Below are 57,299 nucleotides of genomic sequence, written 5' to 3'. Positions count from 1 at the left end.
GAAGCCTTCTTAATTAATTTATATGTTAAATATTAAATACCGCTTCCCTACCCTTGTGAAATAATCACAATGACAATAATAATAGAAATGATATTTAAAACTTGTTTTTTCATCTGTTGCCACAAATATTTGAAATTATTTTTTAGTTATCCTAATATTTTTTTGACTTTTTTATTTTACTCCTAGAAAAAATACTCACTAACCCTCTGTATTACTTACACTTATAAAACTTTTTATTTTTTATATAGCATTAATCAAAATTTATTTTATAGATTTGCGCCATTATGCAAACAAATAAAATATACAACAATATACCCAGTTTTTTAGTGCGGTCTTATAACCGACGCTAGTCTTTCCTTGCACAAAACTGAGTATTGTATAATTTTATTTTCATCCTTTTGATTTCTATAATCTACATTTTTATATCGTTACTAACTCTTGTTATTGTTTTCAATAACGCAGTTGTTGTACGACCTATTTTTACCCGACGTCGCCCGTAAGGGTGCTACTTCTTTTGGGAACCTAGGTGCGTCCGGTTCTTCTTTTCAAACCACCGATTTATAACAAAATGTTTATCTAAAATCAATTTCAATGAGAGTTGTTATTGCTGATCAATCGCATAGTAAGTATGCCGAAATTATTTGTCAAACTATTGACGAAGCTGCTCTGGTTAGAGGTACAGGAATTGCCAAAAGAAAACCAGAATATATTATTACAAAACTAGAAAATGGTAACGCAGTTATTGCTTTAGATGGCGATAAGTTTGCTGGATTTTGCTATATCGAAGCTTGGAGTCATGGCAAATTTGTAGCTAATTCAGGATTAATAGTTCATCCAGATTACAGAGGTATTGGTTTAGCCAAGCAAATAAAAAAAGTTGTTTTTGAACATTCCAGAGCAAAATTTCCTAATGCTAAAGTATTTAGTATTACTACAGGCTTAGCAGTTATGAAGCTCAATAGCGAGCTTGGTTATAAGCCTGTAACCTTTTCTGAACTTACCGAAGATCAATCTTTTTGGAATGGTTGTCAAACCTGCAAAAACTACGATGTGTTACAACGTACACAGCAAAAAATGTGCTTGTGTACTGGTATGTTATACGATCCTAACAAAAAATCTCAAAACATAAAAATAAAAGGAAAAGTCTTTCAAAGACTTAAAAGAATTAAGGAGAGCATCTTCCTAAAAAAAGACAAAAAATGAAAAAATTAGTAATTGCATACAGTGGAGGTTTAGATACTTCATACTGTGCGGTAAGTTTATCAAAACAAGGATATGAAGTTCATGCTGTTAGTGTGAATACTGGTGGGTTTTCTTCCGAAGAAATTAAGAAAATTGAAGAAAATGCCTATACAATGGGAGTAGCTACCTATAAAAACATTAATGCTGTTGATGATTTTTACAACAAGGTAGTCAAGTATTTAATTTTTGGAAATGTATTAAAAAACAATACCTATCCGCTTTCGGTAAGTGCTGAAAGAATAGTACAAGCCATCGAAATTGTAAATTATGCTAAAAGCATAGGTGCAGAATATATAGCACACGGTAGTACAGGTGCAGGAAACGATCAAGTAAGATTTGATATGATTTTTCAAACCATTGCTCCTGAAATTGAAATCATCACTCCTATTAGAGATTTACAACTTTCAAGACAGGAAGAAATCGAATATTTAAAGAATAATGGTATCGATTTGTCTTGGGAAAAGGCTAAATACTCTGTAAATAAAGGTTTATGGGGAACTAGTGTTGGTGGTGAGGAAACTTTAACTTCTGAGCAACCATTACCTGAACATGCCTATCCTTCACAAGTGACCAAAACAACACCAGAACAGGTAAAACTTTCTTTTGTAAAAGGAGAATTAATCGCTATTAATGACGATGAAAATACTCCTGCACAAAATATAGAAAAGTTAAATGCAATAGCTTCAAAGTTTGGAATTGGTAGAGATGTTCATGTGGGTGATACTATTGTTGGAATTAAAGGAAGAGTTGGTTTTGAAGCCGCTGCTGCCTTAATTGCCATTAAAGCACATCACTTACTTGAGAAACACACCTTAACCAAATGGCAATTACAACACAAAGAGTATTTAGCTAGTTTTTATGGGATGCATTTACATGAAGGTCAATATTTAGATCCAGTGATGAGAGATATAGAGGCTTTCTTTACTAATAGCCAAGCAAAAGTAACCGGAGATGTGTTTGTAAACCTTAAACCTTATCACTTTACACTAGACGGAATTGATTCTCCTCATGATTTAATGAATACCAAATTTGGTAGCTATGGTGAAATGAATAAAGGTTGGACCGCCGAAGATGCTAAAGGCTTCATCAAACTCTTAGGAAATCAGAATAAGATATATCAACAAGTGAATCAATAGACAGTAAACAATGAACAGATCGCCACGCTTGAGCCTGTCTTGAGCGACAGTCGAAAGGCTCGCAATGACAAAACCGTCATCATGAGGAGTGATAAAAACGTGATGATCTTATAAATGAAAACTGATTCTACTATTTAAAACAACAAACAATATGATACAAGTAGGAATTATAGGCGGTGCAGGATATACAGCTGGTGAGTTAGTAAGACTATTACTACAACACCCTGAAACTGCTATCAATTTTGTGTATAGTACCTCTAATGCTGGAAATAAAATAGCGAACATACATCAGGATTTAGTGGGTAGCACTGAACTAACATTCACCAATAAAATTAATAAGAACATAGATGTACTATTCTTATGCTTAGGACATGGAAACTCTAAAAAGTTTTTAGAAGCTCATACCTTTTCAGACCACACAAAGATTATTGATTTAGGGAATGATTTCAGATTAAAAGCTGATAACACTTTTCAAAGAAAAGAGTTTGTATACGGTTTACCTGAACTTCAAAAAACAGCGATACAAGGTGCTTCTTACATAGCAAATCCAGGGTGTTTTGCTACGGCTATTCAATTAGGATTGCTTCCATTAGCTAACACTGGTTTATTACAGAATGATGTACATATCAATGCGGTTACTGGCGCTACTGGTGCGGGAACTTCACTATCAGCAACTACTCATTTTACATGGAGAGATAACAATTTTTCTTACTACAAGCCTTTTACACATCAGCATTTAGGAGAAGTCAATCAAACTATACATACACTTCAATCAAGTTTTGATTCAGAAGTATTGTTTTTACCAAACAGAGGAAATTTTTCCAGAGGTATTTACGCTACGCAGTACACTTATTTTGAAGGAAGTTTAGAAGAAGCACAACAACTGTATTCAGGCTACTATAAGGAGGCTCTTTTTACACACGTAGCTGATAATGAATTACACTTAAAACAGGTAGTAAACACCAATAAGTGTTTAATTCATTTGCATAAACACGGAGATAAGCTCCTCATAACAAGCATTATTGATAATTTATTAAAAGGAGCTTCCGGACAAGCAGTCCAAAATATGAACTTAATGTTTGGTTTTAAAGAAGATACGGGGTTACAGTTAAAAGCAACTTATTTCTAACCCTCATAGAGGGATTAAACAAACCAAGATGAATGTCTTAATACAAAATATATAATCAAAGCTTTACAGATGAAAATAGCAATTATAGGAACAGGTAACTTAGGAAAATCAATCACTAAAGGATTGATACAAAACAAATCATTTTCTCAACTTTTCTTAACTAAAAGAAATATTGAAGAACTCAATGAATTTAAAGAAGTTCCCAACGTTTTCATTAGTTCTAATAACAAGGAAGCAATCACAGCGTCTGATGTATTAATTTTTGCTGTACAACCAACACATTTAGAAGCTCTTTTAAAAGAAACTGCTCCTCTATTATCAAGCAATCATAAGTTAATTTCTACAGTTGCTGGTTTCTCTATTCAAAAAATGGAAGCTCTTATTGGTTCAGATACTACTATTATCAGAGCCATGCCTAATACTGCTATTGCCGTTGGAAAATCGATGACTTGTCTTAGTGGTAATACTCAAAAGAAGGAAGATTTAAAAATAGCTACAACTATTTTTAATCAACTAGGAACTTCTATGATTATTCCTGAAGATCAAATGCAAGCAGCCACTGTAATATGTGCTAGTGGAATTGCTTTTTGGATGCGCTTAATACGGGCAACTACACAAGCCGCTATTCAGTTAGGTTTCGATGCAAAAGAAGCACAAGAACTCGCTATGCATACTAGTGAAGGTGCTGCCAACTTACTCATAGCTACAGGAAATCATCCTGAAGAAGAAATCGATAAAGTTACCACTCCAAAAGGCTGTACCATCGAAGGTTTGAATGAAATGGAACACAAAGGTTTAAGTGCTGCTTTAATACAGGGAATGGTTGCTTCATTCAACAAAATTAACACCATAAAAAAAGAAAACTAATGAGTTTATTTAACGTATATCCTCTATTTGATATAACCCCAGTAACCGCCAACAATGTATATGTATACAACGATAAAGGCACAGAATATTTAGATTTATATGGCGGACATGCCGTAATTTCTATCGGGCACTCACACCCTGCCTATGTTAAAAACATTAGTGAACAAGTGAGCAAACTAGGCTTTTATAGCAACGCGATTCAGAATCCGTTACAGGTTGAATTGGCTGACCAACTAGAAAACATATCGGGTTGTAAAGACTATCAGTTATTCTTATGTAACTCAGGATCCGAAGCCAATGAAAATGCCTTAAAACTAGCTTCTTTTCATACAGATAAGCAAAAGGTAATTGCCTTTAAGAATTCGTTTCACGGACGAACTTCTGCGGCGGTAGCCGCTACAGATAATCCAAAAATTGTGGCTCCTATCAATGCACAGCAAGAAGTAATTTTCTTAGAATTTGAAGACTTGGAAGGTGTTGAAAAGGCTTTAAAGAACAATGATGTTTGTGCCATTATTATTGAAACCATTCAAGGTATTGGTGGATTAGACGAAGCATCAACTACTTTTTACCAAGGGTTAGAAAAACTATGCAAGCAATACAACACGCTATTAATTGCTGATGAAATTCAGTGTGGTTTTGGTAGAACGGGTGATTTCTTTGCTTTTCAAAAACACGGCATTACTCCGCATATTATTTCCATGGCTAAAGGAATGGGAAACGGATTCCCTGTTGGGGGAATCTTAATTCATCCAAGCATCAAAGCTTCTTACGGTTTGTTGGGGACTACCTTTGGCGGTAATCACTTAGCCTGTGCTGCTTCCTTAGCTGTTCTTGAAACCATCCAAAAAGAACAATTGATGGAAAATGTACAGCAGATTTCAGATTACTTTATTGAAAAAGCTACATCAATTCCACAAATAACAACTGTAAAAGGAAGAGGCTTGATGTTAGGTTTGGAATTCGATTTTCCTATTGCTGAGCTAAGAAAGAACCTAATATTCAAACATCACATTTTCACAGGGAGCGCTAAGAACCCTAACTTATTAAGAATCCTTCCACCATTAACCATTCAAAAACAACATATCGATATGTTTTTTGAGTCTTTAAAAAAGGAACTGTCATGAAGAAATACACCAGCCTAAAAGACATTGAAAACCTTTCAGAAACTATTCAAAAGGCAATTCAATTAAAAGAAAGTCCCTATCAGTTTGCTGATTTGGGAAAACACAAAACCTTAGTCATGCTGTTCTTTAATGCTAGTTTACGTACAAGATTAAGTACCGAAAAAGCGGCTAAAAACTTAGGTATGGAAGTAAGTGTGTTAAACATTACCAATGCTTGGAATATGGAGTTTGAAGACGGTACTGTAATGAATTTAAGTACTTCAGAACATATTAAAGAGGCTGCCATGGTAATTTCTCAGTATGCTGATATCATTGCGGTAAGAGCTTTTCCTACGTTGAAAGACAAAGAAAAAGATACCTCTGAAATTGTACTAAACAGTTTTGTAAAATATGCTACGGTTCCTGTTATCAATATGGAAAGCGCTACTGACCATCCGTTACAAGCTTTGGCAGATGCAATTACGATTACGGAAACTAAAAAAACTGATAATCCTAAAGTTGTGTTGTCTTGGGCTCCACACCCCAAAGCATTACCACACTCAGTTGCCAATGCTTTTGTACACCTCATGCACAACATGGAGGTAGAATTTGTTATAACGCATCCCGAAGGTTATGAGCTAGATCCAGAAATTACTCAAGAGTTTCCTATCGAATACGATCAAGAGAAAGCTTTTGAAAATGCCGACTTTATCTATGCTAAAAACTGGAGTTCTTCTAATGAATATGGTAAAATACTAAATGAAGACCCCAACTGGATGATTACTCAGGAAAAAATAGGCGCTGCTAAATTTATGCACTGCTTACCTATCAGAAGAAATGTGGTAGCGGAAGATGCTGTTTTAGATGGTGAAAATTCTCTTGTGATTGAACAAGCCAACAACAGAACCTTTGCAGCACAGATAGTATTAAAAGAGATTTTAAATCATTTAAGTTGAATTTAAATTTTGACTTGTCAGTTCGAGTGTCGACCGCAGGGAGATGTATCGAGAACTACTTGAAAACGTCTCGATACAATTTTTCTCCCTTTCAGTACTAAAAATCACTCGACGTGACATTTAATGAAAAGAGAATTAAAATATGAAAACTGTCTGTAAAAAAAATAATGAATGAAAAAGCGGAAGTGCTAAGCGTAGCTTTAAGCATGAAGCTTTGAAAATGAGTGGTGCGTAGCAATTTTCTCTTTACTGACTTGATTTTTTGGTTCGTTTTTTATCAAGAAAAAATGAACAATAAATTAAACTTAAAACTAAAAATGAAAACTATAAAGATTGTAAAAATAGGTGGAAACATCATTAATGATGAGAAAGCCTTACATAGTTTCTTAGCTGATTTCGCTCAACTAAAAGGTCCGAAAGTATTAGTTCATGGTGGAGGTAAACTAGCTTCTGAATTGGCTAAACAGTTGAATATTCCTGTGACGATGATTGATGGCAGACGTGTAACCGATACGCAAACTTTAGATTTGATTACTATGGTATATGCAGGTAAAATCAACAAGCAAATTGTTGCGCAGTTACAAGCAAACAATGCAAATGCTGTGGGATTTACAGGGGCTGACGGAAACACCATTATATCAACCAAACGTCCTGCTGAACCTATAGATTACGGATTTGCAGGCGACGTTGTTACCGTAAATCCGCAAGTACTAACCGTATTAATTAATAATGAAGTAACTCCAGTATTTTGTGCAATTACGCACGATGCTAACGGACAATTACTCAATACCAATGCCGATACTATTGCTGCTGAATTGGCTATAGGATTATCCACTGATTTTAATACAGAATTGTACTACTGTTTTGAAAAACCAGGAGTGCTAAGTGATGTAACCGATGACAACTCTATTATCGAACAAATCACTTCAGAATCCTACGCGCAATTAAAAGCTGACGGAGTCATATTTGAAGGAATGCTTCCTAAGTTAGACAATTGCTTTCATGCCCTAAAAAACAATGTTCAAAAAGTACACATAGGCAATACAACTATGCTATTTAACTCAAAAAACAAACACACCTCATTACAACTATCATGATACAAAGACTTACCACAAAAGCCATCAACCTATTAAAAAACCTGATAGAAACACCTTCTTTTTCTTCGGAAGAAGATGCTACAGCCCTACTGCTAGAAAACTGGTTTAAAGAGTTTGATATTCCATACACTAGAACTCAGAACAACGTGTGGTCGGTAAACAAACATTTTGATGCTAACAAACCTACGTTATTACTCAACTCGCATCACGATACCGTAAAACCTAATAACGGCTATACCAAAGATCCTTTTAAAGCTATTGTAGAAGATGGCAAACTCTACGGGTTAGGAAGTAATGATGCTGGTGGATGTTTAGTTTCGTTGTTGGCGACCTACACCCATTTCTACCAGAAAGAAAACTTGACTTATAACCTTGTCTTTGCAGGAACTGCCGAGGAAGAAAGCAGTGGTCCTAACGGTTTAAACGGATTACTAAAAACCTTACCAAAGATTGATGTAGCCATCGTAGGAGAGCCTACTTTAATGAATTTAGCTATTGCTGAAAAAGGCTTGGTCGTTTTTGATGCTGAGGTAAAAGGAACCCCAAGTCATGCCGCACACCCAAACCACGATAATGCTATTTATAACGCTATTGAAATATTACAGTGGTTTAAAGATGTTGAATTTGAAAAAACCTCGGAAACCTTGGGAGACGTAAAACTCACGGTAACACAAATCAATGCAGGGAAACAACACAATGCTGTCCCTTCCGAAGTAAAATTGGTAGTAGATGTTCGTGTAAACAATCAATATACCAATCAGGAAATCAGTGATTTTTTACAAGAACATGCACCTTGTAACATACAACCACGTAGCTTGAATTTGAATTCATCTTCTATTCCAAAAGAACATCCTTTGGTACAAGCAGGGTTGGCTTTAGGAAGAACAACCTATGGTTCTCCTACCCTATCTGACCAAGCTGTATTGAGTTGTCCGTCATTAAAATTAGGACCTGGAGACAGCACACGTTCACACACCGCTGATGAGTTTATTTATCTTCAAGAAATTGAGGAAGGAATTGAGTTGTATATAGAATTATTGAATAAAGTATTGTAGAAGAAAATAGAATAATGAGGCAAGAAACTAGATGCCTTTTTATATGTCAGTTCGAGTGATTTTTATTGAGTGATAACGAAGTAAGAATTGTATCGAGAACCATTCGAGTACTTCTCGATACAAAATTATTTTTATTTCATTTCAATAACTTTACTCGAAGTGACATTATAAATAACAAATAAAAAACTAGAAAAGAGATACAAGACATCTTTTTCTAAAGCAAATCGTCATTCCGACCAGAGGGAGGAATCTCATTAAAAAGAGTAACTCATAACCTTGAGACCTCTCACATACGTTCGAGGTGACAAACAAACAATGAGAATTTTGTTAGTTATAGTGTTTAACACTCAATACTAACCTCTCAATACTCAGTACTAATTAAAAAACATAAAAACATGAAACTTTGGGACAAAGGATTATCCATAGATAAAAAAATAGAACATTTCACGGTTGGAAATGACAGAGAAATAGACATACACATTGCTCCGTATGATTTGCACGCATCGTTAGCACATGCAAAAATGCTGGCTTCCATCTATATTATTACTTCGGAAGAATTAGCGCAAGTAACTGCTGGAATTACTGCGCTACAACAACAAGTGACAGACGGTACTTTTGTTATTGATGCTCAATTTGAAGATGTACATTCTAAAATTGAGTTTGAATTAACCAACATGTGCGGTGAAGTTGGTAAGAAAATTCATACCGCACGTTCAAGAAACGATCAGGTTTTAGTAGCGTTACAATTGTATTATAAAGACAATTTACAGTTGATTTCTGATAAAACGAAAACACTATTTAATACACTATTACAGTTAGCAGAGCAACACAAAATTAAACTATTACCAGGTTATACTCACTTACAAGTGGCAATGCCTTCCTCTTTCGGGTTATGGTTTTCTGCGTATGCTGAATTGCTAATTGACGATTTGTACATGGTAGATGCTGCACTAAAAACGGTAGATCAAAATCCGTTAGGTTCAGCAGCTGGATATGGTAGTTCGTTCCCTATTGATAGAGAATTCACCACTAAAGAACTTGGGTTTGAAACCTTAAAATACAATGTGGTTGCTGCACAAATGAGTAGAGGAAAAAGTGAGCGTACTCTTACCATGGCATTGGGAAGTGTAAGTAACACCTTAGCTCGTTTTGCGATGGATATCTGCTTATATATGAGTCAGAATTTTGGTTTTATTTCTTTTCCTGATGAATTAACTACAGGTAGTAGCATTATGCCACATAAAAAGAATCCTGATGTATTTGAGTTGATTAGAGGTAAATGCAATAAAATCCAAGCGTTGTATACCGAAACTTTGTTAATCACCAACAATTTACCAAGTGGATATCATAGAGATTATCAGTTATTAAAAGAAAATATCATCAATGCTTTTGAGGAGCTAAAAGATGTGTTAGATATTTTTGACTATGCTATTCAGCAAATTATTGTAAAAGATATTGACTTACAGGATGAGAAATACAAATATCTATTTACAGTAGACAATATGAATACCTTGGTTGAAAACGGTATGAGTTTTAGAGAGGCTTACCAAAAAATTGGTGGTGAAGTTGTCAATGGTACATATACACCCGATACTTCTAAAAAACATACACATGTGGGTAGTATTGATAATTTGTGTTTGGGTAAGATACGAGAGAAGCTTGGTTAGTGGTAAATACTAAAAAAAGTCGTCATTACGAGGAGGATACGACGAAGTAATCTGTAAGTAGTTAACTCAAAACTTAGAGATTGCTTCGTTTTAGCCTGTCTTGAGCAACAGTCGAAAGGCTCGCAATGACGATACTTAATTATAACAATTACATCTCTAATCAGTCTATACTCTAACAGCGAAGCGGTCTTGTTTCTTGATTCTAATAAACAATCGTCATTCCGAACGAGGCACGAGGAGGAATCTTATTAAAAGGTGTAACTCATTGCCTTGAGACCTCTCACATAGGTTCGAGGTGACACCATGAAATTAGAATTTTGTTAGATTTTAATAGAACTCATAAAACTGTTATATAAAAAGAGGTTATTCTTAACAAATAACCTCTTTTTACTTTATTTCTTTACTGTTCTAGAGCCTATGGAGAACTTATATCCAAATTGAAACTGGTAAAAAGCCTCATCGCTTTCGCTTCCTTTGTAATTATAGGTTACTAACCTAGCAAAAATAGCTTGGTTTGGGTTTTTGTTAGGGTGATAAAACACTTCTGCTTGATTTTTTACTACGGGTACTTTAAAGTCTAAATCTATAGCACTAGACCCGTTATAGCTTTTATAATCAAACCAGTGAAGTCCTAATTTATAATTGAATCCGAAGTTGTTAAATCGTTTTGATGATAAGCTTATTCCTCCTCCATAACTCAATGCTTTTAGGTTTTCTACTCCTTGGGTGTCGTTTTGAACTCTTGTTAGATTATAGTCTATCGTACCAAAAAAGTTCATTTTCATAGGATAGTTTTTTTGATACACTTCAAAGAAGTTTACTTCTCCACCTACGGTTAAAAAGCGTTTTTCTACCAAGTCTAACGTATTTCCTATTACACCACCTGTTGCGGTAACTAAACCTTTGTCTTCTTCAAACTTAGCATAGTGTACATAAGGTGTTATTGATTTTAAAAATTCGTATTGCATTGAAGAACTAAAGATTTGCCTTGAAAAAGGAAATACATAAAACTTCGCACTTCCTTCTAACTGCACCAATCCGTTGTCAGACTCTCCAAAGAGTGCTAAAAAGTCGGTATAAGCACGTAGTTCTACTATTTTATCTAAGTAAGTATCTTGTTTTATTTGATAAGTTGCTGGGGCTGTTAAGTTGGTTTTGTTTCCATCAATATCTTCTTTAGGCAGTTCTAACGTTAAGTCGTGTGGTACGTAGTTGTTTCCTATTTTATACTTATACATGAGTACATCACTTAAACGAATACGAAGGTTTTCAAACTCTTTTTCATCAACATTGGTTGTTGGTTGTTTTTGTGAGTAAAAAAGGAAGTTTTCAGATGCCCAATACCCATATCGTAAAAAGCTTACCCCTACATAGTTTTCAAACAATAGTAAACTTCCCTTATATTCTACCAATACCTGAATATCAGCTAAGCTACCATCGCGTATTTCAATATCTATCTTTTTAAACTTGTATTTCTTTAATGGCAATCGTACAGGGTCACTTTTATTTATAGTGTCATTACTACTTTTCTTTTTATAAAAACAAAACTCCTGTCCTTCTTTAGGTATGGTAATATCTCCAAAATAGGCTTCTTGGTTTACTTGTTTTAATACCTGATTGAACACCTTTTTCTCTCTAGATGTCTTCTCAGCTCCGTTAATATCTTCACTAATAATTATATTTTCATTAAAATAACTATAGGTTACAGGTTCTTCTACCGTTTCTTCTTGTTCAGCTTCTTTGGCTATGGTTTCTCGTGTAGGTGGTTCTTTATAAGGAAACCAACTAGCTATTGAATCTGCAGGAATGTTGGTACACACGTTTTTATAGCTAGTAAACTTAGCATAGGTAAGGTTTAGTGAATCTATATACGCTTTTCTATCCTTAATTAAAGTACTAAGCTTGTCTAAGCTTTCTTGGGTAATCGACTTTTTGGTTTCTGCTATTTCTTGCTTCTTTTCTTCTAGTGTTTTGTTGTAGTTTTCGTAGGTACTACGCAACTTTTTTATTTCAAGTTCACAGTTAATAGTTTGTGTTTGTCCGTTAATGCATAGCACATAAAAAAAGAGTGCTAAGCAGGTGCTTAGAGTTTTCATAATGTTTAGTTAGTTTGGTTTGTTAGTTGTTGTTATACGCAGCTATACTCATTTTATGTTGATAGTACAACACGTTTTAAAATTCTGTATAACTGCATGTTAACAGTTTAAAAGTAGTAAAATATCGTTAGTAATAACAACTGTTATATTATTAAATGGTAATTATATGTGTAATAGCAGGTGTTTTGCGGAAATCCGCAATTTGAGTTGCGGAAAACCGTAAGAATGAATGAAATATACATTATAGTTTTATAAATTTAGGTGCATATATAAATGTACCTCAATTGCATAAGGTGTCTTACTTTAAATTACCCAAAAAAAGTTATATGATTAAAACAAGTATTGATAGTGATTTTTTGAATTTATTTCATCATATCATTGAAGATTATCAACTGGAAAACTCTAATAATCTTAACGTATTTACTCTCAAAATACAGAATAACAAGTTTGCATACAATGATCTAGTGAATTTACTTGGTGACAACCTATACTTTTTCGCTTTATCAAGGACTGAAATACAAAAACTTATAGATAATAATCAGTTCAATACTCTAATTAAAAGAACAAAAAATAAATTTAGAAATTACACTTCAAACGAGGGCGAACTTGGGGAAGTGATGTTATATTGCCTTCTCGAAGCACATCTTAAAGCTCCTAAAATACTGACAAAATTAGAGTTAAAAACAGCAAATAATGATTATGTAAAAGGAGCAGATGGTGTTCATTTATTAAAACTCAGTGATGAAGATTATCAACTCATATTTGGAGAATCTAAGTTAGATGCTGATCTAAAACAAGGCATATATGACGCCTTCGGCTCTATATCAAAACTATTAAAAGAAGATAGCAAAAAGTTAGAATTTGAGTTTGATTTGGTTAATAGTCAATTAGTAAAAGAGGTTTATGACAAACAACAATATGAAAAAATAAAGAATATTCTATTACCAAACTCAAAAAATGAAGAAACATACCTTGATTATTCATTTGGTATTTTCCTAGGTTTTGAAGCAAAAATAACAGACGAAGAAATGAAGCTTTCTAATTCTGAATTTAGAAAACAAATCAAAGAAAGAATAAAAAAGGAGGTTTTAAATGTTATTAGTTCTTTTAATTTTCAAATAAAAAAGGAAGAGTTTACAGGATATCAGTTTTACATTTATATAATTCCTTTTTCTGATTTAGCTGAAAAACGAAAAGAAATTATAAAAGACTTAACTGTATGACAATTATAGAAAAACTTACAGAAGACATTTTAAATAATGAATACTTTAATTCGCTTTTTAGAAAAAGTTCTTTACTATCTGCATACAGGCAGTTTAATATAATAAGTGATGTTATTTTTTCAGACAAAGAACTAAAAGATACATTAAGGTTTGCTGATATACTTTCAAACTCAAACAATTCAGTAGCTAGAAATAAAGCCTATCAAATTATTACATTTTTAAATACTAATTACTCTAACAACCCTATTTACAAAACTATTTCTAAAGCAGTATATTCTAAACTCGGAAATTTCCCTGCTATTAAATACCTTGAAGAGTATAATGAAAATAACTCTGAACTTCCTTTAAACAGGTTAATAGAAGTTGAGGCTAAATCACTCATACAACAAGTTCCTGGTAATAGTGACTTTACATTTACAGATGCTCAATTTGAATTATTTTCAAGTATGAGTAACTCTACTGAGTATAGTTTTTCAGCCCCAACATCAATGGGAAAATCATTTATTATAAAAGCCTTTATTAAAAAAATCATTAAAAATGTTCCTCCTGAAAACTTAGTTATAATTGTCCCTACTCGTGCATTAATAAACCAGTTTGCAATTGATTTGAAAGATGAATTGACTGAAGTATTGGAAGCTTATAAATACCGAATTGTTACAAACTCAAGTGTAAATGACTTAATAACTGAAGAACAACATAATTATATTTTTATACTTACTCCTGAGCGACTGATAAGTTATTTATCGCAAGAGAATAATCCTACAATAGGTTTTCTTTTTGTAGATGAAGCACACAAAATTGCAAGTAATAAGGATAGTCGAAGCGTTACCTCTTATACTGCAATTGAAAAGGCATTAAAAAAATATGGTAATATTAAATTATATTTTGCTTCACCTAATGTATCTAACCCTGAAATATTTTTGGATTTATTTAATAGAAATAGTAAAGGAAATTCTTACAAAACAAATGAATCTCCTGTTTCTCAGAATCTTTTTTTTATAGATTTATTAAACAATAAAATTGACTACATTACAGAAAATAACAATGTGGAAATGGAATCTAAAGATTTCTTTTCTACGACTAATTCCATTGATGATTTAATAAAGAATCTTGGCCGAGAAAAAAACAATCTGATTTACTGTAATAGTAAGAATCGAACAATCAACTATGCTTTTAACTTTTCAAAATCATTAACCAAGACACCCGTTATTGAACAAAGCGATGACATAAAAAATACAATTAGGCAAATTAAGGAGTATATACATCCTGACTACTATTTAGCAAACCTGTTAGAGTATAAAATAGCTTATCATTATGGAAAATTGCCACAGTTGATTAGAAATTCAGTCGAGGAACTTTATCAAAATGGTGATGTTACAAATGTTTTTTGCACTTCTACTCTTCTTGAAGGTGTAAATATGCCAACACAAAATATTTTTATTCTCGATAATAAAAATGGTCGCCCAGAGTTAGAACCAATTGATTTTTGGAATTTGTCAGGAAGAGCAGGAAGATTGTCAAAAGAACTTTATGGAAATATTTATTGTATTCAGCATTCAGATTGTGAGTGGGGTAATAAAGAGATTTTGCATAAAAATGATATTGAGTTAAAACCTACTGTTTTGAATAAAATTGATAGAAATATCAAAAAGATAGAGAAGGTTCTTAATGAACAGGATATTTCAGGCACAAAAACAGAAAAGGAAATTTTGCAATATATCGCAAATATTATTAGTGTTGACACAATGGAGCTCGAAGGTAGTAGAGAACCAAGCCCATTACTTAAAAGACTAATTGAAAAGAACAAAGAAGCTATAATAGAATTGGCAAAATCAAATGTCAAGGATTTTACAATTCCAGTTTCAATTCTCAATTCAAATCAGTCAATCAATCTGTCAGTACAGAATAAAGTTTATAATGAATTATTGAAGCAACATAAACTTGGGAAAAACATAAAACTTCCTGCAATTAATCAGAAACCTTATCAGATTTGCAAAGATGTTTTAAACTATATGTTTGATTTATACGAATGGCAAAATGCTGAAAAAAAATTAAATAATGCTAATAGTTTATCTTACTATGCTACAATAATGACACAGTGGGTAAAAGGATTTAGTTTAAGTCAAATAATTCAACAATCGATTGACTACCATACTAATAAAAACAAGAAAATCATTCTAGACTATAATTTTGACAATAAAATTATATTTAATCCAAAAGACAAAAAACATGTTAACCATGTGATTGAAAATGTTATCGAGGATATAGAATATGTTTTACGTTTTTTGTTAGAAAAGTATTTTAACCACTACCACAATATTGTCGCAAAATTGATTGGAGAAGAAAATGCAGGAGAAAACTGGGCTACTCTACTTGAATATGGAACCCAAAACAGAATCGTAATAGCGCTACAAAATATTGGGATTTCAAGACATACAGCAATTAAAGTTTATAAGAAATGTAGAAATTCTGGTTTAATTATTAGAGACAATAAACTTGAAAGAATTGACAAACAACTTGTATTATCAAAATTTGGAAAAAATACTATGGAATATGATGAGTTGACAAAAATAATATAATTCTATAAGGCTTTGAGTAGCTCTACAAGTTATATAAAACCAAGAAAACTTACTTTATAAAATAAAAAACGCGGATTCCATATCCGCATTTTCTTTTCCCGTACCTCCCCTATACTTCCTAAAACGTTAAAAAACTCATAAAGTCAGAGAGTTAAAACGAAAAACAACTACTTTAGTATCAGCTATAAAAATTGTTTGTAAAAAGTAAATTGCTATCCCTTATTACTATTATATCACATTCAATTTTACAACATCTTTACGAAGTTAATGCTATAAAAGTACGCTTGTACCTGACTGTTTGGTGATGAATAACACCAAGGTTAGTAAATGGTTTTGCATGTATTGGTTATTGCTCCAGTATGCTAGCTGTTACTACCCAAAAAAGGATTCAAAAGGAAAAGTAAATAATTTAAAAATCAATATGATGAAGTACTATTTAAATGAAAACAAGTTAACCGATGAAACCAACTACTCAGCACGCATATTAACAGAGCGTACTATTAATCAAGACGAGTTGATTGATAAAATGTTGAGCAAACGTAACCTAGTAAGTAAAACCGATATTGTGGCGGTGCTTAATTCTTACTATGAAGAAATTATCGAGTCGATAGAAGAAGGCGATAACATTAATCTACCTTTACTAAATATTGGCTACTCTATTTCTGGGGTTTTTGATACCGAGGAAGATGGTTTTAATCCTGATACCCATAAACTACATGTAAACCTTAATAGTGGAAAGTTAATCAACGAAATTAAAGACGATATTCCGCTACAAAAAGTAACTGCACCTATTACCAACACAGTTATTACTAATTTAAAAGATATTACCACGGCAACTACGAATACCACCTTATCTGCTAACGGATTGTTTGAGCTAAATGGTTTGCGTTTAAAAGTTGCGGGTGATTTACCCGAGGTTGGTTTGTATTTTGTTGCCGAAGACGGTACCGAAACCAAAGTGTCTTATTTGGCACAAAACAGCTATAAGAAAATTATTGGTCAAGTTCCAGCCCTTACTGCGGGTAATTACCGTGTTAGAATTAAAACGCAAGCTACTTCTAAATTAGATCGCTTCTTAAAGGAGCTTAAGGTATCTGAATCTACATTTAGCCTTACTGTATCGTAACACACGATACTACTGTCCGTTGACATCAGACAGTACTATCCTGTGACTTCAGACACTACTGTCTGAAGGTTAAGACAAAAACTATATTTTATAATCTGTACGAGCTATATGCTCGTACTTTTTTATGTTATATACTCTTTTTGCTATGGTTTTTAATGGGTATGAGGTGTTTACTAGTATAACTAACAAAATTCTCAATGTTTTATATGGTGTTTTATCGCTCTTCGTTATGATGGTTCTTTTAGAGCCAGGAGAATAGACCGCTTTGCTGTTAGAGTAAAGACTTATTTATAGGTCTTTGTTCGATATTCTTTTTATCATCTAGTGTCACTTCGAGTAAAATTATTGAAATGAAATAAAAATAATTTTGTATCGAGAAGTTTTCTAATAGTTCTCGATACTATTTTTACTTCGTTATCACTCAATAAAAATCACTCGAACTGACAGTGATTACAATAAAAGAATAAGGGTAACTCTTTTGAGTGAGATTTAGCTACGCTGAACCTTACGGTTTCTCACTACCGTTCGGAATGACGGTTTGCTGTTTGTTAACGTCATTGCGAGCCTTTCGATTTAAGTTTATCTTTAGCGAAGTCGAAAGGCTCAAGACAGGCTAAAGCGAAGTAATCTCTATGTTTTGAGTTCTAAATAAACAGATTACTTCGTCGTATCCTCCTCGTAATGAGGATAAAAAGGAGTTTTATATTCTTTTTCTTGATAAAAAGAAACAAAAATCAAGACGTACAATAAAATCGTAAGAAAATACTACAACACCTACCCCTGATAAAAAGAACTCGCTACCGCTCAAACAGCTTTTTATCTTACATCCATCGCTGCTGTCTTGATTTTCAAAGATTTTCTTGAAGGTCATAAAACATATAGTCATTATGAATTAAGCGAGGTAATCTTTTTGTTTGGGTTTCTAAATAAACAGACTCCTCATACCGCGTTCGTAGTAACAATAAAAAGGTACGGTATAGTATCAATCACCTTATTATTTTCTGTATATACAACTAAATTACCTCCGAAACTATTTAACTCTGGTATGTTAAAGTATCCCTTTTCATCTGTTAAACTAAAAGTTTTAAGGGTGTCGTCTTCTACTACTTTTAAGTTTCTTAAAGGCTTTTTCTCTTTACTATAAATATAACCGTGGTAATAGTCTATCTTTTTCTTACAAGAAAGTAAAAACAACAAGAGAGTAAATAAAAATAACTTTTTCATTATAATTTTAGTCTTCTAAAGGAAGTATTGCTTTCTTCTTTAAAGTTATAGTATCTACTTTTTTATTTAGAAATGTGTACCCTACTACTTCACCACTATGAGTCCAAACCGTTCTTACTATCTTAGTTTTATAGCCTTTTTGGGAAAAGGATAATTTAGAGATAAAGTTGATGTCTTTTTTTAATTTGAAACATCCTTTTGAATCAGATAATGTTGAATTATTAAAGTCTAACTCTTTTACTTCTACATTTGGTAAAGGTCTATTGTTTTCATCTAAAATAACCCCGTGATAAAAAAGTCTTTTCTCTTTACAGGATAATAATAAAGCCATGAAAAATATGAATAGAAGTTTTCTCATTTTATTCTTTCCTCTTCATAAATAAAGTGTCTTTTCTATGAACGAATAACGATTTATCTCCTCTTCTGTTCGCTGTATAAGGAGAAATAGTATCTGAGATATAACCTTCTTTAACAAAAATTAATTCACTAATAAAATCTGCTTTTCTGTTTAGATAAAAATAGCCATCACTTTTAGAATAGGTATACTGTGAATAAGATGAGCTTTCTATTATTTTTACTTTATTTATTGGCTCTTTGTTTTCATCTAATACATAGCCGTGATAACAATCACATAGCTCTTGTTTGCAAGAAACTGTTAAAAGTAATAATGTTAGTAATAATACGTTTTTCATTTTAGCTACATAACATGTCTAGAATACGTTTACTTTTCTAGTGGTTTTAGGAAGATTGAGTCGAATCTTATAGTGTCTTTTGTAAAACCATACCTACCTCTTTTCTCAATACTTCTTTTTTCATATCCTTTTTTTATTAAACTAAACTTAAAAAAGCCCATAGGAGCTTCACCTCCTATAGCCATTTTATCGTAGTAAGTTTTCATTGTTAAAAAGAAACTCCCGTTTACATCACTACTGGTTTCAGTAGAATAATCTTTTTTTTTACTGAATTCCAAGTTATTACATCAACACTATCTATTTTTTGTAGTGTTTCAGAGTTATATATATAACCCATGATAGGAGGTCTACTAACTCTTTTAACAAAACAGCTTGTTAATGTTACTATTATAAATATGAATACTACTTTTTTCATTTTATTCTTTCCTCTTCATAAATAAAGTGTCTGATTGTTCACGTAAAAACAAACGATAAAATGGAGGTGAATGTCTACCTCTTGATAAGAAAACGGTATCTGTTTTAAATCCTTTTTTACTAAATATTAGTTTATCTGCATAAGTTTGTGAAAATCGCTTTAATTTAAAATACCCTAAACTATCTGTTGTTGAAAACACGTTGTTAGGTTCAGAGTGTCCCTCAGTTATTACTACACCTTTGAGGGGTTTCTCTTTATAATAAACATACCCCTCAAAATACTCTTTTGTCCCTTCTGTACAAGAAGTAAACAATGTAATTAATACAACTAATAATACTTGCTTTCTCATTTTATTCTTTCTTCTTCATAAATAAAGTGTCTGATTGTTCACGTAAAAATAGTGTATATAGAGGTGGAGAGTTTCTACCTCTTAGTAGGTAAATGGTATCTGTTTTAAATCCTTTTTTACTAAATATTAGTTTATCTGCAAAAGTTTGTGAAAATCGCTTTAATTTAAAATACCCTAAACTATCTGTTGTTGAAAACACGTTATTAGGTTCAGAGTATCCTTCAGTTATCACTACACCTTTGAGAGGGATTTCTTTATAATAAACATACCCCTCAAAATACTCTTTTGTCCCTTCTGTACAAGAAGTAAACAATGTAATTAATACAACTAATAATATTTGCTTTCTCATTTTATTTTTAATTTAGTTAACCAAAGTAAACCCAAAACATCTTCTTTACTAGCTGTAATTCTATCAAAATCGTAATAATTGGGACCTCTATTGTAGTACTTCATTAAGTCTATTTCTCCTCTAAAAGGATAATTTTCTCCTCCTTCACTCACTGGTTTTGTGTTTGAATAGCCTGAACTTCCTTTATGTTTGTATGAATAATCTGTACTTCCTCCTCCTTTTTCTGCAAAAGCTTTTAATATAGTATGCCCCAATTCATGTGCCGCTGTGTATGAAAAATCTCTATCTATTTTTGATTTTTTCTTATAAAAATCCAATGGATTAAGATACCTCCATTCACTTTTTTTAAAAAATAACTTAGACTCATATTTATATATACTATTTACATAACCTACGTTATAATATATTGTTTCATTAAGAGGTACATAAGGAATGTATTCTGCCAAATTAGCAAAAAAAGAGGTTATAGTACTCACATTACCAGGATTGTTTGATCTTCCCCAAAATGAATTAGTATTGTATACTATATCTAAATCATCCATTGACTTGTCTGTAGTATTTACAGCATTTACATAAACTTCATAATTTTCTCCATTTACTTCTATATTTTTTCCCACAGTGTGGTTTTTATTTCTACTCCAATGATAATTTACCCCCTCTAAGGCTAACTCCTCTAAACTTTTAAAATCTCTCGTCTTTTTTCTTATTGGAAGCTTCCCTGAAATTAAATCTTTTTCTGGTATTTTGTCCCAAGGACATACTTTTTTTGAAGTTCTCAGACCTGGGTTAAGATGATCTACCTTTATTAATTCCTTACAGTCTTCTTCAGTGCCAATCGTTCCTCCATCTTTTAGGTTAACACGTAATGTAACATCTACTCTTTTTGAATTTTTATCAATCTTTACATCAACCCATTTTACCTCATCGTAACGCATACTAAAATCTAACTTTTTTCTACTGTAGTTATTTGAGCTATCTACGCCAATAGTATACAGATTTAAATTTTCGTATTGTGTTAGTTTAGCAGTGTCTAAAATTCCTCCGCTATCAAACCCATCCCATTTCCAAATGTGTTCTCCTTGTTTTAGTTTGTTAGCATCAGTTATTTTTTCTTCAAAAATCACCGAGCTTCCATCTCTAATTTGTAGCGTTAGTTCCTTGGCATTATTATCGGCTATTTGGTAAGTAAATTGTACAAAGCCTCTTTCACTATTTCCGCTGTAATCAGCAATTCCTAGGGGGACAAAACTTGGCATATTACGATAATTTTGGGGTTACACTAAAGTTTGTACCGTTACTAGAAACGGCACTACCATTATTGGTTACTTCTTTTTGTGCTCCAGAAAGTGTTTTCCTCCAATACGTAGAATATTCTAGCGAAGCGTTAGGCATTTTCACTCCTGCACATATAATAATTAATCGGTCTTTTATCGGTTGATCGTTTGTATTAGAAAATACTGTTTCGTATTTCTTTAGGTAACAATCAAAAAAAGTCATTGTTTTAGAGCCTCCTTTTAAATATGGGTAGTATATTTTTAACTCTAGTTGGTCTATAGCATTTTCTTTACAAGCCCATTCTTCAAAATCAGTATTACTACCAGATTCTATTTCTAATTCTAAACCTGCAAAGTTAGCGGAGCTTGTAGGTTGGTCAGAAGCATTAATGTTTCTATTAAAACCAAAGTTATAGGTTAGTACTTCTATCTCTCTGTTGTTAAACAACAGCATAGTTCTATATTTCATAGCTTTATTTTTAGTTATTTTTTTCTTGTTGAAGTAATCCTTAGCAATTTCAACGTATCAAACCTACAATTTTTCCATTTAAAAAGCTAGTATATTTTTCATTAAATCTCTTTGTACTAAGTAAATACGGAGCGTGTACTTTGTTTGTACTTATAAGGTACTTTTGTTAACACTGTTTTAGTATTCGATCTTTAACAAAAGACTACTTCGCTGTTAGACTATAGACTTTGGAGTAATGAGATAACCACGTCGCTATCGCTCCTCGTTATGACGGTTATTTTAGGGCAAAGAGAATAGACCGCTTCGCTGTTAGAGTTAAGACTTGTTTATAGGTCTTTGTTTTAGGCTCTTTGTTCTATATTCTTTTTATCATCTAGTGTCACTTTGAGTAAAATTATTGAAATGAAATAAAAATAATTTTGTATCGAGAAGTATTCTAATAGTTCTCGATACAATTTTTACTTTGCTATCACTCAATAAAAATCACTCGAACTGACAGTGATTACAAAAAAAGAATAAGGCTAACACTTTTTAGTGAGATTCCTCACTACCGTTCGGAATGACGGTATACTGTTCTATAGGGTTACGTCATTGCGAGTGATAACGAAGTAATCTCTAAGTTTAGAGTTACCTACAGATTCCTCATACCGCGTTCGTAATGACAGTATGTAAAAACATTTTCTAAATACTACTTACTTTACAAGTATATTTGCATACAATAAAAAGAAAATAGCATACTCTTTATTAAATGACACATCCTTTACGACAACATATTGAAGAAATTATTCCTCTTACCGATGAGGAATTTGCTTATATCCTAAGTTTTTTTCAGCCTGTTACTAAGCGTAAACATCAATACTTATTGCAAGAAGGTGAAACTGCCAATAAAGAGTATTGGGTGATAAAAGGTTGTGTAAAAAGTTATTTTATTGAAGATAGCGGTAAAGAACATATTTTACAGTTTGCTATGGAAAATTGGTGGATTACCGATTACGAGTCATTTGTAAAGCAACTACCGTCTAAAACAGCTATTGATTGCATTGAGGATTCTCAGCTACTATATATCACTTACGAAAACCGTGATAAACTTACTGCTACCATGCACAAAATGGAACGCTTTTGGGCTAAAAAGAGTAAAATGGGCAGAATAGCTCTTCAAAAAAGAATTGTATCGCTCTTACAAAATTCTGCAAAAGAACGATACGACCAACTTTTAGAACAATACCCTACCCTTTTTCAACGTGTTCCTAAAAAAATGATTGCTGCTTATTTAGGGGTTTCTAGAGAAACTCTTAGCAGACTTAACTCTTAATTTTAGTACTTCTTATTGTTTGTATGTGACATACATCACTTTAAAGGTGTGACATAGCTCCTGTGTAGAGTTGTGCATCCACCGCAACTTTGTAGCATAATTTTAAAACATATTATTATGCCTTTTGTAAACATTAAAGTTACCGACGAACAGGTAACTCAAGAACAAAAACGTCAACTTATTGAAGGAACTACACAGCTTTTAGTTGATGTGCTTCAGAAAAACCCTGCAACTACCCATATTGTTATTGAAGAAGTTCCTATGGGTAATTGGGGACATGATGGTAAACAATATTTAGGAACTAAAAAATAAGACTTATGAAAAATAAAACTGCAATTATTACAGGAGCTTCAACTGGTATTGGTAAAGAAATTGCTAAACTTTTTATAGAAAAAGGATGCAATGTGGTAATGAATGCTTCTACCAAAGAAAACTTACAAAATGCTTATAAAGAGCTAGGAAGTCCTTCAAACGCTGCATTTCTTGTTGGAGACATTAGTAAACAGAAAACAAGTAAGCAATTAGTAGCCTTAGCTTTAGAAAAGTTTAACAGTATAGATGTATTAATTAACAACGCTGGAATCTTTGCTCCTAAACCTTTTTTAGAGGTTGAAGAAAGCGATTTAGAGTTGTATTGGAACGTAAATTTAAAAGGAACTTACTTTGCTTCTCAAGCTGTTATTCCTCATATGATATCCCAACAAAATGGAGCCATTATCAATATAGGAACTGTTTTAGTAGATCATGCTATTGCTGGTTTCCCAGCTACAGCTCCTTTAATGAGTAAAGGTGCCATTCATACCTTGACTAAGCAATTAGCTGCTGAATTTGGTAAAGACAATATTAAAGTTAATACTATAGCTCCAGGAATTATCAGAAGTCCGTTACAAGGAAAAATAGGTATTGAAGATGCTGATAGTTTGGCAGGGTTACACTTACTAAACCGTATTGGTGAGGTAACTGATATTGCTGAAGCTGCTTATTATTTAGCTTTTTCAAATTTTGTTACAGGTGAAACTATGAATGTGGCTGGTGGACATACTGTTGGACATGCTATTTAAAAACTAAAAAAGATGTATAAAGAGAATATAACAGCAATAGAACATTTAGTAACTAACTACTTTGAGGGTATTTTTTATGGAGATACTGAAAAACTTCGAGCATGCTTTCATAACAATACTCCTATTTATGGAGATATTAAAGGGACTGACTATTTTAAAAGTGCTGAAGCCTATATTGAAGGTGTTGCCAACAGACAAAGTCCAAATGATTTGAAGGAATCTTTTAACATGAAAATTATTGGAGTTGATATTATGAGGAAAATTGCCATGGCAAAGTTACATGTACCTATGTTGGGTTATAATTATTACGACTATCTATCTCTAACTAAAATAGGAAATGATTGGAAAATTGTAGCTAAGATTTTTACGCATGTAGAATAATGCTATAAACAAAAGCAGTTTGGGTGTTTATCTAAGCTGCTTTGTTTTTATTACGAACAACAAGCCAAATAATTTTTTTCGTTTGAGAGAGATTCCTCATTATCTTTCGGAATGACGGTAATCGCCTATTTTATAATCCTAACCACTTCGTAAACTCTGCTGTTTTATTTTGACTGGTTTTTAAAACTGTTTTGCTGTTTTTTAGATTGATGGCTACTACATTTTTATTATATCTACTTATCTTTTCTATATAGTTTCTATTGAGTAGTTCGCCTCTATTAATTTTAAAAAACACGCTAGGGTTTATTATTTCTCCTAATGCTTTTAAAGAAGATTGATTTAATACATGTTTTTTATTATTTATATCGTATGCTGTTACAATTCCATAATCTGCTTGAAAATACATTACCTCTTCCATCTTTAAGAAGTAGGTATACTGAGAAGATTTAACAGCAATAAAATCTTGATAGTTTTTAGGTGTTTGAGCTGTTTGATTTGCTAGATAAGCATCTAATTTTTGCAAAACATTATGGTTACTTTCATCCTTCATTGAACTTTTTAAGCTTGAATATTTATTTACTGCTTTTTCAAAACGTTCAAATGAATAAGGTTTTAATAAATACTCTATACCACTGGTTTCAAAAGCATGCATCCAAAACTGATTGTATGCTGTTATAAAAATAATTGGTACTTGAATTTGTAGCTTATTATAAGCATCAAAAACATTACCGTCTCGTAATTCTATATCAGAAAAAATTAAGTCAATATCAGAAGTTGATTCAAAAAACTGAAGCACCTCCTCTACTGTTTCAAACTCATCTACCACAGTGATAGGTTCATGATAACTTTCTATATATTTTTTTAGCTTTTTTCTGGCTGGTAATTCGTCTTCAACAATAAGGGCTTTTATCATTTTTATACAGATTTATGGGATGGTATTAATGGTAAAACGACTTCAAACTCCTTTTCAGTTTCACGTATTTTAATAGTATTTTCAGCAAGTAACTCAAATTGTTTTGATAAGTTAATCAACGCCATTCCATTACCTTTTCTTCTTGTAGCATACAGTACTTTATTATTTGTAACCTTAATTCCTTCATCCTCTGTTATAGTAATATCTACAGGTGATTCGGAGGTTCCTTTATTGTGAGTGATTGCATTTTCTATAAGAACTTGTAAACAAAATGGAGGTACTACAATGTTTTTTGTGTATAAAGTTGGTGCTATATTTAGTTTATAATAACCTTCATACTTTTCTTCCATTAGCTTAAAATATCCTTCTGTAAAAAACAACTCTTCTTTTAATGTAACCAGTTGTTTATCTGAACTATGTAAGCTATATCTATATAATTCTGCAAAACGATTTAAAAATAAAGAAGCTCTTTGAGTATCTTCTTCAATAAGTTGATCTAAAATATTTAGATTATTAAACAAAAAGTGAGGGTTTAATTGTGTTTTTAATTGTGTTATTTCATTTTTAGCTTTACTTATTTCATAGGCAGCTACCTGCTTTTGATAAGCAACATTTTCTTTATAATACAAGTAGGCTAATGAAAATCCTCCAAAAATAATAAAGTCAATTACAGAATTTATATTAACATATATTACATGATAAACAGAACCAAAGTTTCTGGAATAGGTATCAAAAATGAACGCAACAATTAATCCGAAACTATTTCCTATCACTAAATATGTTAACAAGCCTATTCCAAAAAAATGCACATATCTTCTACTTAATGAAGTTTGTTTTTTTGAGTTTTTATTAATACTCTTTTTAATAAAACTAACCCACCAAAAAATAAAAACTGCTTTAAAGAAATACCAAAAGGGAGCATCAGGATAAAAGATAAAATCTTTCCAAGAATCTGAATTCCCAAATTGATTTTTTAAAATAAATATTAAGCAAAAGGTAAAGAGAAAGATTAAAAATGTAGCATTTTCTCTAAAAAAGGATGTGTTTGTTTTCATATCAGTACTCACAAATATATCAAATTTGCGATGAAACTTTTGATTGAATCTCACCGCAAACTCTAGTATTTCTATTTATCTTCTGGCCAAGTACTTACTGTATTTCCTTTTTCATCATAGGCTTCTAATTTTATTTTATTATCCTCATCTATAATAAACTTAGCTCTTGTTTTTCCGTTAGAATCGTATAAAAATAATCCGTTTTGTTTTCCTGGTGTTTGCCCTAAAGCTACTCTTGGTACCCCACCTATCATTCCTTTTTGTTGATACTCTTTAAACTTAGCTCTTCTTTCAGCAGGATCTTTAATAGCTCTTAATTCTTCACTTATTTTTTGAGTCTTTTCTTGGGTTTCGTTATCTCCTCTATCATTAAATACTAACCTACCTGCTTTGTACCTTTTTCCATCTCTCTTTGCATCAGTAGTTATGAGCTGCATTACTTGGTCTCCATCATACTGATCAAATGTTAATGATAATCCCGAACTATGTCCTTTTTCAGTTTTTTTACCATCATAAATAAATCCCCCACACTCTATACCTTCTTCATTATAAAAAAGCATTCCTGCTCTCTTTTTTCTTTCGTGATATACTCTTCCATTAATCTTATCACCTTTACTAGGAAAGTTTGCTACATTTGTAATTAGCATTTTTACTGTTCCATCATTTTCTATAATATTAATTCTTTTCACATCAATAGTATCAAATTGTGTATTCCCTTTATTTTTAAAGGCTACAGTAGTTAAAACTCCTATTAAAGCTGTTATACTTACTGCAAATGTTCTTAAAAAAATAAGTTCTCTTTTTGTGTTCATCATGGTATGTTTTTATTATTAGATACCTCAAATGTATTTTGGACTCATGTTTTTAAAAACATTTTTTTTATAAGCTCAGAAAATAAATGATAAACTAAGGAATATAAGCAATAAAAAAACCACCGACTTTTAATCGGTGGTTTACACTATGTATTAAGGTTAGTTATTTCTTAGTACATGTTTTGTAATGCTGTAATGTCGTTACCATTAAACTCTCCGTCTTCGTTAGAGCTAAAGCACGCTAACATAACTGAAGTTGAATCGTATCCTGTTGGTGTACCAGATACATGGTTAGCTCCAACACCTGCAGTACCTTCATTGGTATTTTGTCCACAACTTTGACGGCTAAACCAATCTGTATGTCTAAATCCAACTGAGTGTCCAATTTCATGTGTAATTACATGCTCAACAACATTCGTATCGTAGTTGTTCAAACCATATATTTGTACAAACTTGTAAGGTAAACCATTGCTTGGGAAACCTGCACTACCACCTGCTCCAGATTGAGTTGGGTTATGGTATACTACCATATCTTTGTTGCTGTAGTTGGTTCCAAAACTTAATGTAAAGCTAATAGATACACCACTTAAACGGTTGTAATTATCTACCGCCCATTGTAATGCTGTTTGCTCTTTACTAGAAAGACCATATCCACCACCACCTGTGTATCCTACGATAGAAATATTTCTACCCTGAGATACCAAATTATTGGTAGAGTATTGACGAGCAGATTGATCTTTAGCTTTAGCCATAGTAAACAACTGATCTTCTGTTATTACTACATCTTCCTCTAAAAATAAACGTACTTCTGAAGTTCCATCAGGAAAGTAAAAATTGTCATAACGAATATGATCTACATTTAGCTCTAATTTGGCTACAGCATCAACTACCTCTTGAGGTATTGGTTTAAGTCCTGGGTTATCGCTAGATTGCTCTATAACTTCAGGGTTTTTAACTTGTTCGTTTTCACTTGAACATGAGGTGAAGAATACACCTGCAGACAAGCCCATAATTAGGGCTAACTTTGTTTTTTTCATAATATGAAGGGTTTTTTAATTCGCTGTAAATCTACACTTTAGATTCATATATTTTAAATAAAACCGAAAAAAACGTTAAAAAAAAGAATATTTAAACAGAAAAATCATAAAATATTAAATATTAAACAACACACGATAATTTCAAACAACTAACAATCAGACTACCAATTATTTATAAACAAAACTTCCTTTAACCATGATAGTTAAAGGAAGTTTACATAATTATTTATAGTTTTTACTACTTATATAATGGTGCTTTGCCCCATGTGTATATTTTGGAAATTCATATCACTATCTTCTTGGTTATAGATATAGTCTGCTATAAAATCTCCTACTTTACTAGTAGAAAATGGATTTTCTGAATTGATGTCTTCTGTAGTAATTCCTAATTCTAATGATTTTTGAACAGCACTCTCTACTGTATCTGCCTCTGCGTGCAATTCTAAATGTCTTAACAATAACGCAGATGATAGTATGGATGCTAATGGATTGGCGATGTCTTTTCCTTTTGCTTGTGGAAAAGATCCATGGATTGGTTCAAATAACGCATTTTCTTTTCCTACTGAAGCGGAAGCTAACAAACCTATAGAACCTCCTATAACACTTGCTTCATCAGAAAGAATGTCTCCAAAAAGGTTTTCGGTTAAAATAACATCAAAATCTTTTGGGTTTAAAATTAACTTCATCGCTGCATTATCAACAAATAAATAGTCTACTTCAACATCAGGGTATTGAGTTGCTAAATCTCCAACAGTTTTACGCCACAGCCTTGAGGTTTCTAATACATTGGCTTTATCTACCAACGTTAATTTTTTACGTCTTTTTTGAGCTGCTTGAAAAGCTAAATGTGCCATTCGTTCTATTTCTTCTACAGTATAAGAACAACCATCAAAAGCATGCTTCCCATCATCACTTAGCTCTTTAATACCAAAATAGATTCCTCCTGTTAGCTCTCTATAAATAGTAATATCTGTTCCTTCAATTCTATCTTTCTTTAAAGGTGATTTATGAATTAATGTGTCATATGCTTTTACAGGACGAATATTACAAAATAACCCTAACTCTTTCCTTAAACGTAGTAATCCTTGCTCTGGACGTACTTTTGCAGTAGGATCATTATCATATTTTGGATCTCCTATGGCTCCAAATAAAATAGCATCACTCTTTTTACACAGTTCAATGGTTTCATCTGGCAACGGGTTTCCTGTTTTATCAATAGCACAAGCTCCCATTAATGTTTCTTTAAATAAGAATGTGTGATCAAACACATTACCAACAGCTCTAAGCACTTTTTTTGCTTGCTCTGTTACTTCTGGTCCTATTCCATCTCCTGGTATTACCGCTATATTGTACTTCATCTTTTTACTTTTTATATCATTGTTGCTTCAAAAGCTGTTATTGTATCTTTTTTACTGATTAAAAAATCTATATCGTCATAACCATTTATCATACATAGTTTTTTGTACGGGTTTATTTCAAAATCTACATTACCTATGGGGGTTTTAAGTTTTTGATTTTCTAAATCAACTATAATAGTTGTGTCTGGTAATTCCGTTACTTTTTTTAACAGTTTTGCTAAATATTCTTTGGGTACTTGTACTGGTAATATTCCGTTATTAAGTGCATTTCCTTTAAATATATCAGCGAAAAAACTACTAATAACTACTTTAAACCCGTAGCCTGCTAATGCCCATGCGGCATGTTCTCTACTTGAACCACAACCAAAGTTATCTCCTGCAATTAAGATGCTTCCTGTATAATTTGGGTTGTTTAAAACAAAGTCTTCATTTAAACTGCCATTTTTTTTGTAGCGCCAATCTCTAAACACATTATCTCCAAACCCTTCTTTATTGGTTGATTTTAAAAATCGTGCGGGTATAATTTGATCGGTATCTATATTCTCTGTTGGTAACGGTATGGCTGTATCTATTAGTTTAACAAATTTCTCCATTAGTTTAATTGTTTTGTAAAGTCAGTAATTTTTCCTTCTACTGCTGTTGCTGCAGCCATTAACGGACTTGCTAAAATGGTTCTTGCTCCTTGTCCTTGACGTCCTTCAAAGTTTCTATTTGAAGTTGATACACAGTATTCTCCTTCTGGTATTTTATCATCATTCATTGCTAAACATGCTGAGCAACCTGGTTGTCGTAACTGAAAGCCTGCTGCTTCAAAAACTTCTTGTAAGCCTTCTCGTTTTATTTGTTTTGCTACTTGTTGTGATCCTGGTACTAACCACGCATTTACATTCGCCGCTTTTTGCTTTCCTTTTATATAGTTTGCTGCTACTCTAAAATCTTCTATTCTTGAGTTAGTACAACTTCCTATAAATACATAATTAACAGGTGTATTAATTAATGATGTTCCCTTTTTAAAGTTCATATACTGTAACGACTTTTCAAAGGAAGCATCATTAAATTGGGGAATGTTTTCTGAAATTTTTATACCCATTCCTGGGTTAGTTCCGTAAGTAAGCATTGGTTCTATGTCTTCTGCCTTAAAAGTGTATTCTTTATCAAATTTTGCACTTTTATCAGTCTTTAATGTTTTCCAATAAGCTACTTTGTTATCAAACTCGTCTCCTTTTGGTGCAAACTCACGTTCTTTAATATATTCAAAAGTGGTTTTATCAGGAGCAATCATACCTCCTCTTGCTCCCATTTCTATACTCATATTACACACGGTCATACGACCTTCCATAGACATTTCTTCAAATACATTTCCTGCATATTCACAAAAATACCCTGTACCTGAATTTGTTCCTAATTGTGCTATGATATATAAGATTACATCTTTTGGTAATACTCCTTTTTTAAGCTTACCGTTTACAGTTACACGCAAGCTTTTAGGTTTTTCTAGTAATAAACATTGACTTGCAAATACTTGTGCTACTTGGCTTGTTCCAATACCAAAGGCAATGGTACCAAAAGCGCCGTGTGTTGATGTATGACTATCTCCACAAACCATGGTCATTCCTGGTTGAGTAATTCCTAATTCGGGAGCCATTACGTGTACGATTCCATTATATCGATGTCCTAAACCGTATAGAGTAATGTTATTTTCTTTACAGTTTTGTGTTAACTGCTCTAGTTGCTGCCTTGATAATTCATCTTTTATTGGTAAATGTTGATTTACAGTTGGTGTATTATGATCGGCTGTTGCTACTGTTTTGTCTGGTCGTGCAATTGGAATATTACGTTCTTTTAACTCGTTAAATGCTTGCGGACTGGTTACTTCATGAATTAAGTGTTTGTCTATATATAAAATTTGTGGCCCGTCTTTAACAGTATCTACCACATGTGCATCCCATACTTTATCAAATAATGTCTTTCCCATTAAGCTATGGCTATTTTTGAAATTTTATTAACTTGTTTCATAATCTGATGAATGTCTTCATCAATTACTTCTTTTTGTCTGTCGGCAAACTGTAAAAACGTTTTATAAGCTGTATCTAACTGAATTTTGGTTAGCTCATATCCTATCTTTTTTGCGCGATATGCTAAGGCTGCTCTTCCGCTTCTTGCGGTTAATACAATAGCACTTTCTGTGACTCCTACATCTGCTGGATTGATAATTTCATACGTTTCACGATTCTTGATAACTCCATCTTGATGAATTCCTGAGCTATGTGCAAAAGCATTTGCTCCTACAATGGCTTTGTTAGGTTGTACAGGCATTCCCATGCGTTCACGAACCATCATACTTGTATCGTATAGTAATTTGGTATTAATATCTGTTTGAAGATTTAAATATGGATGCTGTTTTAAAATCATTACTACTTCTTCTAAAGCCGTATTTCCTGCCCGCTCTCCTATTCCGTTGACCGTACATTCTATTTGACGCGCACCATTAATAGCTCCTGCAATAGAATTTGCTGTGGCTAAGCCTAAATCGTTATGGCAATGGCATGAAATAATTACATTTTCAATACCTTTTACATTGTCTTTTAAATACTTGATTTTCGCTCCATATTCTTCAGGTAAACAATACCCTGTAGTATCAGGAATATTCAACACTGTTGCTCCTGATTCTATAACTTCTTCACAAACTTTGGCCAAAAAAGCGTTATCGGTTCTACCTGCATCTTCTGCATAAAACTCTACATCGTCTACAAAGTTTTTTGCGTACGAAACAGCTTCTTTTGCTCGCCTAATTACTTCTTCTTTCGAAGCATTGAATTTATACTGAATATGTGAATCACTAGTACCAATACCTGTATGAATTCTAGGTTTATTAGCTAATCTTAAAGCATCTGCTGCTACTTCAATATCTTTTTTAACGGCTCTTGTTAATCCGCAAACAGTAGCATTTTTAACTAATTTAGCTATTTCTTGTACCGAAGTAAAGTCTCCTGGGCTTGATACTGGGAAGCCTGCTTCAATTACATCAACTCCTAAAAAATCGAGTCTTTCGGCAATAACTAGTTTTTGTTGGGTATCTAATTTACATCCTGGGACTTGCTCTCCGTCTCGTAATGTGGTATCGAAAATTTGAATTTTATCGCTTTGCATAAATCTAACTATGATTATCAAAATAAAAACCAAATGTATATATTGGCTTTTCTAGCAAGCTCTTTTTTAATGAGTTAGTTACGATATTAAAACAACAAAAAACAAAAACAAAACACTGAAAAACAAAAAGTTATGCGTAAACCAATTACATTCTCCAACCAACAAAATGATGCTTTGTTTGTTTTGATTAAGTCTTTATCGAAGTCAGAAAAACGTCAGTTTAATTTATATGTTGGTCGTTTAGGAGGTAATGTAGATGCTAAATTTTTTGCGCTTTTTAAATTGCTTGAAAAACAAAAGAGTTATAACGAAAAGGCTATTATTGATAGCGGTGTGGTGAGTAAGCAGCAGTTATCTAACCTAAAAGCTCATTTATACAAGCAAATACTAACTAGTCTTCGTATGAATCCTGCTCATAAAAACATTAGAATTCAAATACGTGAGCAGTTAGATTTTGCTACAGTTTTATATCAAAAAGGGTTGTACAAGCAAAGTTTAAAATTGCTTGACAAAGCAAAAAATATGGCGGTTGAAAATGAAGAAAAGAATGTTGCTTATGAAATTGTTGAGCTTGAAAAAGTTATTGAAAGTCAGTATATAACCCGAAGTATTGATACGCGTTCTGACGAATTAACTATTCAGGCAAAAGAGCTTAGCATGCAAAATGTTATCGCCAGTAAATTGTCAAACTTATCGCTACAATTGTATGGAACGTTGCTTAAAAATGGCTACGTAAAAAACGATGAAGAGCTGCAGCGAGTAAATACTTACTTTTATTCTAAACTTCCTGAATATACATATGAAGAATTGGGGTTTAGAGAAAAGTTATGGTTATACAAAGCACATTTGTGGCATAGCTTTTTAACGCAGGATTTTTTACAGAGTTATAAGTATGCTAATAAATGGGTAGATTTATTTAAGCATGATACTAAGAATATTTCTTTACATCCTGTTTTTTATTTAAAAGGAAAGAACTACTTATTAGAGAGCTTATTTTTTATAAAGCATTATGATAAGTTTAAAGAAGAACTTTCTGCTTTTGAAGAGGAAATTGAAGAGAAAAGTATTCCGCAAAATAGCAATACTGAAATCTTAACTTTTCTATACTATTATGCTAACAAATTACACTTACACTTCTTAGAGGGTAGTTTTGCTGAGGGCGAATATTTAGTGGCTATTATTAATGATAAGATTAATAGTTATAAGGATCGTCTTGATAATCATCATATAGTGGTATTTTACTATAAAATTGCTTGTTTGTACTTTGGTATGGGTAAAAACAAAGAGTGTATTTTGTATTTAAATAAAATAATTAAACCTAAAAATATTCAAGTAGCTAACGACTTACAGTGTTTTGCCAGAGTACTTTCTTTAATTGCTCATTACGAGTGTGGCTTAGATTATGATTTGGAGCGACAGTTTAAAGATACCTATCGTTTTTTACTTAAAATGGAAAATTTACAAGAGGTTCAAAAAGAGTTTATTTCTTCTATAAAAGCGTTGGGAGATGTGTTTCCGCATCAAATAAAAAAGGAGTTAAAAAAAGTACACAGTCGCCTTAAGGTTTATGAGAATCATCCTTATGAAAAAAGAGCTTTTTTATATTTAGACATCCTTTCGTGGCTTGAAAGTAAGATTGAAAATAAACCTGTTGCTCAAATTATTAAAGAGAAATTTGTTAGTTCTCAAAAGTGTTGAAAATAGTATTAGATTTATCCTTGTAAAGTACTGATTAAAAAAATCTAATTACTAATTCACGTCTCCTTTAGGAAAGCTAAACAAGTTGACTAAATATAAACATGCTAATTTAAAAAAGTAAAAAGTACCTAAAAAAATAACCTGAAGAACATCTCTGAACCTTTTGGATACGATAACTTATTTTTACTATAACCTATAAATATATTAAAAGACTCCTTATTGCTTTCAATTAAGTTAACTAATTTAAATAGCTGGTAAATACCTAAAATCAAAAACGGAACGCTAATTAATAGTTTAGCATTACTATTTTGTTTTACCTAAATTTTTACTCGTTAGTACGATAAAAGCATGTTTTTAACTCATCTTTATAAGATTCCTCCTCCTACCTCATCGGAATGACGTTTCTATTTTTTTTTGGCAATCGTTCTGCGATTAAAACAACTGTTCTTTTTTCACTTGCTGATATTCTTCTACAATTGTTTCTAACACTTCTTTTGCTGGTTTAATTTCATGGATAAGCCCTGCTACTTGACCTATTTCTAGTTCTCCATCGTCTAAGTTTCCTTCAAACATACCTCTCTTAGCACGCGCACGTCCTAACAATTCTTTTAATTCTTCTATCGTTGGGTTCTGTTGATATAACTCTTGAACTTCTTGAAAAAACTTGTTTTTTACCAAACGTACAGGAGCTAGTTCTTTTAACGTTAGTTGTGTACCTCCATCTTTTACTTCAACAATTGTTTTTTTGAAGTTATCATGTGCTGAAGATTCTACAGTAGCTGCAAAACGGCTCCCCACTTGTACTCCATCTGCTCCCAACACCATTGCTGCTAACATCCCTCTACCTGACCCGATACCTCCTGCAGCAATTACAGGAATTTCAACTTGTTCTTTTACCATAGGAATTAACGTAAACGTAGTAGTTTCTTCACGTCCGTTATGACCTCCAGCTTCAAAACCTTCACATACCACAGCATCTACTCCAGCTGCTTCTGCTTTTAAGGCAAATTTTACTGAACTTACTACATGCACCACTTTAATTCCTTTTTCCTTTAAAAAAGAGGTCCATGTTTTTGGATTACCTGCGGAAGTAAACACAATTTTTACTCCTTCTTCAACGATAATATCCATGATTTTTTCAATATCAGGATATAACATTGGTACATTTACACCAAAAGGTTTATCTGTTGCTTTTTTACATTTTTGAATGTGTTCACGAAGTACTTCTGGATACATAGATCCTGCACCAATTAATCCTAATCCGCCTGCATTAGACACTGCAGAAGCTAACTTCCAGCCACTTACCCAAATCATTCCACCTTGAACGATTGGATATTGTATATTAAATAGTTTGGTAATTCTGTTTTGCATAGCGTAAATGTACAATCATTAGCTAGGAAGCACAAAAAAACCTCGAAAAAATCGAGGTTCTATATTTATGTTTTTATGTGTGAAAAAGTTACGAAATTACACCAGAACCTAATAGCTCTTCATTTTTATACCAAGCAACAAACTGCCCTTCTTGAATAGCTGATTGTGGATTTTCAAACTCTACATAAATTCCGTTGTCTACTTTATACAACGTAGCTTTTTCTAATGGTTGTCGGTAACGAATACGTGCTTCTACTTCCATAGATTCACCTATTTGTAAAGCTAAATCTTCACGTACCCAGTGTAATTCTTCATTTGATACAAATAATACACTTCTATACAATCCTTGGTGATTTTTTCCTTCTCCAGTATAAATAATGTTAGTATCTACATCGGTTTCAATTACAAACAATGGTTCTTTGGTTCCTCCAACTGCTAACCCTTTACGTTGTCCTTTAGTGAAATAATGTGCCCCTTGATGTTTTCCTACTACTTTTCCATCCTCTTTATTATAAGAGAACTTCGTTGAAAAATATTCCAATTCTGCCTCTTTATTCTCAAATTCTGGAACTGAACGATTGTACTGCTCAAATTCATCTGGAATTCGGACAATATCTCCTTCTTTCGGTTGTAGTTTTTGTTGTAAAAAGTCTGGAAGTCTTACTTTTCCTATAAAACACAATCCTTGACTATCTTTTTTATCGGCTGTAATTAAATCTGCTTCTTTTGCTATTTCACGAACTTCTGGTTTTGTCAATTCCCCAATAGGGAACAATGCTTTCGATAATTGTTCTTGTGATAATTGACATAAAAAGTATGATTGATCTTTATTAGTGTCTTTTCCTGCTAATAACTTGTATACAGGTTTTCCATCAATAATTTCTTCTGATTTTCTACAGTAATGTCCTGTAGCTACATAATCAGCTCCTAAACTTAATGCGATGTCCATAAACACATCGAACTTAATTTCACGATTACATAATACATCAGGATTAGGTGTACGTCCTTTTTCATATTCGTTAAACATATAGTCAACGATACGTTCTTTGTATTGTTCGCTTAAATCAACTGTTTGAAAAGGAATTCCTAACTTTTCTGCAACAATCATAGCATCGTTGCTATCTTCTAACCACGGACATTCATTAGAAATGGTTACTGAATCGTCGTGCCAGTTCTTCATAAACAACCCAATAACTTCGTATCCCTGTTCTTTTAGTAAATAAGCAGTTACACTACTATCTACACCTCCTGAAAGTCCTACTACTACTCTTTTCATTTTTTACTTTTGAAGCTGCAAATTTACGAAATAATAAACGTTTTCTATTATGGAAATAATTGATGACTTCATTGTAAAAATTGATGGACAGTGATATGTCTTGGTTTCTTGCCTTCTCTTAGAATATTTTTAAATTAACCAGTCAGAAAGTAAAACTCTTATTCTCCACTGCGTTACTTTATAAAAGAAATAAATTTATCTTTATACTTTCTATATCTATAGATTAGTTTTTAGGTATTGAATGTACAGCTCTTTTTCTCTTATCGGTAACAACTTCTCCATCCATATAAAATTGCCATTTACCGTCTCTTTTACCGTTTTTATACATTCCTTTTTCTTTTAAATCACCTTTTAAGTCGTAATACCTTCCTTCTCCTTCTAGTTTTCCGTCAACATAATATACTTCTTCAATCATTACTCCCGTTTCAGTAAAAATCTTAGAAAGTCCATTTTTCTTACCATTTTTATAGACGCTTTCCTCCGTTAATTTACCATTTCTATAGTAGTTTTTTAAAACTCCATCTAGTTTACCATCAGTATATTCTTCTTCTGAAAAAAGCTTTCCATCTGAAAAATAATACGTCCACTTACCTACTCTCTTTCTTCCTTTCATCCATCCTTTTGTTTTTACTTTTCCTTTTGGTGTAAAAAACTGTACAAAAGCACTATCTGATTTTGCTGAAAAGTCTTTAGACATAGAAGGTACCCCATAAGAATTAGGCTCATAAAAATTAAATGTTCCAACTTCTTTCCCATTTTTAAATTCGCCTGAGTATCTTATTCTATTTTTATTGTTGTCGTAATACTTTTTCCACACCCCATGTCTCTTACCATTTGCATCAAACTGATTAATTTTTTGTGCTTGTGCAGCCGTTGTAAAAAAGACTGCTAATAAAAGTGCCGTTGAAAATATCCTTTTTATATTTATCATGCTATAATTTCTTTTACATTTCAAATTTACATAAACCATACCAATATGAGTGTTGATTTTTTAATTTCTGTGTTAGAAAATGTTGATAATGCTGCTAAAGTAAACAGAGATAATGCTTCAAATATTGTGTTAGCACAACCTGAATTGATAAAATATTTGATTGATATCACTTTTGATGTTGATAATAAACTATCTATTAAAGCTGCTTGGGTACTGGAATGGATTTGTACACATAGTGGAATTGAACATATTATTCCTTATTTAAATGTTTTTACAAAAAATATATCTAGCGTACATTTTGACAGTGCTGTAAGATCATGTGCTAAAATTTGTGAGCATTTAGCAACTGCTTTTTCCTCAAAAACAACCAATGGTATAAAAGAACAGTTAACAGAAACTGATATTGATTTAATTATAGAAACTGGGTTTGATTGGTTAATTACCGACAAAAAAATAGCAGTGAAAGCCTACACCATGAGTACTTTGTTTTTATTTGGTTTACAAAAAGATTGGGTTCATCCTGAGTTAGAACATCTAATTCGGACTAAAGTAATTCATGAGAGTAAAGGCTGTAAAGCTAGAGGCAAGAAAATATTAGAATTGATAGAGAAGCATAAAAACCAAAAACAATTATAAAACCTCAGAAGAAAAATCTTCTGAGGTTCATTTATTATTTTACAAACAACTAAATAGTTGTAGCTTATTTTATTACCAAGCCCATCCTTTAGTAGATGAAACTTTATCGTTCCAAGATTTTCTCCAGAACCACCAGCCCGACATAGTATACCATTTAAGGTTAGCTATTCCAAAACCTGTGTATCCTGTTCCTTGATAGAATCCTATTACTTTTCCTCCATAACAAGAATGTTGGTATAAGTATACTACGGCTTTTCTATATGAAGGTTTTGTTACGATTAAAGAAGATAACTGATCGTTATAACCACTTCCTACCCAATGATCTCTATAGTAATAGCGGTTCATTCTACTCATTCCGCTCATATAAGTGTTATAATAAGCGTGTTTATAGAAGTAAAATCTTCCTGACCCATACACGTCATAGCTATCACATTTAGCAGCTCTACCTTCAGTACCTACTTGATCGCCAGGAAAATTTCCAGCTACTTTCGCTCCATATTCTTGTAAGTCTTCTCCATTATCAAAAACCTTAACTTGAATATCAGTACTTCCTTCTTTTGGGTTATCAAAGAATAATGATTTTGGTGCTCTTTCTTCATCTCCAAAGATTTCTTGAGCAAGCTCAACATCTCCATCAGCTTTCAGTACTTCTCCACTTTCTTCATCATATACATAAGCTACTTTAAACTGCTTACCATAATAATCGTATGTATGACTTATAGTTACTGTACTTTCTTTTGCTAATTGTACTTCTTCTTTGTTCGATTCATTTTCAATTACATCTTCACTTTGACAGCTGAAAAGTAATGTAAAGCACATCACAGCCATCCATAAAAAATTTTGTTTTTTCATTTTTTCTTATTTTTTGAAACTCCCAGCATTTACTAAGAGTTTATTAGTTTGATTAGTTAGTTATTTAATTTTTTACAGGTATTAAAACCTCTCCGTTTTTAAAACGTGAATAATCTACAACGTATTTACCTGCTTGCAAAGTAATATTAGTTTTACCCAATTCTGCTACTATATCTTCTCTAAGAGAAACGTTTTCTGAAATGATAAAATCTTCTTCTTCTAAACTTCTTGAAAACACCAATCGTAATGATTCACCTTCATTTCTGAACGCTATCACACCATTATCTTCATCATTGTTTCCTTCCATAAGTTTTGAGAAAGTTTCTTTTACTTCATCTGATGAGCCTGAACTTGCATTTCCATATACAAGTATGTCTCCATAGTCGTTTTTAAAACACACTCCTGGTCCTGTAGTACAAGTTCCTCTACTAAAACGCCAATCCATAACATATACCCATGGTGCATAATAGGCTCGAGCTTGTTTTACCTCTAAATTTGTGTTGTTTAACAATTCGTTTGCAGTGTCTTCTTTTTGACATGCTTGTAGCATCATAAGGACGATGCCTACAATTACAAAGTTTTGTAGTCGTTTCATAAAATAATAGTTTTCGGGGTTAATTATGAACTCAAATATACACGAACACCACAGCTTAACTATCAGGGGAATTGTTGTTTATACCACAGGAAAAACACCCTTAAAATAAATCTTATGTACTGAACATTTGCTAAAGTTTGTGGGTATTTCAATTTATACCCTCTATAAATCAAGTGTTTATTCCTTTTAAAAATACAGTCGTTAACCTAAAGACCTTCTTCTCTTTCGGTTATAGTTTTGCCAACATTATAAATCAAAATAAAAAATTATGTTGAAAAAAATTTTAAAGTTAAGTGGTGTTCAAAAACTAAACAGTTTAACTCAAAAAGAAATTTCAGGAGGAGGTTCTTTTGGTGGTTATTTAGATGGAGTAGACACAACAACAGATCCTGACAGATTTCCTTCTGATCCAGTAACACCAAGTTGGAAGTGGAGGTGTCATAACCAAACTAGTAATGGTAATACACCTACCTTTTTTTATTCTTACACAGATTTAAGCTATCGTGGTTACATTTGTTATCCTTTATAACTAGATAAGAATTATAAAAGCAAGCCTAACTGCTTGCTTTTATTTATTTAATACCCTTTAAGTTCGTAGGTTTTCTATATCCTTGAAAAGGTTGCTTGAGTAACTCTTTTAGGCTTGAATTTTTTACCTCATCAGGAAATGTATCTACTCCGTAGACTATTTTTTCTCTATCTAATTCCATATAAGTCCCTAATAATCGATCCCAAATAGAAAAGATGTTTCCGTAGTTGGAATCAGTATAAGGTAATAAATTATGATGATGTACTTTATGCATATCAGGTGAAACAATAACATAACTTAATACTTTATCCAATTTTTTAGGCATTTTTATATTGGCATGAGTTAGTTGTGTAAACACTAACGACATAGACTGATATAACATTATTATACCTATAGGTGTTCCTACTAAAAAAACACCTAGTAATGTAAATGTAAAACGAATAACGCTTTCTATTGGATGATGTCTGTTTGCTGTTGTGGTATCTACTTTATGATCAGAATGGTGTACTAAATGTACCATCCATAAAGGTTTCACTTTATGCTCTACTAAATGTGCTAAATAAGCTCCGAAAAAGTCTAAAAACAACACTCCTAACAATACATACAACCATAATGGCATTTCAGGAAGCCAGTTAATCAATCCAAAATCATTTGCTTGTACCCAGTCCGCTGTTTTAAGTAATACAAAAGCCAGAGTAAAGTTGATAATTACCGTGGTAGCAGTAAAAAACAAGTTAGGCCATGCGTGTTTCCACTTATTGTATTTAAAACTAAATAAAGGCACAGCGCCTTCTAACAACCAGAAAAAAGTTATTCCTCCAACTAAAATAATACTTCTATGACTAGAAGGAATATTTTCAAAATAATGTATAAGGGTTTCCAATGTGTAATATTTTTTCTAAAAATAGAAAAAATATCTATAACAACTTATTTTTTAGAACTTCCCGATTGTGGTAGACGTTTTTTCAATTCCTCAACTATCCTATAAGTAGCAGGACAAACCTCTGTATTTTTAATAGTTAAATCTGCTATTTGGATAAACTTTTTTCGATTCGTATGTGGATATTCTGAACAAGCTTTTGGACGAACATCATAAATAAAACAAGTATTATCAGATTCGTCTAAAAAAGTACATGGAGCTGATTGTAAGACCATAAAATTATCTTCATCTCGCTGTAAATACTGATTTGTAAAATCAACCACCTTCATTTTTAAGTGTTTTGCTATACGCTCTATATCTTTTTCGGTAAAGATTGGTGAAGTTGTTTTACAACAGTTTGCACATTCTAAACAATCCGTACGTTCAAATTCTTCCTCATGCAACTCTTGCATTAGTAAATCTAAGCGTTTAGGTGTTCTTTTCTTTAATCGTTGAAAATACTTCTTATTTTCTTGTAAAGCGTCTTTGGCTAATTTTGGTAAGTTTTCAAGGTCTTTATCCATGGTGCAAAGGTACAAAAGCATCAACTAAGTATGCTATAATCATGAATCAAAAAATCATCCTTAAAATTGATGGGAAGAAAAAATTAAAAACACTAATTTTGTGCGATAATCAAAAAGAACCAATGAATATTCAATCGTTAATAGAAACGAAAGTAAAAGAAGGATTTTTAGCCTTGTATGATGTAGAAATTCCTAGTGTAGAATTTCAAGCAACCCGTAAAGATTTTGAAGGAGACATAACTGTTGTTGTCTTCCCTTTACTACGGTACAAAAAAGGAAATCCGGTTCAAATTGGTGAAGATTTAGGTAAATATATAGTTGAAAACATCAACGAAGTTACCAGTTACAATGTTGTAAAAGGTTTTTTAAACTTAGTCGTTGACGATTCTTTTTATGTAAACTTTTTTAATGAAATTGCAGCAGATGCAAGGTATGGTTTTGTAAAAGAAGACGAAACAGATGCTCGAATGGTAGAGTATTCTTCTCCAAACACCAACAAACCTTTGCACTTAGGACATGTTCGTAATGTATTATTAGGATATTCTGTTGCTGAAATTTTAAAAGCTGCAGGGCATAAAGTTTACAAAACACAAATTATCAACGATCGTGGTATCCACATTTGTAAGTCGATGTTAGCTTGGAAAAAATTTGGAGAAGGCGAAACTCCTGAATCAACTGGATTGAAAGGAGATAAACTGGTTGGTAATTACTACGTAAAGTTTGATCAAGAGTATAAAAAAGAAATTGGCGAATTAGTCGCTTCTGGCACTTCTGAAGAAGATGCTAAAAAACAAGCCCCATTATTTTTAGAAGCACAAGAAATGCTTCGTAAATGGGAAGCTGGTGATAAGGAAGTTGTAGCCCTTTGGGAAATGATGAACGGATGGGTATATAAAGGGTTCGATGTTACTTATGAAAACATCGGAGTTAACTTTGACAAATTATACTACGAAAGCAACACTTATTTATTAGGAAAAGATGTTATTGAAGAAGGACTTAAAAATGGTGTTTTCTTCAAAAAAGAAGATGGTTCTGTTTGGTGTGATTTAACTGACGAAGGACTAGACGAAAAACTAGTATTACGTTCGGATGGAACTGCGGTGTACATGACGCAAGATATTGGTACTGCTATCCAACGTTCTAAAGATTTTCCTGATGTAAATGGAATGGTATATACCGTAGGTAACGAACAAGACTACCACTTTAAGGTTTTATTCTTAATCTTACAAAAACTGGGGTACTCTTGGGCTAAGCAATTATTCCACTTAAGTTACGGAATGGTTGATTTACCTTCTGGAAAAATGAAATCTCGTGAAGGGACTGTAGTAGATGCCGATGATTTAATGGATGAAATGACCAATACAGCTCGTGAAATTTCACAAGAGTTAGGTAAGTTAGAAGGGTATTCTACTGAGGAAAAAGAGGAGTTATATAAAATTATCGGATTAGGAGCTTTAAAATACTTCATTTTAAAGGTAGATCCTAAAAAGAGAATTTTGTTTGACCCACAAGCATCCGTAGACTTCCAAGGAAATACAGGTCCGTTTGTACAATACACCTATGCGAGAATTCAATCAATCTTACGTAAAGCTAACTTTGATTATTCTTCTTCGGTATCAGTAGAATTACACGAGAAAGAGAAAGAATTAATTAAGCAATTAGAATTGTACCCTGAAGTAATTCAGCAAGCAGCAAATAATTATTCACCTGCTGTTATTGCTAATTACACATACGATTTGGTAAAAGAGTTTAACTCATTCTATCAAAACGTATCTATTTTAGGAGAAGAAAATCAAGATAAAAAAGTGTTTAGAGTTCAATTATCTAAAAAAGTAGCTGACACCATAAAATCTGCATTCAAATTATTAGGAATTCAAGTTCCTGAAAGAATGTAATTAATTAAGCTATTTATGAAGAAAGTCATTTTATTATTTTTACTATTTTTATTTTCATTAAACACTTCCGCTCAATCTATTTTTAACACATATGAGAAAGGTACCATTTATTTAAGAAATGGAAATAAAATAGAAGGTCTTGTGAAAATAACCAACTATGGAGGAAAAATAAAATTTAAAAAAACATCTGATTGTGAGAAAATAGTTTATGATGAAAAAGATGTTAAGAGTCTGAAATTTAGGTTTGGGGATGAATATATTTATAAAATAACAATAAAAAACAGATATATTTATCTATTAAAAAGGGAAATTAAAGGTGAAAAATTAGATTTATACTCTTTAGAATCTCAATCTCCTACACTTCATAATGGGTTTGGAGGTGGAACCTATACAACTTACTTTATAGGTAAAAGTAATACAGACTTTGCTGAAAAATTACCGAATAATGAAAAAGGAAATAAATACAGAAGAGTCATTTCGAAATATGTTTCTCATTGTAATAATTTTTCTGAGCTTATAAAAGATAAAAAAAGTTTAAAAAAGAATTTTGAAGACAAAATAAATTCAATTACAGGAAATATTATTGAACATTACAATGAAAATTGTAAATAAATATTTAACAAACAACAAGTAAAAATAAACGACATGAAATACGACGTATTAATAATCGGAAGTGGTCCTGGAGGTTATGTAACTGCCATTAGAGCATCTCAATTGGGATTTAAAACCGCTGTAGTTGAAAAGGAAAACTTAGGTGGAATTTGCTTAAACTGGGGATGTATTCCTACCAAAGCATTATTAAAATCTGCTCAAGTATATGATTATTTAAAACATGTTGATGAGTACGGTTTAAAAGCAGAAGCAATCGATAAAGATTTTGAAGCGGTTATTAAACGTAGTCGTGGTGTTGCTGAAGGAATGAGCAAAGGTGTTCAGTTCTTAATGAAGAAAAATAAAATAGACATCATCGATGGTTTTGGAAAGGTAAAAGCTGGTAAAAAAGTTGATGTTACTGATAAAGATGGTAAAGTAACTGAGTATTCAGCTGACCATATCATTATTGCAACTGGAGCTCGTTCACGTGAGTTACCAAGTTTACCTCAAGACGGTAAAAAAGTTATCGGATATCGTGAGGCTATGAGCTTACCTAAACAACCAAAATCAATGATTGTTGTAGGTTCTGGTGCTATTGGAGTTGAGTTTGCTCACTTCTATAACTCAATGGGAACTGACGTTACTGTTGTTGAGTTTATGCCAACAATTGTTCCTGTAGAAGATAAAGATGTTTCTAAACAAATGGAGCGTTCTTTCAAAAAAGCTGGAATTAAAGTAATGACTAGTTCTTCTGTAGAAGCTGTTGATACTTCTGGGGATGGAGTAAAAGCTACCGTTAAAACTAAAAAAGGAGAAGAAATTTTAGAAGCAGACATCGTATTATCAGCTGTTGGTATTAAAACCAATATTGAAAACATCGGTTTAGAAGATGTGGGTATTATTACTGATAGAGATAAAATCTTAGTAAACGATTGGTATCAAACTAACATTCCTGGTTATTATGCTATTGGTGATGTAACTCCTGGTCCTGCTCTTGCTCACGTTGCTTCTGCAGAAGGAATTACCTGTGTTGAAAAAATTGCTGGTCTGCATACTGAAACTATCGACTATAGAAACATTCCTGGTTGTACCTATGCTACTCCTGAGATTGCTTCTGTTGGTTTAACTGAAGAGCAAGCAAAGGAAAAAGGTTACGAATTAAAAGTTGGAAAATTCCCATTCTCTGCTTCAGGTAAAGCTAAAGCTGCTGGAACTCCTGACGGATTTGTAAAAGTTATTTTTGATGCTAAATATGGTGAATGGTTAGGATGCCATATGATTGGTGCTGGTGTAACTGACATGATTGCTGAAGCTGTTTTAGGTCGTAAATTAGAAACTACTGGTCATGAAGTATTAAAAGCAATTCACCCTCACCCAACCATGAGTGAAGCGGTTATGGAAGCTGTTGCAGATGCTTATGATGAAGTAATTCATTTATAAAATTTACAAACTTTATATAAATTATAACCTCGTCTTTTTTGACGAGGTTTTTTTATATTTGAATATGAAAAAAATACTCTCAATATTCGTTTTATTATGCTGTTTTTATTCTTGTAAAACAGAAGAAAAGAAAACACCCGTAAATCCATTAACGGTTCCTTTTAGTGAACGTCCAACTCCACAACTTCCAAATAACAACAATAATTCTGTTAATATTATTGGAGGAGCGCATTATATATGCCCTAAAAAGTGTGAAGGAGGTACTTCAAGTGTTCAAGGTACTTCTTGCCCTGTTTGTAAAACTCCTCTTGCTCATAACCAAGGATTTCACAATACACAAAATAAAACTTCCAACTCTCCAATATCAACTCCTGTAACACAGACTACTTCTGGACCTAATGCTGCTGGACAATATCACTATACCTGTACCAACGGTTGTGCTGGAGGGGCAGATACTACTGGAAAGTGTAACAGTTGTAACGGAGATTTAGCGCATAATGCTGCTTTTCATAATTAAAAAAGTACGTAATTCCCTTATTCTTATTACGGTTTTTAATCAAGTTTCTTGACTTCTATAATATAAATTTGTTTCACAATAAAAATTTACACTTATGTTAAGAAATATTTTAAAAGTAGGAACTATTTTAAAGAAAGAAGAGCAAAAATCAGTAAAAGGAGGAAATGACATGAAAGAATGTTCTTTAGGAGATCGTTGTCCTAATGGATCTCAATTTCCTTCTGAATGCCTTCCAGCTGCTGACTTTTGTTGCGTTAATGGTTTTTATGAAATATGTAGTTAATAGTAAACCTTATAACACAAAGAGCTATTAATTTAGTTAAAGTTTCGAAAAAGGATTATTAGAGAACATATAAAAGTTCGTAAACCTCACCTAATTGGTGAGGTTTGTTTTTAAAATACATAATTACCTTACATTTATTACGGTTTTTCTAAAGTTTACTTTTGACTTAATACATAAATTTATAACAACTTTAAAATTTATGATTATGTTAAAAAATATTTCAAACATTGGGCTTGTCTTAAAAGTATCTGAGCAAAAATCTATTACTGGTGGAATTACTAGCATATGCCCTAGAGAAGGTTTGGCCTGTAACAGCCAATACCCTTCTCCTGTACACTGTATTACTGATGTTCCATATTGCTGTGTTGATGGCTACTTTGAAAAGTGCTACTAAACTCATGAAATATAAATACTTATAAACCTCATCAATAAATGGTGAGGTTTTTTACACAGTACTAAAAACAGATAATTTACCGTAAAACGGTAAAAAATAACATAAATTCAATAAAAATGTTATTTTATTGAGTTTACGGCATAATAATTGTTGTTAAGAAAACTTTAACACAATTCGCTATACTATGAAAAACTATCTACAAAACAGTTTTACATTGAGGGGACAATTGTTATAGAAAAAGAAAAAACTCGAAGCTGCTAACTTCGAGTTTTATTTTATAAAATATTAGACAATAATTTTATCTAATTAACTTCTTGTATTTAATTCGCTTAGGCATTAAATCACCTCCTAAACGTTTCTTCTTATTCTCTTCATAATCAGAGAAAGAACCTTCAAAGAAATACACTTGACTATCTCCTTCAAAGGCTAAGATGTGTGTACAAATACGGTCTAAGAACCATCTATCGTGCGAAATTACTACAGCACAACCTGCAAAATTCTCCAAACCTTCTTCTAAAGCTCGTAGCGTATTTACATCTAAATCGTTAGTAGGCTCATCTAATAACAATACGTTACCTTCTTCTTTTAGAGTCATTGCTAAATGTAAACGGTTACGTTCTCCTCCTGATAAAGTAGCTACTTTTTTGTTTTGCTCACTTCCTGAAAAGTTAAAGCGACTTAGATAAGCTCTCGAATTTACTTGCTTACCTCCCATCATCACTAAATCCTGACCTTCTGAAAAGTTCTCCCAAATAGATTTTTCAGGGTCTATGTTTGAATGTGATTGGTCTACGTAAGCAATTTTGGCTGTCTCTCCTACTTTAAAACTTCCAGCATCAGGAGTTTCTTCTCCCATAATCATTCTAAAAATAGTAGTCTTACCTGCTCCGTTTGGACCAATAATTCCTACAATTCCTGCTTGTGGTAAATTAAATTCTAAGTTTTCATATAATAACTTATCTCCGTAAGCTTTAGAAACACCAGTAGCTTCAATTACATTCGTTCCTAAACGTGGACCATTTGGAATATAGATTTCTAATTTTTCTTCCGTTTGCTTTTGGTCTTGGCTCATTAACTTCTCATAGTTCTTCAAACGTGCTTTTTGCTTTGTTTGACGACCTTTTGCTCCTTGACGTACCCATTCTAACTCTCGTTCTAATGTTTTTTGACGTTTAGATGCTGTCTTGCTTTCTTGAGCCAAACGTTTTGACTTCTGATCTAACCAAGATGAATAATTTCCTTTCCAAGGGATACCTTCTCCTCTATCTAACTCTAAAATCCATCCTGCTACATTATCTAAGAAATAACGGTCGTGCGTTACTGCAATTACGGTTCCTTTATATTGTGCTAAATGGTGCTCTAACCAATGTACAGATTCTGCATCTAAGTGGTTGGTAGGCTCATCTAATAATAAAATTTCTGGTTCTTGTAATAATAAACGACATAAGGCTACACGACGACGCTCTCCTCCTGATAATACTCCTATTTTTTTATCACCTTCAGGCGTACGTAACGCATCCATGGCAATTTCTAACTTAGTATCTAACTCCCAAGCATTAGATGCATCAATTTTATCTTGTAGTTCAGCTTGACGATCCATTAATTTTTGCATCTTATCTGCATCAGAATACACTTCCTCTAAACCAAACATGTCGTTTATCTTGTTGTATTCATCTAAAATAGCAACAGTTTCTGCTGCTCCTTCTTTAACAACTTCTAAAACAGTTTTGTTTTCATCTAATTGTGGCTCTTGTTCTAAATATCCAACCTTATAACCTGGTGAAAATGTAACATCTCCTTGGTAATTTTTTTCTACTCCTGCTATAATTTTTAATAAAGTAGATTTACCCGAACCGTTTAAACCTAAAATACCAATTTTAGCTCCATAAAAGAAACTTAAATAAATATCTTTTAAAACTTGTTTTCCTGTACTTTGGTAGGTCTTAGAGACCTTATTCATTGAAAAAATGACTTTTTTATCGTCGCTCATTTCTTTATTTTTTTCTTTAATTAAACTCTTCCTTTTAAGGCATTAAATACCCATGCATTTGCAAAAAAACCTAAACCAACAGCTCCAAAGCCATATCCAGCTATTTCATCATACTTAAATACTGCTAAACATATAAGTAAAATCCCCATTAATACCATTATAAGCGTTGCCCAACCTAGGACAGTGTTTTTGTTCATTGCCATAATTTACTTTTTTCAAAAAAATGTGAGCTACAAATATCGGTAATTATTTAGACTTATTCACTGTAGTTGTGTGCATAAAAAAAGTCTTGCATTGGCAAGACTTTTTTAGTGATTTTAAATTTATGTATAAACTAAAGTTCAGCAGCTAACCTACTTCCTTGATTTATGGCTCTCTTTGCGTCTAATTCTGCTGCAACATCTGCTCCTCCAATTACATGTACTTTCATTCCTTTAGCTTCTAATGGTTCTAATAATTCTTTAAACGGAATTTGACCTGCACAAATAATTACATTATCTACTGGTAATACTTTTTGTTCTTCATTTTGAACATAATGCAAACCTTCGTCATCTATTTTTGTGTACTGTACCTCATTAATAAACTGTACTTTTTTCCTTTTTAATACTGAACGATGAATCCATCCTGTAGTTTTTCCTAAATTTCCTCCAAACTTCCCTGAACTACGCTTGAACATAAATATTTCTCTAGGTGAAGGATGAATTTTTGGAGCAATTCCTTCAATTCCTGCACGTGCTTCTAATGTTTTATCTATTCCCCATTCTTCTAACCAAGCATCTACATTTAAAGAAGTACTCTCTCCCTCGTGAGCTAAGTATTCTGAAACATCAAAACCAATTCCTCCTGCTCCAATAACCGCAACACGTTTACCAACGGGTTTCTTTAATTTTACAACATCTATATAACTCAATACTTTTTCGTGCTCTACACCTTCTATTCTTGGAGTTCTTGGCGTAATTCCTGTTGCTAAAACAACCTCATCAAAATTACCATTGTATAAATCTTCTGCAGAAACTCTTGTGTTTAACTTTACATTTACGTTGTGTAATTCTAGCTGCTTATTAAAGTAACGGATGGTTTCATAAAACTCTTCTTTTCCTGGAATCTGTTTTGCAATATTGAATTGCCCTCCTGTTTCTTTATCTGCATCAAATAAGGTTACATCATGTCCTCTTTGTGCTGCTACTGTTGAAGCTGCTAATCCTGCTGGTCCTGCACCTACAACTGCTATTTTTTTCTTTTTTGATGTTGGATTATAGTTTAGCTCTGTTTCATGGCATGCTCTTGGGTTTACTAAACAGCTTGCCACTTTTTTCTGAAAAGCATGGTCTAAACAAGCTTGATTACAAGCTATACAAGTGTTTATTTCGTCTACTCTTTCTTCTTTCGCTTTATTTACCCATTCTGGATCTGCTAAAAACGGACGTGCCATTGAAATCATATCTGCATGTCCTTCTGCTAGTACTTTCTCAGCAGTATCAGGCATATTAATTCTGTTAGAAGTAACTAACGGAATAGATAATTCTTCTTTCATTTTTTTAGTTACCCAAGTAAACGCAGCCCTAGGTACTGAGGTTGCAATAGTAGGTATTCGTGCTTCATGCCAACCAATACCTGTGTTGATAATGGTAGCTCCTGCTTTTTCTATTTCTTTTCCTAGTTGTACCACTTCTTCCCAAGAACTTCCTTGTTCTACCAAATCTAGCATTGATAAACGATAGATAATGATAAAATGCTCACCAACTGTTTCTCTAATTTTTCGAACTAACTCTACTGCTAAACGAATTCTGTTTTCATATTTCCCTCCATAATCATCGGTTCGTTTATTTGTTCTTGTTACTATAAACTGATTGATTAAATAACCTTCAGACCCCATGATTTCTACTCCATCATATCCTGCTTCTTGTGATAACTTAGCACAGTTTACAAAGTCTTTTACTGTCCTTCTTATTCCTGATTGCTTTAAGGCAAATGGTTTGAAAGGTGTTATTGGTGATTTGATTTTTGAAGGAGCTACGTTAAATGGATGATATCCATAACGACCTGAATGTAAAATTTGCATACATATTTTACCTCCTTCTTTATGAACTGCTTCTGTAATTACTTTGTGTTCACGGGCATGTTTTTTTGTGCTCATACGAGCAGAAAAAGGCGCTGTCCACCCTTGAATATTAGGAGCAATCCCTCCTGTAACAATCAAACCTACTCCTCCACGCGCACGTTCTGCATAATAAGCAGCAATACGTTCAATTCCATTTTTTTCTTCTTCTAAACCAGTATGCATAGAGCCCATTAATACTCGATTTTTTAAAGTAGTAAAACCTAAGTCTAATGGCTCGAAAATATGTTTGTATTTCATTGTTTTATTTTTATAAAATATTATGCACGCATAACAAATTGCAAGATACATATTTTTATAATATGTTTTTCATATAAAAAAGACCTCATACTTGTGTATAAGGTCTTTTAGAAATACTTACTTATTTTATTACCACCAAATGATTATAATTAAACCATTTGAACATATTATAATTATAATAATTCTAACTTTAGTTCCATCATTTAGTTCAGCTTCAAACCTATAAACTGGTTGCCTTTCATACTCGTGCGGTACTTGTATTACATTACCATCCTCCATTCTATGCTCTGCTAAACCTATACCTGAAAATTCATCTTTTACAATACGGTAACTTTTTAAATCTTCTTTTTTAAGGTTTCCTTTTTCTAAAAATAAATCTAAGGTTGGTTTTGCAACACCTTCTGGATTCATTGGGTATTCATCCGCTCTAACTACTCCGTAGTCTTCATGGTAATCTAATCTTAAATCATCTGTGGATTTTGCAGCTTTTGCATCGGCTGCTTCTGTCTGAGTTTCGTTTGGTAGTACTGTTTCTTCGTTTTGACATGATGCAAATACCATGAAAAAGATACTTACCAGCATTAGGGTTTTTAAAGTCTTCATAAAATATTAGTTTGGGTTAATTAATTAGCCCAAATATATCTTACCTCTATTTAGAAACTTATAGGCAAAAGGTTATTTATTACATAAGGAAAACATCTTAATTTTTTAAGGGAAATAACTCTTTTTTATCTACGATATCCTCTGGTTTTTAAATTATCGTACTATTTTTAATTTTTGAATCATTTCTGGAGAAAGAGAGTTAGCATACACTCCATAAGCATCAACTAAAACTCCTTTAACACCTGTTTTCGTCTGAATTGCATATACAACAGAATTGTCTCCTGCGCTACTCATGCCTTCAAATCGATATACCTCTACAACTTCAAAGGTATCTGGAGAGAAAATTTCTTTAGTATTTTTACTCTCTATTTCTTTTTCCTTCAAGTTAAAATCAAGAGTAAAACCTCTTTTCTGTAAATCTTTTAATGCTTCTGAAAGTGTATCATATGTATACATAACTTCTATTGTTTCACTTTCCTAAAAGATACAATATTTAAACTAGATTTCCTATTTATTTAATGAATAAGCACAAAATTTACTGTCTTATTTTATCCAGTAAACCACTAAGTTGTGTGGCTTCTTCTTCTGTTAAATTATCAATAAAATCTAAATGCAATTTATCATCTATTGTTTTTAAAAGCTTTTTTCCTTGTTGGGTAATACTTATATAAACCACTCTTCTATCATCTTCACATCTTTCACGGTCAATTAAGTTTTTCTCACATAATTTATCCATTAATCTTGTGGCGTTCGGAGCTCGTTCAATCATTCTATCTTTAATTGTTTGAACTTTTATTGCTTTTTTTGCTCCTCTTAAAATACGAAGAATATTAAATTGTTGTGGAGAAATACTGTACTGCTTAAAAAACTCATTTTCTTTACTGTTTATCCAGTTAGCAGTATATTTAATATTTATAAAAGCTTTGATTTTATTATTTGGAAATTTTGAATTGATGTCTTTTGAAATATCTCCCATTGTTTTGGTTATCGACTATTAGCCATTAGCCGGTTTATATTATTTAATAAAAAAGATTACCCTTTTAACTTTAAGTCTTGCATTAATTTGTTAAAAGTGTCCGATGATGGTGTTAAGTACACTTCTTCATCAACAAATAGTGTTGGATATTTTACTTGACCTTCATACAATTCTTTAGTATGCTCCTTTGCTTCGTTATCAACAGAAACATCTTTGTATTCAAATGATACTTCTGCAGATTTTAGAAAGTTTTTATATGCAACTGTATGTGCATGTCCTTTTCTACCGTATAAAACTATCTTCATTTTAACCTCCTTATTTTGAGTACAAAAATACAAAACACACATTTATATACCAAGGAATATAAACTCTTTACAAATACTGAAAAGGAATTTTGTTTATGCTAAAACGTTTGAATATTCTGGCTTTTTATCAAAAACTGATTTAGCAAACGGACATAAAGGAAGGATTTTAATATTTTTACTCCTCGCAAACTCAACTGAAGCTGCTACTAACTTGTATCCGGCTCCTTTTCCTCTTAAACTATCTCCAACCTTGGTATGATCTATAATTAATTTATCTTTCCCTGCCCAAGTGTAAGTCATTAATGCATCCCTACTTCCATTAACTTCAATATAAAACTCTCCCTTACCTCCTTTGTCTTCTTGCTGTACCTTCATGATTATCCTTTAAACTCTACCTTTACATGCGTACCGTCACAATATGGCTTATTATGAGAAGCTCCACACCTACAAAAAGCAGTTGTTTTACTTTTCTTTTCTGTACTACCATCTGTATTGGTTACATGCAAGGTTCCGTAGATTAATAAAGGGCCATTTTCTAGAGCTTCTACTTTAGTTTCTGTATGAGCTGCTGCTTGATTATCTTCTCTTTTTGAAATGTATGATAAAGCTCCTGATGGACACTCTTCTACTTGTTTTTTAATTCTTTCTGTAGTTGCTCCATCCATATTAATCCAAGGTCTATTTTGTGGATTAAAAACCTGTATCAATCCTTTCCAACATTTTTTTGAGTGGATACATGTATTTGGTTTCCAAACTACAGTAATATCATCATTACTATATTTTTTTACAATTTCCTTTGCTTCTGACATAATATTAAATTTTATGTTTATACTGCTTTTTGGAAAGTTGCAACGGCCTCTTTTATTTTTTCATTAAACTCCTCATTTACAACCCTTCCGTCTTTAAAGTTATCATAAAATTTTGGTAAAGAAAAATCCGCTATGACATTTGCCCCCATGTGTGGAAAACCATTTCTTGCTATGGACATAGATGATGCTCCACCTCTACCTCCTGGGGAAGTTGATAATAGTAACATAGGTTTATTATGCCATACTTTCTGCTCAATACGCGACATCCAATCTATTATATTTTTAAAAGCTACCGTAAAATTTCCGTTATGTTCAGCTAACGATACCGCAATCCCATCAGCTTTTTTAATTTTATCCAGAAATTTTACTGCATTTTCTGGAATACCGCTTTCCGCTTCCTTATCAACTCCATAAATAGGTAATGGATAATCATTTAAGTCTAATACAGAAACCTCAACTTCCTTTAAAAAACCTGAAGCGTATATTACTAATTGTTTGTTTATTGATTTTTTACTATTACTCCCCGCAAAAGCGATTATACTCTTCATTTATGTTGTTATTTTTGAATCGATTTCAGTTTCTCCCTTCACCATTTTAGCTACTGGGCACTTACCTGCTATTTCTAATAATTTGACACGTTGCTCATCCGTAACTTCCTTTTCAAAAGAAATTTCTTCTACTAATGATTTTTTAATTCCTTCTGGAGTTAATTGTTCTTTTTGACTGACATTTACTGTAACTCTTCCTAAATCCCACCCTTTTCTTTCTGCGTACATTCGCAGTGTTATTGATACACAACCGCCAATTGCAGTTAATAAATATTCTACTGGGGTTGGTCCGTTATCGTCTCCTCCTTTATCTAAAGGTTCATCAATAACGGCAAAATGATTTCTCATTTTACCTTCTGCTAAGTAATTTCGTTCAGTTAAAGTAACTGTTGATGTTGGATTATTGCTCATTATATTTTTTTACTATAAATATACGAAACTATTACTAGTACCATTGCAATTGCAGCACCTGTTTGCTCTCCATCTCCAATCATAAAATGAGCAAAAAATGCAAGAATGAACGCAAAGAAAAAGCCTGCATATGCCCATTCATTTATAAACTTCCCTCTAAAAAACCACAATGCTACTAAACCTAATATTTTTGCTATTGCATAGGGATAAATAATGTATGTTGGATACCCAAATGTTGTAAACATTTTAGCTACTTCTCCATGGTTAAAAAAATACATTCCTGCTGAAAAAAACATCAATAGTGTTAACAAGCCTGTAGCTACATAAAAAATAATTTTATCTCTTTTCATTTTTAATTGTTGTTAAAATTCTTTTACAAATATATAAAATATTTCAATTATTTTCCATGGTATATATTTTCTAGGTGTTTATTAAAATTAATAAGCAACTGTTTGAAATCAAAAAAACATTTATATTTGCAATTATATAAGTACTTATATTTCATAAATGGATGCATTAAAAGGATTAGGAGAAATAGGTTTAGGTTCTAGATTAAAGAGAACTAGTGAATATATGATGCGTGAAACACAATTGGTATATGATGAGTTTAATATTGACTTTGACCCTTACCTATTCCCTACTTTTAAAATTATAAAAAACAAAGATGGTGTAACAAATACTGAGATTACCAACAGTTTAAAAACATCACAACCTGCTACAACGCAAGCAATTAATAAACTTCAAAAAAAAGAACTTATCATTCTAAAAGAAGATAAGTTAGATAAGCGAAAAAAAGTTGTTTTTGTATCCGATAAAGGAAAAAGACTTATCAAAAGTGTTACCCCAATTTGGAACAGTATTGAGTACATTATTAAAGAGTATACAAATATAAAATCTGAGTCTCTAACTGAACTTATAAATGAGTTAGAAGCTAAATTTAACGAAAAACCCTTCAGTAAAGCTATTATTGAACATATAAAAATGAATACAACAAAAAACACTGTAGCAATTACCACATTTAAAGAAGAATACAGCTCCTCTTTTTATGATTTGAATATTGAATGGTTAGAAACATTTTTCTACGTAGAACCTTATGATAAGAAAGTTTTAAGCAACCCTCATACATATATTATTAACAAAGGAGGACATATTTTCTTTGCTACATTAAATAATGAAATTGTAGGTACTGTTGCTTTGATGCCAATGAACGAACCCAACGTTTATGAACTAACTAAAATGGCTGTTTCACCAAAACACAGAGGTTACAAAATAGGACAACAGCTTATGCAGCATTGTATTGATTTTGCTAAAGAAAATAATTTTGACAAACTCGTTCTTTACTCTAACACAAAGCTAGAAAATGCTATTTACATTTATAGAAAATTTGGCTTTTTAGAAATCCCCGTGGAAGAAGGTTGCCCATACGAACGTTGTAACATTAAAATGGAACTGAAAACAAAGTCTTGATAATTTACGATATGGATACAACTCTAACAATTAACATCCTACAAGAAGCTGAAAAGTTAAAAGAATATTTTTCTCCTAAAATAATTTCTGAGGTTAATAATGAATACGTTAAAATAGCTAAAATTAAAGGAGAAGATATTCCGTGGCATAATCATGAAGATGAGGATGAGCTTTTTTATATTATTGATGGAAATCTTCTAATGGAAATTGAAAACCAACCTAGTTTTACAATGAAAACAGGAGATCT

Annotated in this window: 62 protein-coding genes (1 of these 62 only partly in view); 26 read left to right on the top strand and 36 right to left on the bottom strand. The window is 32.3% G+C overall.

Annotation, left to right across the window (positions count from 1 at the left end):
• Positions 1–591: 591 nt before the first annotated feature.
• From LCI24_RS12465 to argH, 9 genes are all read left to right on the top strand, one after another.
• Positions 592–1,203: a GNAT family N-acetyltransferase gene (locus LCI24_RS12465; protein WP_274640665.1), complete on the top strand. Its 612-nt coding sequence runs from the start codon at positions 592–594 to the stop codon at positions 1,201–1,203.
• Positions 1,200–2,378: an argininosuccinate synthase gene (gene argG / locus LCI24_RS12460; protein ID WP_274640664.1), complete on the top strand. Its 1,179-nt coding sequence runs from the start codon at positions 1,200–1,202 to the stop codon at positions 2,376–2,378. Before LCI24_RS12465 ends, argG begins: the two co-directional genes overlap by 4 nt.
• A 151-nt stretch (positions 2,379–2,529) precedes the next feature.
• A complete protein-coding gene (gene argC / locus LCI24_RS12455) occupies positions 2,530–3,507 on the top strand; it encodes an N-acetyl-gamma-glutamyl-phosphate reductase (RefSeq protein WP_274640663.1) in 978 nt (325 codons plus the stop codon).
• Positions 3,508–3,576: 69 nt separating this feature from the next.
• Complete coding sequence (proC, locus tag LCI24_RS12450) at positions 3,577–4,374, top strand: pyrroline-5-carboxylate reductase (protein WP_274640662.1); 798 nt, start codon at positions 3,577–3,579, stop codon at positions 4,372–4,374.
• Positions 4,374–5,501 (top strand): aspartate aminotransferase family protein, encoded by a 1,128-nt coding sequence (locus tag LCI24_RS12445; RefSeq protein ID WP_274640661.1) that lies wholly within the window; start codon positions 4,374–4,376, stop codon positions 5,499–5,501. Before proC ends, LCI24_RS12445 begins: the two co-directional genes overlap by 1 nt.
• Entirely contained in the window at positions 5,498–6,436 is a 939-nt protein-coding gene (locus LCI24_RS12440) for a Rossmann-fold NAD(P)-binding domain-containing protein (RefSeq protein WP_274640660.1), read from the top strand. The genes LCI24_RS12445 and LCI24_RS12440 overlap by 4 nt, the downstream gene beginning before the upstream one ends.
• Positions 6,437–6,753: 317 nt before the next feature.
• Positions 6,754–7,533, top strand: a complete 780-nt coding sequence (argB, locus tag LCI24_RS12435; RefSeq protein ID WP_274640659.1) for an acetylglutamate kinase — start codon at positions 6,754–6,756, stop codon at positions 7,531–7,533.
• Positions 7,530–8,588 carry a M20 family metallo-hydrolase gene (locus tag LCI24_RS12430; protein ID WP_274640658.1) on the top strand — a complete coding sequence of 353 codons (1,059 nt, stop codon included), beginning with the start codon at positions 7,530–7,532 and terminating at the stop codon, positions 8,586–8,588. Before argB ends, LCI24_RS12430 begins: the two co-directional genes overlap by 4 nt.
• Before the next feature lie 395 nt (positions 8,589–8,983).
• A complete protein-coding gene (gene argH, locus LCI24_RS12425) occupies positions 8,984–10,255 on the top strand; it encodes an argininosuccinate lyase (protein WP_274640657.1) in 1,272 nt (423 codons plus the stop codon).
• A 392-nt stretch (positions 10,256–10,647) separates the two neighbouring features.
• Here the strand turns inward: argH and LCI24_RS12420 are convergent, their stop codons facing one another.
• The gene (locus tag LCI24_RS12420) at positions 10,648–12,351 is read right to left on the bottom strand and encodes a hypothetical protein (RefSeq protein WP_274640656.1); all 1,704 of its coding nucleotides are present in this window, start codon (positions 12,349–12,351) and stop codon (positions 10,648–10,650) included.
• Positions 12,352–12,677: 326 nt separating this feature from the next.
• Here LCI24_RS12420 and LCI24_RS12415 point away from each other — a divergent pair, with 326 nt between their 5' ends.
• From LCI24_RS12415 to LCI24_RS12405, 3 genes are all read left to right on the top strand, one after another.
• Positions 12,678–13,574, top strand: coding sequence for a HamA C-terminal domain-containing protein (locus LCI24_RS12415; RefSeq protein WP_274640655.1), 897 nt, complete (start codon positions 12,678–12,680; stop codon positions 13,572–13,574).
• Positions 13,571–16,153 (top strand): DEAD/DEAH box helicase, encoded by a 2,583-nt coding sequence (locus tag LCI24_RS12410; RefSeq protein WP_274640654.1) that lies wholly within the window; start codon positions 13,571–13,573, stop codon positions 16,151–16,153. Before LCI24_RS12415 ends, LCI24_RS12410 begins: the two co-directional genes overlap by 4 nt.
• A gap of 337 nt (positions 16,154–16,490) precedes the next feature.
• Positions 16,491–17,279 (top strand): HU family DNA-binding protein, encoded by a 789-nt coding sequence (locus tag LCI24_RS12405; protein WP_274640653.1) that lies wholly within the window; start codon positions 16,491–16,493, stop codon positions 17,277–17,279.
• A gap of 939 nt (positions 17,280–18,218) precedes the next feature.
• On the opposite strand, the gene LCI24_RS12400 is transcribed toward LCI24_RS12405, so the two are convergent.
• The 8 genes from LCI24_RS12400 to tssD form a co-directional block, all read right to left on the bottom strand.
• On the bottom strand, positions 18,219–18,503 hold the full coding sequence (locus LCI24_RS12400; protein WP_274640652.1) for a hypothetical protein: 285 nt from the start codon (positions 18,501–18,503) through the stop codon (positions 18,219–18,221).
• Positions 18,504–18,510: 7 nt separating this feature from the next.
• On the bottom strand, positions 18,511–18,861 hold the full coding sequence (locus LCI24_RS12395) for a carboxypeptidase-like regulatory domain-containing protein (protein ID WP_274640651.1): 351 nt from the start codon (positions 18,859–18,861) through the stop codon (positions 18,511–18,513).
• Position 18,862: 1 nt separating this feature from the next.
• A complete protein-coding gene (locus LCI24_RS12390; RefSeq protein WP_047789060.1) occupies positions 18,863–19,195 on the bottom strand; it encodes a hypothetical protein in 333 nt (110 codons plus the stop codon).
• A gap of 29 nt (positions 19,196–19,224) precedes the next feature.
• Positions 19,225–19,401 (bottom strand): hypothetical protein, encoded by a 177-nt coding sequence (locus tag LCI24_RS12385; protein WP_274640650.1) that lies wholly within the window; start codon positions 19,399–19,401, stop codon positions 19,225–19,227.
• 210 nt (positions 19,402–19,611) lie between these two features.
• Complete coding sequence (locus tag LCI24_RS12380; protein ID WP_274640649.1) at positions 19,612–19,959, bottom strand: hypothetical protein; 348 nt, start codon at positions 19,957–19,959, stop codon at positions 19,612–19,614.
• 1 nt (position 19,960) lies between these two features.
• The gene (locus LCI24_RS12375; protein WP_274640648.1) at positions 19,961–20,308 is read right to left on the bottom strand and encodes a hypothetical protein; all 348 of its coding nucleotides are present in this window, start codon (positions 20,306–20,308) and stop codon (positions 19,961–19,963) included.
• Complete coding sequence (locus LCI24_RS12370; protein ID WP_274640647.1) at positions 20,305–21,564, bottom strand: hypothetical protein; 1,260 nt, start codon at positions 21,562–21,564, stop codon at positions 20,305–20,307. Before LCI24_RS12370 ends, LCI24_RS12375 begins: the two co-directional genes overlap by 4 nt.
• A gap of 1 nt (position 21,565) precedes the next feature.
• Entirely contained in the window at positions 21,566–22,051 is a 486-nt protein-coding gene (tssD, locus tag LCI24_RS12365; RefSeq protein ID WP_274640646.1) for a type VI secretion system tube protein TssD, read from the bottom strand.
• 748 nt (positions 22,052–22,799) lie between these two features.
• Here tssD and LCI24_RS12360 point away from each other — a divergent pair.
• From LCI24_RS12360 to LCI24_RS12345, 4 genes are all read left to right on the top strand, one after another.
• Positions 22,800–23,363 carry a Crp/Fnr family transcriptional regulator gene (locus tag LCI24_RS12360; RefSeq protein WP_274640645.1) on the top strand — a complete coding sequence of 188 codons (564 nt, stop codon included), beginning with the start codon at positions 22,800–22,802 and terminating at the stop codon, positions 23,361–23,363.
• 117 nt (positions 23,364–23,480) lie between these two features.
• Positions 23,481–23,675 (top strand): tautomerase family protein, encoded by a 195-nt coding sequence (locus LCI24_RS12355; protein WP_073183706.1) that lies wholly within the window; start codon positions 23,481–23,483, stop codon positions 23,673–23,675.
• Positions 23,676–23,680: 5 nt separating this feature from the next.
• Complete coding sequence (locus LCI24_RS12350; RefSeq protein WP_274640644.1) at positions 23,681–24,424, top strand: SDR family NAD(P)-dependent oxidoreductase; 744 nt, start codon at positions 23,681–23,683, stop codon at positions 24,422–24,424.
• Positions 24,425–24,436: 12 nt separating this feature from the next.
• Complete coding sequence (locus tag LCI24_RS12345; protein ID WP_274640643.1) at positions 24,437–24,805, top strand: nuclear transport factor 2 family protein; 369 nt, start codon at positions 24,437–24,439, stop codon at positions 24,803–24,805.
• 130 nt (positions 24,806–24,935) lie between these two features.
• Here LCI24_RS12345 and LCI24_RS12340 read toward each other — a convergent pair whose 3' ends face one another.
• The 8 genes from LCI24_RS12340 to LCI24_RS12305 form a co-directional block, all read right to left on the bottom strand.
• Positions 24,936–25,718 (bottom strand): LytR/AlgR family response regulator transcription factor, encoded by a 783-nt coding sequence (locus tag LCI24_RS12340; RefSeq protein WP_274640642.1) that lies wholly within the window; start codon positions 25,716–25,718, stop codon positions 24,936–24,938.
• Between the two features lie 2 nt (positions 25,719–25,720).
• The gene (locus LCI24_RS12335; RefSeq protein ID WP_274640641.1) at positions 25,721–26,773 is read right to left on the bottom strand and encodes a sensor histidine kinase; all 1,053 of its coding nucleotides are present in this window, start codon (positions 26,771–26,773) and stop codon (positions 25,721–25,723) included.
• A 71-nt stretch (positions 26,774–26,844) separates the two neighbouring features.
• Complete coding sequence (locus LCI24_RS12330) at positions 26,845–27,588, bottom strand: hypothetical protein (RefSeq protein ID WP_274640640.1); 744 nt, start codon at positions 27,586–27,588, stop codon at positions 26,845–26,847.
• 167 nt (positions 27,589–27,755) lie between these two features.
• A complete protein-coding gene (locus LCI24_RS12325) occupies positions 27,756–28,622 on the bottom strand; it encodes a M57 family metalloprotease (protein ID WP_274640639.1) in 867 nt (288 codons plus the stop codon).
• A 242-nt stretch (positions 28,623–28,864) separates the two neighbouring features.
• Positions 28,865–29,980, bottom strand: coding sequence for a 3-isopropylmalate dehydrogenase (gene leuB, locus LCI24_RS12320; RefSeq protein ID WP_274640638.1), 1,116 nt, complete (start codon positions 29,978–29,980; stop codon positions 28,865–28,867).
• 11 nt (positions 29,981–29,991) lie between these two features.
• Positions 29,992–30,573, bottom strand: a complete 582-nt coding sequence (gene leuD, locus LCI24_RS12315; RefSeq protein WP_274640637.1) for a 3-isopropylmalate dehydratase small subunit — start codon at positions 30,571–30,573, stop codon at positions 29,992–29,994.
• Complete coding sequence (leuC, locus tag LCI24_RS12310; protein WP_274640636.1) at positions 30,573–31,955, bottom strand: 3-isopropylmalate dehydratase large subunit; 1,383 nt, start codon at positions 31,953–31,955, stop codon at positions 30,573–30,575. The genes leuD and leuC overlap by 1 nt, the downstream gene beginning before the upstream one ends.
• Positions 31,955–33,130 (bottom strand): 2-isopropylmalate synthase, encoded by a 1,176-nt coding sequence (locus LCI24_RS12305; RefSeq protein ID WP_274640635.1) that lies wholly within the window; start codon positions 33,128–33,130, stop codon positions 31,955–31,957. Before LCI24_RS12305 ends, leuC begins: the two co-directional genes overlap by 1 nt.
• A 132-nt stretch (positions 33,131–33,262) precedes the next feature.
• Between LCI24_RS12305 and LCI24_RS12300 the strand changes: the two genes are divergently transcribed.
• Positions 33,263–34,828 carry a hypothetical protein gene (locus tag LCI24_RS12300; RefSeq protein ID WP_274640634.1) on the top strand — a complete coding sequence of 522 codons (1,566 nt, stop codon included), beginning with the start codon at positions 33,263–33,265 and terminating at the stop codon, positions 34,826–34,828.
• A gap of 432 nt (positions 34,829–35,260) precedes the next feature.
• Here LCI24_RS12300 and LCI24_RS12295 read toward each other — a convergent pair whose 3' ends face one another.
• From LCI24_RS12295 to LCI24_RS12285, 3 genes are all read right to left on the bottom strand, one after another.
• Positions 35,261–36,199: an NAD(P)H-dependent flavin oxidoreductase gene (locus LCI24_RS12295; protein ID WP_274640633.1), complete on the bottom strand. Its 939-nt coding sequence runs from the start codon at positions 36,197–36,199 to the stop codon at positions 35,261–35,263.
• Between the two features lie 88 nt (positions 36,200–36,287).
• The gene (gene mnmA / locus LCI24_RS12290; RefSeq protein ID WP_274640632.1) at positions 36,288–37,475 is read right to left on the bottom strand and encodes a tRNA 2-thiouridine(34) synthase MnmA; all 1,188 of its coding nucleotides are present in this window, start codon (positions 37,473–37,475) and stop codon (positions 36,288–36,290) included.
• A gap of 223 nt (positions 37,476–37,698) precedes the next feature.
• Complete coding sequence (locus LCI24_RS12285) at positions 37,699–38,406, bottom strand: toxin-antitoxin system YwqK family antitoxin (protein WP_274640631.1); 708 nt, start codon at positions 38,404–38,406, stop codon at positions 37,699–37,701.
• Between the two features lie 45 nt (positions 38,407–38,451).
• On the opposite strand from LCI24_RS12285, the gene LCI24_RS12280 reads away from it, so the two are divergent.
• Positions 38,452–39,042 (top strand): adenylosuccinate lyase, encoded by a 591-nt coding sequence (locus tag LCI24_RS12280; RefSeq protein ID WP_274640630.1) that lies wholly within the window; start codon positions 38,452–38,454, stop codon positions 39,040–39,042.
• A 72-nt stretch (positions 39,043–39,114) separates the two neighbouring features.
• Here LCI24_RS12280 and LCI24_RS12275 read toward each other — a convergent pair whose 3' ends face one another.
• Both LCI24_RS12275 and LCI24_RS12270 read right to left on the bottom strand, forming a co-directional pair.
• Entirely contained in the window at positions 39,115–39,894 is a 780-nt protein-coding gene (locus tag LCI24_RS12275) for a hypothetical protein (protein ID WP_274640629.1), read from the bottom strand.
• Between the two features lie 64 nt (positions 39,895–39,958).
• Complete coding sequence (locus LCI24_RS12270) at positions 39,959–40,489, bottom strand: hypothetical protein (protein WP_274640628.1); 531 nt, start codon at positions 40,487–40,489, stop codon at positions 39,959–39,961.
• Between the two features lie 268 nt (positions 40,490–40,757).
• Between LCI24_RS12270 and LCI24_RS12265 the strand changes: the two genes are divergently transcribed.
• Positions 40,758–41,018, top strand: a complete 261-nt coding sequence (locus tag LCI24_RS12265) for a hypothetical protein (protein WP_099216210.1) — start codon at positions 40,758–40,760, stop codon at positions 41,016–41,018.
• Positions 41,019–41,061: 43 nt separating this feature from the next.
• On the opposite strand, the gene LCI24_RS12260 is transcribed toward LCI24_RS12265, so the two are convergent.
• Positions 41,062–41,901, bottom strand: a complete 840-nt coding sequence (locus tag LCI24_RS12260) for a sterol desaturase family protein (RefSeq protein WP_274640627.1) — start codon at positions 41,899–41,901, stop codon at positions 41,062–41,064.
• 44 nt (positions 41,902–41,945) lie between these two features.
• Complete coding sequence (locus LCI24_RS12255) at positions 41,946–42,461, bottom strand: YkgJ family cysteine cluster protein (RefSeq protein WP_274640626.1); 516 nt, start codon at positions 42,459–42,461, stop codon at positions 41,946–41,948.
• A gap of 122 nt (positions 42,462–42,583) precedes the next feature.
• Between LCI24_RS12255 and argS the strand changes: the two genes are divergently transcribed.
• The 5 genes from argS (at position 42,584) to LCI24_RS12230 (ending at position 47,190) form a co-directional block, all read left to right on the top strand.
• Complete coding sequence (gene argS, locus LCI24_RS12250) at positions 42,584–44,356, top strand: arginine--tRNA ligase (protein WP_274640706.1); 1,773 nt, start codon at positions 42,584–42,586, stop codon at positions 44,354–44,356.
• 15 nt (positions 44,357–44,371) lie between these two features.
• Entirely contained in the window at positions 44,372–44,968 is a 597-nt protein-coding gene (locus LCI24_RS12245) for a hypothetical protein (RefSeq protein WP_274640625.1), read from the top strand.
• A gap of 33 nt (positions 44,969–45,001) precedes the next feature.
• A complete protein-coding gene (gene lpdA, locus LCI24_RS12240) occupies positions 45,002–46,390 on the top strand; it encodes a dihydrolipoyl dehydrogenase (RefSeq protein ID WP_274640624.1) in 1,389 nt (462 codons plus the stop codon).
• 64 nt (positions 46,391–46,454) lie between these two features.
• Positions 46,455–46,907, top strand: coding sequence for a hypothetical protein (locus LCI24_RS12235; RefSeq protein ID WP_274640623.1), 453 nt, complete (start codon positions 46,455–46,457; stop codon positions 46,905–46,907).
• Positions 46,908–47,001: 94 nt separating this feature from the next.
• Entirely contained in the window at positions 47,002–47,190 is a 189-nt protein-coding gene (locus LCI24_RS12230; protein ID WP_274640622.1) for a hypothetical protein, read from the top strand.
• A gap of 692 nt (positions 47,191–47,882) precedes the next feature.
• Here the strand turns inward: LCI24_RS12230 and ettA are convergent.
• From ettA to LCI24_RS12170, 12 genes are all read right to left on the bottom strand, one after another.
• Positions 47,883–49,574 (bottom strand): energy-dependent translational throttle protein EttA, encoded by a 1,692-nt coding sequence (gene ettA, locus LCI24_RS12225; protein WP_274640621.1) that lies wholly within the window; start codon positions 49,572–49,574, stop codon positions 47,883–47,885.
• A gap of 20 nt (positions 49,575–49,594) precedes the next feature.
• Positions 49,595–49,771: a CAL67264 family membrane protein gene (locus tag LCI24_RS12220; RefSeq protein WP_099216284.1), complete on the bottom strand. Its 177-nt coding sequence runs from the start codon at positions 49,769–49,771 to the stop codon at positions 49,595–49,597.
• Positions 49,772–49,908: 137 nt separating this feature from the next.
• The gene (locus tag LCI24_RS12215) at positions 49,909–51,933 is read right to left on the bottom strand and encodes an NADPH-dependent 2,4-dienoyl-CoA reductase (protein WP_274640620.1); all 2,025 of its coding nucleotides are present in this window, start codon (positions 51,931–51,933) and stop codon (positions 49,909–49,911) included.
• 129 nt (positions 51,934–52,062) lie between these two features.
• Positions 52,063–52,536: a hypothetical protein gene (locus LCI24_RS12210; RefSeq protein WP_274640619.1), complete on the bottom strand. Its 474-nt coding sequence runs from the start codon at positions 52,534–52,536 to the stop codon at positions 52,063–52,065.
• Positions 52,537–52,689: 153 nt separating this feature from the next.
• A complete protein-coding gene (locus LCI24_RS12205; RefSeq protein ID WP_099216224.1) occupies positions 52,690–52,992 on the bottom strand; it encodes a phosphoribosylpyrophosphate synthetase in 303 nt (100 codons plus the stop codon).
• Positions 52,993–53,071: 79 nt separating this feature from the next.
• Positions 53,072–53,512 carry a MarR family winged helix-turn-helix transcriptional regulator gene (locus LCI24_RS12200; RefSeq protein ID WP_099216225.1) on the bottom strand — a complete coding sequence of 147 codons (441 nt, stop codon included), beginning with the start codon at positions 53,510–53,512 and terminating at the stop codon, positions 53,072–53,074.
• Between the two features lie 56 nt (positions 53,513–53,568).
• Complete coding sequence (locus tag LCI24_RS12195) at positions 53,569–53,817, bottom strand: glutaredoxin family protein (protein ID WP_274640618.1); 249 nt, start codon at positions 53,815–53,817, stop codon at positions 53,569–53,571.
• Between the two features lie 93 nt (positions 53,818–53,910).
• Entirely contained in the window at positions 53,911–54,192 is a 282-nt protein-coding gene (locus LCI24_RS12190) for a GNAT family N-acetyltransferase (protein ID WP_274640617.1), read from the bottom strand.
• Positions 54,193–54,194: 2 nt separating this feature from the next.
• Complete coding sequence (locus LCI24_RS12185; RefSeq protein ID WP_274640616.1) at positions 54,195–54,626, bottom strand: (4Fe-4S)-binding protein; 432 nt, start codon at positions 54,624–54,626, stop codon at positions 54,195–54,197.
• Positions 54,627–54,643: 17 nt separating this feature from the next.
• Positions 54,644–55,174 (bottom strand): NADPH-dependent FMN reductase, encoded by a 531-nt coding sequence (locus LCI24_RS12180; protein ID WP_274640615.1) that lies wholly within the window; start codon positions 55,172–55,174, stop codon positions 54,644–54,646.
• Complete coding sequence (locus LCI24_RS12175) at positions 55,175–55,585, bottom strand: OsmC family protein (protein WP_274640614.1); 411 nt, start codon at positions 55,583–55,585, stop codon at positions 55,175–55,177.
• On the bottom strand, positions 55,585–55,935 hold the full coding sequence (locus LCI24_RS12170; protein ID WP_274640613.1) for a DoxX family protein: 351 nt from the start codon (positions 55,933–55,935) through the stop codon (positions 55,585–55,587). Before LCI24_RS12170 ends, LCI24_RS12175 begins: the two co-directional genes overlap by 1 nt.
• Before the next feature lie 157 nt (positions 55,936–56,092).
• On the opposite strand from LCI24_RS12170, the gene LCI24_RS17015 reads away from it, so the two are divergent.
• Positions 56,093–57,052 carry a bifunctional helix-turn-helix transcriptional regulator/GNAT family N-acetyltransferase gene (locus tag LCI24_RS17015; protein WP_313814245.1) on the top strand — a complete coding sequence of 320 codons (960 nt, stop codon included), beginning with the start codon at positions 56,093–56,095 and terminating at the stop codon, positions 57,050–57,052.
• 11 nt (positions 57,053–57,063) lie between these two features.
• A protein-coding gene (locus LCI24_RS12155) for a cupin domain-containing protein (protein ID WP_274640612.1) crosses the window boundary here: on the top strand, positions 57,064–57,299 show its 5' portion. Its footprint extends 142 nt past the window's final position; 236 of the gene's 378 nt are visible here — the first part of the coding sequence; it begins with the start codon at positions 57,064–57,066; its stop codon lies beyond the right edge, outside the window.

Origin of the sequence: Tenacibaculum larymnensis, assembly GCF_028829235.1 — a bacterium.
Classification (GTDB): Bacteria; Bacteroidota; Bacteroidia; order Flavobacteriales; family Flavobacteriaceae; genus Polaribacter; species Polaribacter larymnensis.
Note: the sequence above shows the minus strand (reverse complement) of the source record. Positions and strands in the feature narration are given on the sequence as shown.

Excerpts from the sequence above, each read along its gene's own strand:
- LCI24_RS12300 (WP_274640634.1), top strand. The coding sequence starts at position 33,263 with ATGCGTAAACCAATTACATTCTCCAACCAACAAAATGATGCTTTGTTT.
- LCI24_RS12275 (WP_274640629.1), bottom strand. The coding sequence starts at position 39,894 with ATGAAAAAACAAAATTTTTTATGGATGGCTGTGATGTGCTTTACATTA.
- argS (WP_274640706.1), top strand. The coding sequence starts at position 42,584 with ATGAATATTCAATCGTTAATAGAAACGAAAGTAAAAGAAGGATTTTTA.
- LCI24_RS12370 (WP_274640647.1), bottom strand. The coding sequence starts at position 21,564 with ATGCCAAGTTTTGTCCCCCTAGGAATTGCTGATTACAGCGGAAATAGT.
- LCI24_RS12415 (WP_274640655.1), top strand. The coding sequence starts at position 12,678 with ATGATTAAAACAAGTATTGATAGTGATTTTTTGAATTTATTTCATCAT.
- argC (WP_274640663.1), top strand. The coding sequence starts at position 2,530 with ATGATACAAGTAGGAATTATAGGCGGTGCAGGATATACAGCTGGTGAG.
- argG (WP_274640664.1), top strand. The coding sequence starts at position 1,200 with ATGAAAAAATTAGTAATTGCATACAGTGGAGGTTTAGATACTTCATAC.
- LCI24_RS12305 (WP_274640635.1), bottom strand. The coding sequence starts at position 33,130 with ATGCAAAGCGATAAAATTCAAATTTTCGATACCACATTACGAGACGGA.
- LCI24_RS12285 (WP_274640631.1), bottom strand. The coding sequence starts at position 38,406 with ATGATAAATATAAAAAGGATATTTTCAACGGCACTTTTATTAGCAGTC.
- LCI24_RS12385 (WP_274640650.1), bottom strand. The coding sequence starts at position 19,401 with ATGAAAACTTACTACGATAAAATGGCTATAGGAGGTGAAGCTCCTATG.
- tssD (WP_274640646.1), bottom strand. The coding sequence starts at position 22,051 with ATGAAATATAGAACTATGCTGTTGTTTAACAACAGAGAGATAGAAGTA.
- LCI24_RS17015 (WP_313814245.1), top strand. The coding sequence starts at position 56,093 with ATGGATGCATTAAAAGGATTAGGAGAAATAGGTTTAGGTTCTAGATTA.
- LCI24_RS12245 (WP_274640625.1), top strand. The coding sequence starts at position 44,372 with ATGAAGAAAGTCATTTTATTATTTTTACTATTTTTATTTTCATTAAAC.
- leuD (WP_274640637.1), bottom strand. The coding sequence starts at position 30,573 with ATGGAGAAATTTGTTAAACTAATAGATACAGCCATACCGTTACCAACA.
- LCI24_RS12395 (WP_274640651.1), bottom strand. The coding sequence starts at position 18,861 with ATGAGAAAACTTCTATTCATATTTTTCATGGCTTTATTATTATCCTGT.
- LCI24_RS12350 (WP_274640644.1), top strand. The coding sequence starts at position 23,681 with ATGAAAAATAAAACTGCAATTATTACAGGAGCTTCAACTGGTATTGGT.
- LCI24_RS12180 (WP_274640615.1), bottom strand. The coding sequence starts at position 55,174 with ATGAAGAGTATAATCGCTTTTGCGGGGAGTAATAGTAAAAAATCAATA.
- proC (WP_274640662.1), top strand. The coding sequence starts at position 3,577 with ATGAAAATAGCAATTATAGGAACAGGTAACTTAGGAAAATCAATCACT.
- LCI24_RS12420 (WP_274640656.1), bottom strand. The coding sequence starts at position 12,351 with ATGAAAACTCTAAGCACCTGCTTAGCACTCTTTTTTTATGTGCTATGC.
- argH (WP_274640657.1), top strand. The coding sequence starts at position 8,984 with ATGAAACTTTGGGACAAAGGATTATCCATAGATAAAAAAATAGAACAT.
- ettA (WP_274640621.1), bottom strand. The coding sequence starts at position 49,574 with ATGAGCGACGATAAAAAAGTCATTTTTTCAATGAATAAGGTCTCTAAG.
- LCI24_RS12430 (WP_274640658.1), top strand. The coding sequence starts at position 7,530 with ATGATACAAAGACTTACCACAAAAGCCATCAACCTATTAAAAAACCTG.
- LCI24_RS12345 (WP_274640643.1), top strand. The coding sequence starts at position 24,437 with ATGTATAAAGAGAATATAACAGCAATAGAACATTTAGTAACTAACTAC.
- LCI24_RS12190 (WP_274640617.1), bottom strand. The coding sequence starts at position 54,192 with ATGAAGGTACAGCAAGAAGACAAAGGAGGTAAGGGAGAGTTTTATATT.
- LCI24_RS12375 (WP_274640648.1), bottom strand. The coding sequence starts at position 20,308 with ATGAGAAAGCAAATATTATTAGTTGTATTAATTACATTGTTTACTTCT.
- leuC (WP_274640636.1), bottom strand. The coding sequence starts at position 31,955 with ATGGGAAAGACATTATTTGATAAAGTATGGGATGCACATGTGGTAGAT.
- LCI24_RS12295 (WP_274640633.1), bottom strand. The coding sequence starts at position 36,199 with ATGCAAAACAGAATTACCAAACTATTTAATATACAATATCCAATCGTT.
- LCI24_RS12355 (WP_073183706.1), top strand. The coding sequence starts at position 23,481 with ATGCCTTTTGTAAACATTAAAGTTACCGACGAACAGGTAACTCAAGAA.
- LCI24_RS12210 (WP_274640619.1), bottom strand. The coding sequence starts at position 52,536 with ATGAAGACTTTAAAAACCCTAATGCTGGTAAGTATCTTTTTCATGGTA.
- LCI24_RS12185 (WP_274640616.1), bottom strand. The coding sequence starts at position 54,626 with ATGTCAGAAGCAAAGGAAATTGTAAAAAAATATAGTAATGATGATATT.
- LCI24_RS12280 (WP_274640630.1), top strand. The coding sequence starts at position 38,452 with ATGAGTGTTGATTTTTTAATTTCTGTGTTAGAAAATGTTGATAATGCT.
- LCI24_RS12220 (WP_099216284.1), bottom strand. The coding sequence starts at position 49,771 with ATGAACAAAAACACTGTCCTAGGTTGGGCAACGCTTATAATGGTATTA.
- LCI24_RS12235 (WP_274640623.1), top strand. The coding sequence starts at position 46,455 with ATGAAAAAAATACTCTCAATATTCGTTTTATTATGCTGTTTTTATTCT.
- LCI24_RS12265 (WP_099216210.1), top strand. The coding sequence starts at position 40,758 with ATGTTGAAAAAAATTTTAAAGTTAAGTGGTGTTCAAAAACTAAACAGT.
- LCI24_RS12175 (WP_274640614.1), bottom strand. The coding sequence starts at position 55,585 with ATGAGCAATAATCCAACATCAACAGTTACTTTAACTGAACGAAATTAC.
- LCI24_RS12215 (WP_274640620.1), bottom strand. The coding sequence starts at position 51,933 with ATGAAATACAAACATATTTTCGAGCCATTAGACTTAGGTTTTACTACT.
- lpdA (WP_274640624.1), top strand. The coding sequence starts at position 45,002 with ATGAAATACGACGTATTAATAATCGGAAGTGGTCCTGGAGGTTATGTA.
- LCI24_RS12405 (WP_274640653.1), top strand. The coding sequence starts at position 16,491 with ATGTATTGGTTATTGCTCCAGTATGCTAGCTGTTACTACCCAAAAAAG.
- LCI24_RS12440 (WP_274640660.1), top strand. The coding sequence starts at position 5,498 with ATGAAGAAATACACCAGCCTAAAAGACATTGAAAACCTTTCAGAAACT.
- LCI24_RS12200 (WP_099216225.1), bottom strand. The coding sequence starts at position 53,512 with ATGGGAGATATTTCAAAAGACATCAATTCAAAATTTCCAAATAATAAA.
- LCI24_RS12380 (WP_274640649.1), bottom strand. The coding sequence starts at position 19,959 with ATGAGAAAGCAAGTATTATTAGTTGTATTAATTACATTGTTTACTTCT.
- LCI24_RS12390 (WP_047789060.1), bottom strand. The coding sequence starts at position 19,195 with ATGAAAAACGTATTATTACTAACATTATTACTTTTAACAGTTTCTTGC.
- LCI24_RS12230 (WP_274640622.1), top strand. The coding sequence starts at position 47,002 with ATGTTAAGAAATATTTTAAAAGTAGGAACTATTTTAAAGAAAGAAGAG.
- LCI24_RS12335 (WP_274640641.1), bottom strand. The coding sequence starts at position 26,773 with ATGAAAACAAACACATCCTTTTTTAGAGAAAATGCTACATTTTTAATC.
- LCI24_RS12325 (WP_274640639.1), bottom strand. The coding sequence starts at position 28,622 with ATGAAAAAAACAAAGTTAGCCCTAATTATGGGCTTGTCTGCAGGTGTA.
- LCI24_RS12400 (WP_274640652.1), bottom strand. The coding sequence starts at position 18,503 with ATGAAAAAGTTATTTTTATTTACTCTCTTGTTGTTTTTACTTTCTTGT.
- LCI24_RS12270 (WP_274640628.1), bottom strand. The coding sequence starts at position 40,489 with ATGAAACGACTACAAAACTTTGTAATTGTAGGCATCGTCCTTATGATG.
- LCI24_RS12195 (WP_274640618.1), bottom strand. The coding sequence starts at position 53,817 with ATGAAGATAGTTTTATACGGTAGAAAAGGACATGCACATACAGTTGCA.
- LCI24_RS12410 (WP_274640654.1), top strand. The coding sequence starts at position 13,571 with ATGACAATTATAGAAAAACTTACAGAAGACATTTTAAATAATGAATAC.
- LCI24_RS12205 (WP_099216224.1), bottom strand. The coding sequence starts at position 52,992 with ATGTATACATATGATACACTTTCAGAAGCATTAAAAGATTTACAGAAA.
- argB (WP_274640659.1), top strand. The coding sequence starts at position 6,754 with ATGAAAACTATAAAGATTGTAAAAATAGGTGGAAACATCATTAATGAT.
- mnmA (WP_274640632.1), bottom strand. The coding sequence starts at position 37,475 with ATGAAAAGAGTAGTAGTAGGACTTTCAGGAGGTGTAGATAGTAGTGTA.
- LCI24_RS12360 (WP_274640645.1), top strand. The coding sequence starts at position 22,800 with ATGACACATCCTTTACGACAACATATTGAAGAAATTATTCCTCTTACC.
- LCI24_RS12170 (WP_274640613.1), bottom strand. The coding sequence starts at position 55,935 with ATGAAAAGAGATAAAATTATTTTTTATGTAGCTACAGGCTTGTTAACA.
- leuB (WP_274640638.1), bottom strand. The coding sequence starts at position 29,980 with ATGAAGTACAATATAGCGGTAATACCAGGAGATGGAATAGGACCAGAA.
- LCI24_RS12465 (WP_274640665.1), top strand. The coding sequence starts at position 592 with ATGAGAGTTGTTATTGCTGATCAATCGCATAGTAAGTATGCCGAAATT.
- LCI24_RS12340 (WP_274640642.1), bottom strand. The coding sequence starts at position 25,718 with ATGATAAAAGCCCTTATTGTTGAAGACGAATTACCAGCCAGAAAAAAG.
- LCI24_RS12255 (WP_274640626.1), bottom strand. The coding sequence starts at position 42,461 with ATGGATAAAGACCTTGAAAACTTACCAAAATTAGCCAAAGACGCTTTA.
- LCI24_RS12445 (WP_274640661.1), top strand. The coding sequence starts at position 4,374 with ATGAGTTTATTTAACGTATATCCTCTATTTGATATAACCCCAGTAACC.
- LCI24_RS12330 (WP_274640640.1), bottom strand. The coding sequence starts at position 27,588 with ATGATGAACACAAAAAGAGAACTTATTTTTTTAAGAACATTTGCAGTA.